Here is a 57671-nt window from a genome sequence, read left to right as displayed (position 1 = left end):
GCCGTTGTGGACGACGGCGATGCGCTCGGCGTTGTCCAGGTGCGGGTGGGCGTTGGCGTCGCTGGGCACGCCGTGGGTCGCCCAACGGGTGTGGCCGATGCCGGTGCCGCCCTTGAACCGGGCGGGCACGACCGCCGCGAGGTCGGCGACCCGGCCCTTGACCTTGCGGACCTTGAGGCCGCCGGTGCGGCCGGCGACGGCCACGCCGGCCGAGTCGTAGCCGCGGTACTCCAGCCGAGCCAGGCCCTCCAGCAGGAAGGGGGTCGCGTCCTTGGGGCCGATGTAGGCCACGATTCCGCACATCTTGGTGGACTCCTTGAACGGGGCGGGCGAGGGGCGGGGAAACTCAGCCGTAGACGATCCGGCGCAGCTGGCGGGCCGACAGCCCGGGCGCCGCGACGCGCCGGGCGGGCAGCTCCTCGGCCAGCCGGGCGAAGATCTTCTCGTTGGTCAGGCCGCGTGCCTGCAGCTCGCCGTGGCGGCGGCGGACGTACTCCTCGGTCGTCTCGGAGAAGTACGCCAGCACCTCCGCCACCACCCGCGCCGCCTCGCGGGGCCCGAGCGGGCTGGTCCGGGTGAGGTGGGCGAGCAGGTCGTCGTGAGGGTGCGAGGAGCCGGGTGAGCTGGACACGAATGGGGAGCCTAGGCCGGATCCGGCGAGGAGATCAAAGATCCTGCCCGATTTCGGGCAGGACTTGAGACATTCGGGTCAAGCGAGACCCTAGGACTCGCGCCCGGCGGGCCGGTGGCGTCCCGCCACCCGGACCGGCGCCGGTGCGCCACCCCGTCGACACACCCTTGTAGCGATCCCGGTCCGGCACGTAGCGTGATACTCCGCATACGCATCGGAGATACGCAGCGGAAGACCGGAGGCTTGCTGATGTGCGGGATCACCGGATGGGTCGACTTCGAGCGCGACCTCACCGCCCAACGTCCAGTGCTCGACGCGATGACGCGGACCCAGCTCTGCCGCGGCCCGGACGCCGGCGGGGTCCACCTGGAGCGGCACGCCGCACTCGGCCACCGCCGCCTCGCCGTGATCGACATCGAGGGCGGCGCCCAGCCCATGACCGCCGAGCACGACGGCCGCGTCCTGGCCGCCCTCACCTACAGCGGGGAGGTCTACAACCACCGCGAGCTGCGCGCCGAGCTGGAGGCGGCCGGCCACCGGTTCCGCACCCGCAGCGACACCGAGGTGGTGCTGCACGCCTACCTGGAGTGGGGCGAGGGCCTGGCCGAGCGGCTGAACGGCATGTTCGCCTTCGCCCTCTGGGACTCCCGCAAGCAGGAGCTGCTGCTGGTCCGCGACCGGATGGGTGTCAAGCCGCTGCACTACTACCGCACGCCGAACGGCGTGATCTTCGGCTCCGAGGCCAAGGCCGTCCTGGCCCACCCCGACGTCCGGCCGGTGGTCGACCTGGACGGGCTGCGCGAGATGCTCGCCGTCACCAAGTCCCCCGGCCGCTCCGTCTACCGGGGCGTCGCCGAAGTGCGGCCCGGCCATGTGGTCCGGATCCGCCGCGAGGGTCTCTCGGTGCGGCGGTACTGGGCGCTGGAGGCCCGCGAGCACACCCACACCCTGGAGACCACGGTCTCCACCGTCCGCGCCCTGCTGGAGGACATCGTCCACCGCCAGCTGGAGGCGGACGTCCCGCTCTGCTCGCTGCTCTCCGGCGGGCTCGACTCCAGCGCCGTCACCGCCATCGCCGCCCGGGCGCTGCGCACGGCCGGCGCCGGCCCGGTGCGCTCCTTCGCGGTGGACTTCACCGGCCAGAGCGAACACTTCCGGGCCGACGAGGTCCGCTCCACCCCGGACGGCCCGTACGCCCGGATGCTGGCCCGGCACGTCGGCGCCGACCACAGCGTCATCGAGCTGGACAGCGCCGCGCTCACCGATCCGGCGCAGCGCGCCGCCGTCCTGCGGGCCCGCGACACCCCCGGCGGCTTCGGCGACATGGACATCTCGCTGCTGCTGCTCTTCCGGGGCGTGCGCGAGAGGTCCACGGTGGCGCTGTCCGGCGAGTCCGCCGACGAGCTGTTCGGCGGCTACCGCTGGTACCACGACCCGAAGCTGATCGCCGCCGAGGACTTCCCGTGGGTGGACGCGGTCACCCAGCTCGGCGGCACGGGCGCCGGCCCGCGCGAACAGCTGCTGGACCGGGGCCTGATCGACAAGCTCGACGTGCACGAGTACCGGCGGGCCCGCTACCGCGAGGCGCTGGCCGAAGTCCCGCACCTGCCGGACGCCGACCCGGTCGAGCGGCGGATGCGCGAGATCTCCTACCTCAACCTCACCCGCTTCGTCTGCATCCTGCTGGACCGCAAGGACCGGATGAGCATGGCCAACGGCCTGGAGGTCCGGGTGCCGTTCTGCGACCACCGGCTGGTGCAGTACGTCTTCAACACCCCCTGGGCGATGAAGAGCTTCGACGGGCGGGAGAAGAGCCTGCTGCGCGCCGCCGTCCGCGACCTGCTGCCGGCCGAGATCGCCGACCGGGTGAAGAGCCCCTACCCCGTCGTCCAGGACCCGAGCTACCCGGCGCTGCTGCGGGCCGAGCTCGCCGAGCTGGCCGCCGACGGCGACGCCCCCGTCCTGGGCCTGCTGGACCGCCGGGCGCTCACCGACGCACTCGCCCCGGACACCGACCCGCAGAGCGTGCGACTCGGGGCCGACCTGGCCCTGGACCTCAACACCTGGCTCACGGAGTACCAGGTGACCCTGGAACTGTGAACGGCCGTCATCCCCGGGCGGCGGCGATCGGGCGCCGCCGTCCGGGTGGTGACCCTCGGCCATCCCGCTTCGTTGAGCGGGTGCGACGTGCGATAGCGTCGCCGACACCTCCCGAATGGCGGCCGAAAACGCGGAATCCCGCCCCCGTGCCGTCAGGATGGGGAGCGAACCGTCCATCTCGATCCGCCGGGGGATCTCGTCATGCAGCCGCGAGTATTCGCGATTCTCACCGCGTTCCTGCTGGGAGTCCTGGGCCTCGGATCGGTGGCCGTCACCGACTGGACGCCCAGCACCAGCAGCTCGGCGACCGCCCCGGGGGCGGCCGGCCAGGCGGTCTCGGGCGCGCCCCCGGCCGGCGGCGCGACGGCCGCCGCGAGCGCCACCCCGACCGGTGACCCCGCGGTGTGGACCCGTTCGACCCTGCGCAACAAGATGATCGCCGAGATGCAGGCCAGCGACCCGGGCGTGGCACTGGCGGACCTCGACCGGATCACCAAGCAGCTGCCGTACACCGTCCGGTTCTGCCACCCGATCGCGCACGAGCTCGGGCACGAGGCCGTCAAGCGGTACAACGCCGACTTCCAGAAGGTCATCTCCTTCCCGCACGAGACCTGCGCGGCGGGCTACCTGCACGGCGCGGTCGAGGAGATGCTGAACGCCTCCGCGCAGCCCGAGGTGGACCTGCTGAAGCTCTGCGCGCCCAAGAACAGCGGCCCCTGCATCCACGGCGTCGGCCACGGCACGATGTTCGTCGCCAAGCAGGACGTCGCCAAGGCCCGCGACCTGTGCAACAAGTTCACCACCGACCAGAACCGGATCCGCTGCTCGGAGGGCCTGTTCATGCAGCTCTTCGGCCCGGACGAGGAGGACGAGAAGGCGAAGGCGAACCTGCCCGCCGACAAGCTCGCCCAGGACCCGCTCTACCCGTGCAAGGACCAGCCGGCCCTGTTCCAGTCCGCCTGCTACTTCTACGCGCCCACCTTCTTCCTCTCCTCGCACGACTACCCGAACCACCCCGAGGTGTACGGCGAGGCGCTGAAGTGGTGCCTGAACGGCAAGGCGAGCGGCGGCGCGGTGGACTGCAGCCGGGGCGTCGGCTCGCGAACCATGAAGTACAACCTGGACCGGGAGGACTGGGCCGCCCAGCAGTGCGCGACCGCCGCCGACGGCTGGCAGCGCAAGGCCTGCGCCGAGGGCCTGGTCAGCTACTACACGGTCAACTACACGGACGGCGGCGCGGCCGGCCGGCTCTGCGCCAAGATCACGAACAAGGAGATGCAGGGCTACTGCCGCTCCGCCAGCGGGCTCTCCGCCTCGCTGGACTGACCACCGTCCGTCACCGGTGAGCTCCCCGGACGGACGACCGTCCCGAGGAACGGGCCCGCGCCGCACGGCGCGGGCCCGTCTTCGTAGGATCGGGTTGATATCCGGGTGCGCCGAGGACGCCGCGCCACCAGGCCCCGTACCACCAGGAGCCCGCCGTGACCTCCGAGGACTTCCGCGCCGCCGCGCACGCCGCCGCCGACCTGGTCTCCGACTACCTCGCCGAGCTGCCCGAGCGCCCGGTCTGGCAGCCGATGGACGACGACGCCCGGCAACGCCTGCTGGACGCGCCGCTGCCCGCGACCGGCCGCCCGCTCGCCGAGCTGCTCGGCGCCATCGACGCGGACGTGCTGCCGTACCCCATGGGCAACGGCAACCCGCGCTTCTTCGGCTGGGTGAACTCCGCGCCCGCGCCCGCCGGCGTCCTCGCCACGCTCGCCGCCTCCGCCATGAACCCCAGCTCGGCCGGCGGCGACCACGCCGACGTCCACCTGGAGCGGGCCGTGGTCCGCTGGATCGCCGAACTGGTCGGCTTCCCCCACCCGGCCGGCGGCGGCCTGCTCACCTCGGGCACCTCGATGGCGACCATCGTCTGCCTGGCCGCCGCCCGCGACCGGGCCGCCCGCGCGGCCGGCTGGGACGTCCGCGAGGACGGCCTCGCCGGAATGCCGCCGCTGGTCGGCTACGTCACCGGCGAGACGCACTCCTGCGTACGCAAGGCCGCCGAGCTGCTCGGCCTGGGCAGCCGGCACCTGCGCACCGTCGCCACCGGCCCCGACGGCCGGCTCGACCCGGCCACCCTGCGGACCGCGATCGAGCGCGACCGGGCGGCCGGACTGCTGCCGTTCCTGGTGGTCGCCTCGGCCGGCACGGTCGGCACCGGCGCGGTGGACGCCTTCGGGCCGATCGCCGACGTCTGCGCCGAGCAGCGCCTCTGGCTGCACGTGGACGGCGCGTACGGGGCCTTCGGCGTCCTGGACCCGCGGATCGCCCACCGCTACGCCGGCCTGGAGCGGGCCGACTCGCTCGCCCTCGACCCGCACAAGTGGCTCGGCGTCCCGGTGGACTGCGGCTGCGCGCTGGTGCGCGACACCGAGGAGCTGCGCGCCACCTTCAGCCTGGTGCCGTCCTACCTGCGTGACGAGGCCGCCGGCTCGCTCGGCTGGTTCTCCGAGTACGGCACCGAGCAGACCCGCCCGTTCCGCGCCCTCAAGGTCTGGGCCACCATCGCCCACCGGGGCCGCGACGGCATCGCCCGGGACATCGCCCGGTGCACCGCACTGGCCCGCCGCCTCGGTGAACTCATCGAGGCGGAAGACGAGTTGGAGCTGCTGGCCGAGGTGCAGACCTCGATCGTGGCGTTCCGTCACCGCGCCGCCGGCCTCGACGAGGCGGCGCTGGACGGCCTCAACCGGGAGCTGCCGGTGGCGGTGCAAAGGCGCGGCCGGGTCTTCGTCACCGGCGCCCGGCTCGACGGCCACGAGATGCTGCGCGCCTGCCTGCTCAACGCCGACACCACCGAGGCCGATCTGGACCTCCTCCTCGCCGAGGTGAGGTCGGCCGCCGCCGACCTGCTCGCCGCCGGGGCCGCGTAACCGACACCGGAGCCGGGCGCGCGAAAGCACCGCCCCGAGCCCAAGAGCGCGCGAAATCACCGACATTTACCGACAGGTCACGGGGGATTCGTGATCGCGAAACACCGGAGCGGCAGATTGATGCCATGGAGCACACGGAGCCTCTGACGACGACCGAACGCACCGACCACTCGCCGACCCCCTCCCGTGCCCAGCGGCGCGGCGCCAGATCCCACCGCTGGCGCCGCGACACCGTGGAGCTCGCCGCGATCTTCCTCTCGGTGACCGCCGCCGACCTGGTGGCCAAGATCGTCGTCAACGGCCCGGAGGGCCCGGTGGTGCTCGGCGCCTCCGCCGTGGCCCTGATCGCCACGGCGCTGTTCCACACCTGGTGGTCGCACCGGCACCATCTGCACGGCCCACCGGCCCCGAACGCGCCGGAGCCCCCGGCCGCGCCCGGCGCGGACGGCCTGAAGGGGCCGCTGCACGACTTCGAGCAGACCACGCTCTGGCGGGTCCGCACCACGGTGCAGGACTCCCCGGGCAGTCTGGCCCGGGTCTGCACGGCCTTCGCGCAGCGGCAGGTCAACATCATCTCGATGCAGTCCCACCCGCTGCCGAACGGCACCGTCGACGAGTTCTTCGTCCGTGCGCCGCACAGGCTCACCCGGGCCGATCTGGCCGCGATGGTGGCCGCGGCCGGCGGACACGACATCTGGAGCGACCCGGCGGACGCCCACGACCTGGTCGACGTGCCCACCCATGTCCTGGCGCTGGCGACCCGCACCGCGCTGGACGCCGCCGAACTGCCGATCGCGCTGCGCCGGCTGTTCGGGCAGTGCGCCATCCGGCAGTACCCGGGCGCGGCCCGGCGCGGCGACGCCGGGGTCGACGGGCATGTGATGCGGCTGCCGGTGCCGTCCGGCGACCTCATCGAGCTCAGCCGCCCGCACCTGCCGTTCACCCCGACCGAGTTCGCCCGGGCGCAGGCCCTGGTGGAGCTGGACACCCTGCTCGGCCCCCGGGTGCCGGACGTCAGCGCCCGGCTGAGGCTGCCCGCCGGGGCGGACCTCACCGTCCGGCGCGCGGACGCGGGCGACCACGAGGCGGCCCTGGCGATGCACCACCGCTGCTCCCCGGAGACGCTGCGCAAGCGCTACCACGGCCCGGTCCGGGACGCCGACCGCTATCTGGAGCACCTGCTGGACGCCCGGCACGGCCAGACCCTCGCGGTCGAGGCCGCCGACGGGCGGATCGTCGCCCTCGGGCACCTGATGTGGGACGACGACAGCGCCGAGGTGGCGGTGCTGGTCGAGGACGACTGGCAGCGGCGCGGGCTGGGGCTCGACCTGATGCGGCGGATGGCCGCGCTGTCGCTGGAGGCCGGGGTCGAGACGGTCTACGCCGTCACCCACTCCTCCAACACCGGGCTGATCGCCACCATGCGCAAGCTGGCCGCGCCGCTGGACTACCAGGTCGAGGAGGGCACCCTGGTGATCACCGCGCACCTGACGGAGGCCGCCGAGGAGCTGCCCGTCCCCTGGCCCACCCGGCCGGGCAGGTAGTCGTTTCTTCACCACATCCTCACCACACGCACCGGTCCGGACGGCGATCACGCCGTCCGGACCGCCGCGTCCCCGGGCCCGCCGAGGTGCCCGGCGGGCCCGCCGCAGCGGCGCACCGCGGGAACCGGACGCCCCGCAAGAGGCGTCCCCCGCTGTGCAAGGCCCCTCCGTACACCGCCGGTTCTGACGCCACGTCAGGGCAGCTCGGACGAGGCAGCCGGCGCCGTCGCAGCAGGCGGCGCGGGGTCCGGAGCGTCGAGCCGGGCGACGGAGTCGGTAGGCTGGCCCCGTCCCCGCCGCCCGACGGCCCGTTATCCGGCCCCGGGCGGTGCCGCAGCAAGGAGGAACCACTGAGCATGGCAGGCACCGAATCGGAGCCCACAGGCGCACGCGACGCCTCGCTGCCCGCCCGCGCCAAGATCGCGGTCACGGCCGGCAAGGTGGCCGCCGCCCTCTCCCAGAAGGCGGGCCGAGGCAGCGGCTCGGTGATCGGCGGCAAGATCGCCCTCAAGCTCGACCCCGATCTGCTCGCCACCCTCGCCGACCACCTGGACGTGGTGCTGGTCAGCGCCACCAACGGGAAGACCACGACCACCCGGCTGATCGCCGAGGCGCTGCGCGCCGCCGGCCCGGTGGTCTCCAACGCCCTGGGCGCCAACATGCCGGCCGGCATCACCTCCGCCCTGGCCGGCGGCTCGGACGCCCGCTTCGGCGTCATCGAGGTGGACGAGAAGTACCTGGCCGGGGTCGCCCGCGACACCCACCCGAAGGCGATCGCCCTGCTCAACCTCTCGCGCGACCAGCTCGACCGTGCCGCCGAGACCCGGATGATGGCCGAGAAGTGGCGTGAGGGCCTCCAGGACACCGAGGCCGTGGTCATCGCCAACGCCGACGACCCGCTGGTGACCTGGGCCGCCTCCTCCTGCAAGAAGGTGGTCTGGGTGGCCGCCGGACAGGCCTGGAAGGAGGACGCCTGGTCCTGCCCCGCCTGCGGCGGCGTGATGCAGCGCCCCGGCGACGACTGGTTCTGCCAGGACTGCGGCTTCCGGCGCCCCAACCCGCACTGGGCGCTCCAGGGCACCCACGTGATCGACCCGCAGCGCGGCGCCTGGCCGATCCAGCTCCAGCTGCCCGGCCGCGCCAACCTGGCCAACGCCACCAGCTCCGCCGCCGTAGCCGCCGTCTTCGGCGTGCCCCCGCAGGTCGCGCTGGAGCGGATGCAGTCGGTGACCGCCGTGGCCGGCCGCTACGACGTGGTCCAGTACCAGGGCCGCGACATCCGGCTGCTGCTGGCCAAGAACCCGGCCGGCTGGCTGGAGACCTTCTCGCTGATCGACGGCCCGCCGGCCCCGGTCATCCTCTCCGTCAACGCGCTCGACGCCGACGGCACCGACACCTCGTGGCTGTGGGACGTCGACTACGAGCGTCTCGCCGGGCACCCGGTCTTCGTGATGGGGCAGCGCAAGCTGGACCTCGCCGTCCGCCTGGAGGTCGCCGGGCTGCAGTTCCACGTGGTGGACTCGCTGGAGCAGGCCGTCCGGATGGCCCCGCCCGGCCGGATCGAGGCGATCGCCAACTACACCGCCTTCCAGCAGCTGCGGAAGGTCGTGGCCGGCTGATGCCCGGCCCAGCAGCCCACTTCACGATGGAAGGCCTTCGAGGATGAGTGAGAGCAGCCTGCGCGTGGTCTGGGTCTACCCCGACCTGCTCAGCACCTACGGCGACCGGGGCAACGCCCTGGTCGTGGAGCGCCGGGCCCGCCAGCGCCACCTCAACGTGACCAGGATCGACGTCCGCTCCGACCAGGCGGTGCCCACCAGTGGGGACATCTACCTGATCGGCGGCGGCGAGGACCGCCCGCAGCGGCTGGCCGCCGAGCGCCTGCGCGGCGACAGCGGGCTGGTCCGGGCCGCCGAGAACGGCGCGATCATCTTCGCCGTCTGCGCCGGCTACCAGATCCTCGGCCACGAATTCGTCAACGACCTCGGCGAGCGCGAGCCGGGCCTCGGCCTGCTCGACGTCTGGACCACCCGCGGCGAGGGCGCCCGCTGCGTCGGCGACGTGCTCGCCGACGTCGACCCGCGCCTGGCCCTGCCGCAGCTGACCGGCTTCGAGAACCACCAGGGCGTCACCCACCTCGGCCAGGGCGTCCAGCCGCTGGCCACCGTCACCGCGGGCCGGGGCAACGGCACCGGGGACGGCACCGAGGGCGCCTGGCGGGACACCGTCTTCGGGACGTACCTGCACGGCCCCGTGATGGCCCGCAACCCCGCGGTCGCGGACATGCTGATCAAGCTGGCGCTGGACGTGAACGCCCTGCCGCCGGCCGACACCACCTGGTACGACGCGCTGCGCGCCGAGCGCATCGCGGCCACTTCGCGCCCCGCCTAGTACGCCGGCCCGCTCCGACCGGGTGCCCGCGATGCGGTCACCCGGTCCACAGGCGGGCCGGGACGTACGACAATGGGGCTGCCGGCTGCACACCCTCCTCGGCAGCAGGCCGCACTTCCGCGCGGGGGCGCCGACGGCGCCGCTCCCGCGTCGGCTCCTGCCCGGCCGGACGCAGGAGCCGTATGCTCGACTGCACGGCCGATTTCGGGCGTTCTGTCCGGATCGGCCAGTCCTTCACTCCACGGTCATCTCCTCGCCATCACGGTGTGGGATCAGGCCGCTACGGTGACGGTTCGTCGTCCCAGCCTGTAGTCCGGCCGTTCGGTTCTGCTCGGGAGTTGCAAAGCTAATGCGTATTGGAGTGCTGACCAGCGGCGGTGACTGCCCCGGCCTGAACGCGGTGATCCGCTCCGTGGTCCACCGGGGGGTGGTCGACCACGGTGACGAGATCATCGGGTTCGAGGACGGCTGGCGAGGTTTCCTGGAGGGCGTCCACCGCCCCCTGACCCTGGACTCGGTGAGCGGCATCCTCGCCCAGGGCGGCACCATCCTCGGCTCCTCGCGAGTGCAGCCGAGTCATCTGCGGGACGGCGTCGAGCGCGCCAAGCGGTACTGCGCGGACCTCGGTCTGGACGCCGTCATCCCGATCGGCGGCGAGGGCACCCTCAAGGCCGCCAAGCTGATGAGCGACGCGGGCCTGCCGATCGTCGGCGTGCCGAAGACCATCGACAACGACATCGCCGCCACCGATGTCACCTTCGGCTTCGACACCGCCGTCTCGGTCGCCACCGAGGCGCTGGACCGGCTGAAGACCACCGCCGAGTCGCACCAGCGGGTCATGGTCGTCGAGGTCATGGGCCGGCACACCGGCTGGATCGCCCTCAACGCGGGCATGGCCGCCGGCGCCCACGCGATCGTCGTCCCGGAGCGCCCCTTCCACATCGACAAGCTGACCGCCGTCGTGCGCGAGCGCTTCGACCGGCAGAAGAAGTTCGCGATCGTGGTCTGCGCCGAGGGCGCCAAGCCCGAGCCCGGCACCATGCACTGGGAAGAGGGCAGCAAGGACATCTACGGCCACGAGCGGTTCACCGGCATCGCCACCCAGCTCTCCCGTGAGCTGGAGCACCGGCTGGGCAAGGAGGCCCGCCCGGTGATCCTCGGCCACACGCAGCGCGGCGGGACCCCGACCGCGTACGACCGGGTGCTCGCCACCCGGTTCGGCTGGCACGCCGTGGAGGCCGTCCACAAGGGCGCCTTCGGCCACATCACCGCCCTGCAGGGCACCAACATCAATCTGGTGCCGCTCGGCGAGGCCGTCGCCGAGCTCAAGACCGTGCCGCAGGAGCGCTACCTGGAGGCGGAGACGGTCATCTGACCCTCCCCGCTCCCGCCGACGGCCCCCGAGCACGCGCTCGGGGGCCGTCGGCGTCCCGGCGGCCGGTGACCGGCCGGGACGGGCGGGTGGATCAGAAGCCGGTGTCGTAGGTGTACCGGGCGCTGTGGTCGAGCATGTCCGCCGGGGTGACGTTGTTCCACGGCTTCATGGTCTCGTTGAGGTCGACCACGTTCGCCGTGCCGGCCGTCGGCAGGTAGCCCGAGGACGGGTGGAGCTTCTGCCACTCGGACCAGAGCTTGTCGATGAAACAGTGGTGCAGCCAGAACACCGGGTCGTTCGGCGACATACCGGTGGTCATGTGACCGCCGACCCAGACGTGCACCCGGTTGTGCAGGTTGACCCCGCGCCAGCCCTCCAGGTTGTTGCGGAAGCCGTCCGAGGCGCTGTTCCAGGGCGCGGCGTCGTACGCGGCGATGGCGAGCACGCCGGTGGCCTCGGAGCGGGTCGGCAGCTGGGCGACCGAGGCCCCGAACTGGCGGCGCAGGAAGGTGCGGCTGTCCGGCCGCACGTTCAGCGTCCAGTTGCCGGCGGAGTAGGCGAACGGCCCGGTGGTCACCTGGCCGTCGCTGCTGCGGCCGTTGCCGCCCATGAAGTCCGCGTCCCAGATCGAGGCGGTGGTGGTGCGGTCCGCCGTCCAGTCCCAGTACGGGAGGGTCACGGTCGGGTCGATCGCCTGCAGGGCCTCCTCGAACTGCAGCAGGTAGCGCCGGTGCCAGGGCAGGAAGGACGGCGAACGGTGGCCGACCCGCTCGCCGTTGTCGGTGTCGCTGATGATGAAGTTGTTGTGGGTCGTGACGAAGGAGTCGTAGCCGCCGGCCCGCTTGAGCTCGAGCACGGCGTTCACGAAGGCGCGCTTCTCCTGGGTCGTCAGGGTCGCCTGGTTCTTGCGGACTGCCATGAGTCCCCCCTTGGGTGTGAAGTGGTGTGACGGGTCCGGGTGTTCGGACTCGTTGCTCAGACCGTCGCGACCGGCACGAGCGTGGCGCCCTGCAGCTCGGTGACGGCCGCGCGGGCGAGCGAACGCGGCGTGGCGAAGGTCTGGTAGTGGTTGACGACGCTGATCCAGGTGCCGTCGGCGTTGCGCATCATGTGCAGCTCGTCGCCGTCGATCCGGACCGAGTAGCCGGCGCCGCCGTGGTGGTGGCTGCTGCCGTCGGTGACCGGGCGGCCCTGGATGCGGCGGCCCTGGAAAACCTCGTCGAAGGTGTCGGACGCCCCCGGGTCCGCCGCCGTCGCCGACTTGCTGGTCGGCCCGGCGACGCCGAGCACGACGGTGCCGGCGGCCGCGGTCAGGGCCACGGCGGCCCCCTGCAGCATCCGGCGCCGGGTCAGCTCCGAGGCATGGGTGTCTTCGGACATGGTTGGTACCCCCTTGAGCGCCCCGCCTGGTGTTGGGGCGCCGTTCAGAAAGGCTTGCAGAAACGTTAATGCGAGGTGATTCCATGATCGCCCCCGCAGTTTCGATGCTTTCAGGGCGACTCGACCTAGAGAACAGCCGATCGGCGGGGGTACGTACGGTTGGCCTGGATTCAGCCATCCGGCGATCGCCCACGCCTCGGACGCCCCAGGAAGATCTCCCGTTTCTCCACTGAAAGATCGTCAGAACGAGATCGATCTTCACCCTGTGCAGATCCCGCGCCGAAGATCCTCCGTCCCCGACCCATCCCCGGTGACCGGCCTCACCCGGGCAGGATGGCGCGATGCGACGGCCTCCCTCCGGCCGCCGATGGCCGAAGTCGGGCGTGGCGGACGACGGCCGGCGAAACGGCGGGCCACAGGGGCCGCTCCGGCACGCCGCGCACCGGCGGCCGGGGGTGTCTCGGTAGCGTGGCGGGATGGAGATCCTCGCCTACGGCGTCCAACAAGATGAGCGACCCCTGCTGGAGAAGGCCTTCGCCGAGCGGCACGCGCTGCGCAGCCTGGCGGTCTTCCTCAACCACGACACCGCGCCCCTGGCCGCCGGGTACCGGGCGATCAGCAGCAGCGTCAACGACGTCCTGGACGCCGGGACCCTCGGCCTCCTGGCCACCGGCGGCACCGAGTTGATCGCCCAGCGCTCCACCGGCTTCAACAACATCGACCTGGACGCCGCCGCCGAGCTCGGCCTCACCGTCGCCAGGGTCTCGTACTACAGCCCCTACGCGGTCGCGTAGATCGTTCATCTGTAGTCTACGAGGCCCCGTCCTGAGCGAGTCAGACCTCACAGTTCCGCAACTCTTTGGGTAGCGTGACCGGGGTGGAGATCCTCGCCTACGGCGTCCAAGCAGACGAACAGCCGCTCCTGGAGAAGGCCTTCGCGGGCCGACACCCCCTGCGCACCCTGGCCGTGTTCCTCAACCGCGACACCGCCCCGCTCGCCGCCGGCTACCCGGTCGTCAGCAGCAGCGTCAACGCCGAACTCGACGCCTCGACTCTCGCGGTGCTCGCCGCCGGCGGCACCAAGCTGATCGCCCAGCGCTCCACCGGCTTCAACAACATCGACCTCGACGCCGCCGCCGAACTCGGCCTCACCGTCGCCCGCGTCTCCCATTACAGCCCGTACTCAGTGGCCGAACACGCTTGGGCCCTCGCACTGGCCGTCAACCGCCGCCTCACCCGCGCCGCCAACCGCAGCCGCGAGTTCGACTTCCGCCTCGACGGCCTCCTCGGCCGCGACATCCACGGCATGACCGTCGGCGTCATCGGCACCGGCAAGATCGGCGAATGCTTCGCCCGCATCGCCGCCGGCTTCGGCACCGATCTCCTAGGTTGGGACATCACCCCCAACCCCGCCTGCCTCGACCTCGGCGTGACCTACACCGAACTACCCGAACTCCTCTCCCGGGCAGACCTGATCAGCCTCCACGTCCCCCTACTGCCGTCCACCCACCACCTCATCGACGCGACCGCGCTCGCCCGCATGAAGAACGACGCCATCCTCATCAACTCCAGCCGCGGCGGCCTCGTCGACAGCGCCGCCCTCGTCGAGGCCCTGCGCACCGGACACCTCTCCGGCGTCGGCCTCGACGTCTACGAGGAGGAGACCGGCGTCTTCTTCACCGACCAGTCCATCCAAGGCATCACCGACGACACCCTCGCCCGCCTCATCACCTTCCCCCAAGTCCTCGTCACCAGCCACCAGGCCTACTTCACCCACACCGCCGTCGGCCAGATCATCGACACCACCGCCCGCAACATCGACGACTACGAAGCCGGCCGCACCAACGAGAACACCCTCGTCCCGCGAAGCTGACCCCACAGGCCGCGACGCTTCCGACGATTACAGGCCACACAAGCACAACCGGATCCCTGCCCTTGGGAAGACGACCGCCGACGATTCTCGGCCGAGGCCACCTCATGGCTCAACTCCGCACCGGCCGCCGGCCACGGTCCCTCGCCACTCAATGCTCGCGACGCCGTCATCGCAGCCGAGACAACGAAGATTCCGGGTATCTCGGTCACCTTCCTGCCACCCGGTTGTCATCGAGACCCCCTTGACCCCCAGAATGGCCCCGAGCTGTCCCCGCATGCCAAGAACCCCGGGGCCAGATGAAGCCTGGACCATGGTCCGACTGATCGTGCTGCCAAGCGTCCAAGGACCTATCACGACTCGGCGTCGCGGCGAATGCTAACGTTGCGAGCCCTCCAGGGCTGATCACGACCTCGCCGGCCGCTTCTCTCCCCCAGACCCACCGCATGTTGCAAGCCATCCAGAGCTAGTCCCAACCACTGTCGTCGGGGGCTCGCCCGTGGCCTGTGAGCACGCTGCAAGGGCGCTGCTTGCCAAGCCATCGGCGCGCTACGGGCCCGCCCGCAACACGCAATGGAGCTAGACATCGTGTCTGACTCCCCAGTCGCCACCCGAGACTCAAGCGCTGCGACCTCTCGGGCAAAGGCTCCGACTCGCGCCGACCACCGGCCTCACTGCCGTCGACGCCCATGGGTCGTCGCTGCGAGATGACGAATCAACTCTGCCGCCCCCATGCAGGCAGTGCTACCCAGCGCAATGACCGCGTCCGGCGTAAGGCCGATTACCGCAAGTACCGTGAACATTGCCAGCACGAGCCCGACAATCACGAGAAATGACAAAGAGATGTTCATCTGATTTGCTTCCAGTGTCAAGGATCGTCTCGGATACGAACGCGCTTACTCTGATCCACGCCCGCAGGAAGCCAGTATGGCTTCGCTAGAATTATCCCTTCAACTCGCTCCGATTCTCATGTGCAGAACTGAACCCGCGCCACCCCGGCAAGGCTCACTAAAGCGCAGGTTGACGACCACGCAACCGCTGGCGATGGGATGCTTGGAAGCGACACTGATCGCGTCGACTTGCGCTCAACGAGAGCCTGTTCGACAGTTCTTCGATCGGCCTGGAAGTCATGATCTCTAGACCATTACGAGCCGGCGCCCAGAGGAGCGGTGGCTAGACATTTCAGCCAGCGGTGGCCCCACCATTGGATGAGGCCACCGCGAACCCTCCGGTGGCTGATGAGCCCCAGGGCGCCGATCCCAGCAACGCGCTCATTACAAGCCCTCTAGGACTGATGAATACCAGTACATACCAGCACATTAACGACGCAGCAGGGATTTACATCGAGTCAACAATATAGCAAGCTTTCCATAACTCACACAGACCTTTATGATGCGAGCCGCCCAGTCTGATATTTCTGGCGATTCTTGACAATTTTAGACCATGTGCTCGACGGGAGGACGCCTCAACAAGTCCAGAATTGATGAACCGGTGCCGACCGCTTGCTACTGAACTTGGATGGGTGATGTCGGGGAACGGTGAGCGTGGTGGAGCCCTGAGCTGGTGCGCCAGGATGAGCGCATGAGCGAAGCGGATCTGCTGGCGCTGTTGCGCGAGCTTGATGACCCGGGGTGGCTGAAGTGGCCGCAAGACTACGACCGTGGCGAGACCGCAGCGCGCCTCGGCACTTTGGTGGCCCGGCTTGAAGGCGACTTCGCAACTCGCTGCACGGTTGAGCCGGACACCCAGGACTCCAGCGAGTACGGACGCATCACTGTGCCCGGGGAGGCGACTGTATGCGGGACCCGGATCGTCGTCTGTGTGAGCAAGTTCGGCTCACTTGCTCTGATCTGCGCGGACAATCCGGGCGCCTTCCTCGGAATTGATGAGGCCCAGGCCGAGGGCGAACTGGACGGCGCGGACCTTGCCAAGGTTGACCGGGCATTGGCCGAGCTCGGCTATGTGGTGGTTCCCGAGGAGCTGTTGGAGAGCGACTACGACGGGCCGAGCCGACTGCCCTCGTATGTTCAGCGGCCCAGCTGGTGGAATCGCTTCTTCGGATACTTCTGACGATCACCCCGCGAGGGTCAGGCCGGCACCCGCCAGGCAGCCGTCGATGACCTCCGGCCGGCACTGGAGCATCTTTAGCTTGCGCTTCACTGTGCGGGTGACCTGGCAGAGGTCGGCGGCGGCGAGGTTGCCGATGTCGCGCTTGACCAGCGACCAGATGCCCTCCTGCGGGTTGAGATCCGGAGCGTAGGTCGGCAGCTGGAACACGGTGAGCCAGGCGGTGTTGGCCTCGAAGAACTCCCGCAGCGGCGCGACCAGGTGCATGCGCAGGTTGTCCCAAACGAGCACGATCGGGCCGCCGAGCTGTGTGCGGGCGCGGAGGATCAGGCCACGGTAATCCTTCCAGCCGAAGCCCTTCGGTTCGGCCTTGCGGCCCCGGTACTCGCGGATCGCGTAGATCAGACGGGACCGCTCGCCGGGTTTGTAGCAGGTCATTCCTGCCATGGAGACGCGGCCCGAGCCTCGGCCGCGCACTCGGACGATGGGGGTGTTGCCCTGGCGGCCCCAGGTTCTGGCGCGCGGCGGTGTCATCGACTGGCCGGCCTCGTCCTCGAAGACCACCCAGGCGTTGTTCACCGCCGCGGTGCTCTTACCCGCGGCCAGACCTCCCGCTTCCACAGTTCCACCGCGTCGTCGTCGCGTTCGATCGCGCGCCGGGCGGGCTGCTGCCAGGACCAGCCGTGCCGCCGCAGCAGTCGCCACGTGCCCTCCACGGTGTACGAGACGTGGAACAGGCGGCCGATCATCGTCTTGACCCGGGCCAGCGTCCACCGCTGGTCGGCCCACCCGTGGGCCAGCGGGCCGCGCTCCAACTCCCGCTCCAGCCGCACCATCTGATCGTCCGACAGTCGAGGTCGGCCAGGCGATCCCTTCGACGCCACACCGGCAAGGCCCTCCTCGCGCCACTGGCGCCTCCAGCGTTCCACCGACCGCTCCGAGACCCGCAACGCGGCAGCGACCTCCCGATTCTTCTCCCCGCCCTCGAAGCCAGCGACGGCCTGGAGGCGGACGCGCTCCCGCACGGCCCTCTCAGCGTCGGTCAAGCCACCGCCCTGCGGATATCTCACCCCGCCAGGACTACCGAAGCCACCCGCACACTGTCCGGCGAACAGCCCGACATCACCCGATCAAGTTCAGTAGGTCCACCACGCCAGGCATGTCATGGACGTTCTCTAGGTTAGGCATCACCTGGCCCGCAGGCCCTCATGGGCTGATCACGATCCCCTACGCCGCCTGACAGCGCCATCTCGCTTACACGTTGCAAGCTCTCCAGAGCTGACCACGATCACAGGACCCCGACTGGCGTTGACAGTCTGACTTGACCATCGACGCCACCGGCAGCCTCTACGCGTGGGCGATACTGACTTCGGCTCGTCAGGGTGAATCTGTGCGAAGTGCCTGATGAGCCTGAAGCGGTGGCTGTACCGATGGTGTGTGAGATATGCGGATGGGGGCGGGCTGACCGCCGTGGGACGGCTGCGCCGGGAGTCGGTGCGGGTGCGGGCGGCCGAGTTGTTCGAGCGGGGGGTCAAGCCGGCGGAGGTGGCCCGGCGTCTGCGGGTGAGTGCGAAGTCGGCTTACCAGTGGCACCGGTTGTGGCGCGAGGGCGGGGTCGAGGCGCTGGCGTCCCGCGGCCCGGGCGGGTCGCGATGCCGCCTGTCGTCGGGTTGCCTGGAGAAGCTCGCAGAGTATCTGGATCAGGGTCCAGCCGCGCACGGCTGGGTGGAGGACCAGGTGTGGACGGCCTCGCGGGTGGCCACGTTGATCGGTCGGAAATTCCACGTCTCGTACAGCGTCTCGGGCGCCACGCGGCTGATGCACCGGCTCGGCTTCAGCCCGCAGGTCCCGGCACGGCGGGTGGCCGAGCGCGACGACCAGGCCGTCGCCGTGTGGAGGGAGGTGACCTGGGCGGAGGTAAAAGAGTCCGGGCGGCCTGCGGGGGCTACATCTGCTTCGAGGACGAGGCAGGCTTCACCCGTCGGCCGCCCCGAGGACGCACCTGGGGCCGACGGGGCCGCACGCCGGTCGTGACCGTCAGCGGGCGCCGCTCGGGGCGCCTGTCCGTGGCCGGGCTGATCGCCATGCGGCCCGGTTCGCGCACACGGCTGTGCCACCGGTTGCTCGCCCATCCCGGAGGCAAGGGTCAGCGCCGCAGCATGGGCGAGCGTGACTTCATCGCCCTGGTCGACGGCGTCCACCAGCTCGTCAAGGCCCCGATCGTGCTGGTCTGGGACCGCCTGAACACCCATGTCTCCCATGCCATGCGCAAGTTGGTCGCCGAGCGCGCCTGGCTGACGGTGTTCCTGCTGCCCGCCTACTCGCCCGACCTCAACCCCGTCGAGTGGGTGTGGGCACACGTCAAGCGCAGCCTGGCCAACCTCGCCGTCATGGCCCTCGACCGACTCGAAGCTCTTGTCCGCAACCGGCTCAAACGCCTGGAGTACCGACCCGACACCCTCGACGGCTTCATAGCCGGCACCGGCCTGACCCTCGACACCCGAACCTCACCCTGACAAGCCGAAGTCAGTAACGGCCGCTCAGCTCGCAGCCGGTGCAGTCACCGCTACCTCGCTCGCCGTTGACGCTCTGGACGGCAAGACCATCAAGGGCGTCACCATAGCCGGTGGCACGGTCACCGGCGGCACCATCCAGACCGGCGAGTCAGGGCGACGGGTCGTACTGACACCCGTCGACCCTCTGGGTAGCACCGCAGCTCCCTCAGCCCTCCTGTATTCAGGCTCGCCGGCCGAGCGTTGGCCGGCAAAGCTGACCGCAGTCGTCCAGTCCACCCCCGATGGCAGCGCCCCCAGCACTACCCTGACCAGCCCGCAGGTGACTCCCGACGGAAGCCACAGCTGCCGCCTAACCCTGGCCGCTGGTGGGCCCGACGCTGGCTATGCGCCCCGCGGCCAGGCCACCTTGGAAGCCGTCGGAGGATGGCAGTCCGGCGGCGCCTCGATCACCACCATCGCGAGCACCGGCAACAGCATCACCACCGAGGGACCGTGCTGGCCACCGCCAAGCGGCAGGACAACGCGAAGTCCGCGATCCAGCTCCTCAGCCCGTCGCAGCACATCGTGCAACTTGTCGACCAGGTCGCCGCCATGTACCTCGACCGGAGTGGTCTCGTGATCAAAGCCCTGCTCGGCGGAGTCCTCCTACAGACGAGCTCCGGACTGCGAGTTCAGGGCGGCAATGTTGACATCGGAGGCGGCCTTGTCAGGAACAGCTCGACATGGTCGGCGATCTCGTTTCGGCAGGGATGCGCCCAGCTGGAGAGCTGGCAGGCCGTCACGATCAAGAAGCGGCCTGACGGGATGGTCGCCCTGCGCGGCATTGTCTCCGTTCCAGCTGGGGTTACCTCCGGCGTGATCGGGGTCGTCGATGACCCCAGCCTTCGGCCGAAGGCCGGCGAGGTCTTCCCCGTCGCGACTCCCATCAACGTCAACGCCAACCTGTTCGTCCAGTCCAACGGCAACCTGGAGATCTGGAACGCCACCGGCCAGCTGGGAGGCTGGGTGTCCTTCAGCTCCGTCGAATGGAGCTGTGTGGACTGACCGTTGATGCTGCGCTGATTCGAGTTCTTCTGAACGCAGATCGTCAGAGGAGCCTATGCTGACGCTGGGCTTCCTGAGTCAGAAGACAGTAGCCCGGCTTTACTGCGCTATCTCGGACACGGGTCTTGGGCAACGCGTAGGCGGTGTAGAAGCACTACTACTAGGGGTGATGCAGATGCAGGGATCCCGCACCAATGCCACGGGGTTCGTGTCCGTCGAACGTTCGCAGTTCGGTCTCTGGGAGGATGATCCGTTTGGCGAGGCGGACGTTCAGTGGTTGGACCTTCCGCTTCCCGAGGCGGTTCCCGGTGTGGCTCTCGGCGCGGGAGCCATTAAGGTACGGAGCTCGGTGCGTGAGCATTACGCGAAGGTGACTGTCGAGCGGGCGAGCGAGGCAGTTTGCCCGGAGGGCTTCGCCTCACTGGCTCAGGTTCCTTATCGCTCAAGAAGCGGCCGCGTTGAAGTGTGGACACTCTTCTCTGGCCCGACTGGCGTGACGCTCGAGATCGGAGGAGAGGGCGAGGAATACATCCTTCATGTGTTCTGGGCCAGTGATCCATCGAAGTTCGAGAACCAAGCTGCTCCAGGTGTTACTCGTGGCGCGGAAGAATTCCACTTCGTGTTTGTGGCGGCAGTGGCCTGAAACTCCGCTGCCGCCACGATTGAGATGGCCGACGGCTACGGAAGGATCTTGACGCCAAACTTGTCGTTATGAAGTATCCGGTCCGAGCCGTACCAGTTGCTCAAATCACTGCCGGCGGTTCCGTTCTCAGTCCCGTCGACGTAACGGACGGAGAAGTTCTGATCGCCGCGTGCAGCACCCTCCCAGGTTGAGGCGAACGGGAACTCGTCGCACTCCTCGCCCGGATTATGGGGAATGGATGCGCAGGCGCGACTGACGACGGCCCGGTTGTCGTCATAGGCTTGCTGTGCAATTGGGTTTGCGCCCGGATAGAGCCGACTGATTAGGCTTGGCGGTATTGCAGTGACGTTCCCCGGAATCGTCTTCGTGCCATTATCGGTCCGAGCGGGAAGTGTAGAATTCGGGTTGGTAAAGGCCGTGTAGATGTGCTCGGCGACACCCTTCACCCTAGCGTCGGACCTGCTGTACGTAAGGTACGGAGTGACACCGCTGAATATCGCCCCGGCCTTTTTGGGAAGGTAAGTTGCCGAGTCGAACCTGATGTCCTTCACCGGTCGTGCAATCCAGCTCGACCACGTGCCGTTGGCAAAACCCAAAGTCTGGTGATGTAGCTGCCAGGTGCAGTTGACCTTCTTGTCATCGACTTCGCCGAGGGCCTCGTTGGAGACGATGCTCCAGCCGATAAATCCATTTTCCTTCCACTCGGCTACCGAGTGTTCAATGGGGTTAGTTGCCCCTTCGGCCTTGCAGGCCGCCTGTCCTTGCGTCGCATTAGTTCCCATGAATACCTTCAGCCTTGATGTGTCGCTCCATATGCCCGTCATGGAGAAGTCATCAAGCTCGGCGCTTATCAGCGCCTCCCTGCTGCCGTTGGATCCGTGGCCGACGTGCGTTTCCCGATATTTGAGCGTCCCGAGGTTTCGGCCAGATGGCTCTTCCCGCAGGCTGAATACCAAATACCCGTATCGGCAGTAGTCGAAGTGGTTGATCACAATGCCCTGGAGATCCACGCCGCCGGCTGGATTCTTTCGGCATGCCTCGAAGTCCACGACGCCGCGGACAGTAGTTTCGGTCTGCTTGGCCGAGCTGCTGTAGGTGGGAAGTTCTGTTTCAGCCTTCTGCTTCTCGGTCGAGCTGGGTGACGTGTGGGGGAGGGCCGTCGAGGCCGGATCGTCGGATGATCCCACGGCGGCCCGTCCCGCCATCAGTCGAGCAACCTCCTTGGCGTCTGTGTCGAGCGGGATATCCGGCAGCTCGCCGTTACTGGTGAAGCTCGTCAGTACGATCCTTTGTGGCGGATTTGCGGAAGCTGGTCCGACATTAATGATGGCAGCCGCTGTCGCCAGAAGGAGTACTAGGACTTTCCTGAGGCTCACAAACTATCCTTCCCCGGAATGAATTCTTGGGAGCTGGAGTTCTGCTCCTTTTGGCCCTAATCTATTTGACTGCTGTGCGTATAGCAACGGATTAGTGAGAGGGTGTCCCGTTCGCACAGGCTGGGCGGGGCCAGGAATCTGAAATTCCGCACAAGTGATGAGGTGGGGCGTGCGAGGGCTTCCAGCGGGCTGATGGCCGGCAGTGTGAAGCTGTCTCAAAACTTCCGGTGGCCCCGTCGGCTCGGCAGGACGGAGCGTCAGCGTACGATGGTCCTCGGCGCGGGGAACGTCCTTTCGGAGTTTCAGTGAGCGTCCCGCCGACCGCAGAGCCCACGCTGTGGGAGCTCCAGCGGGCCATCCTCCAGATTCGCGAGGACCAGCGCGACGGCATCGCCGGGCTCCGCGACAACCTGCGCGCTGACCTCCAGGTTCTGGCCGGCCGGATCGAGCAGGCCGTGACCAAGGACGTCTACCTCTCGGACCAGCGGCTCGTCGACCAGCGGCTCTTGGTGGTCGAACGTGATCTGGCGGCTGAGGTCCGGGCGCGGCGCGAGGCGGAGGAAACGGCTGCGACTCTCCGGCGATGGCTGATCGGTGCGTTTGTCGCCCCGGTGATCGTCGCCGCCGTCCAGCTGTGGCTGTTCTCGAAGGGCGGGCACACGTAGGCCGGCCGCGGCGCCTGCGGGCGCGTTGGCCGGGCTGGCTCGACAGCAGTACATGACCATGGTGCGCGGGGGAGAAACGCGACCCATCCTGTGGCTACACCACTGAGCGCCGACGGCTTCCTCAACGCCCTGCGGGGCGAGGGACTTTCCGTCAACGAAGTAGGGAACTGGCGCACCCACAACCGCAACCACAAGGGGCAGTGGGGGCCGGTGCACGGCATCGTGATCCACCACACTGCCACGACCGGCACCGATGCCTCCGTGCAGATCTGCCGGGACGGCTACGCCGGACTGCCCGGCCCGCTGTGCCACGGCGTCATCGACCGCGACGGCGGCGTGCACCTCGTCGGCTACGGCCGGACCAACCACGCCGGCGCCGGAGACGCGGACGCCTGGTGCGGGGCCGCCGGGTTCCGGGGTCTCATCGTTGTCGCCGCCGTCCTCGCTGTCGGTGTCGTCGTCCTGGCCCGGGTCCTCGACCTCGGCCTCTTCGGGCCAGATGATGTGTGTTCCGGCGGTGGCCGGCCAGGTGCCGGCGGCGATGTGGGCCACGGCCTGTCGGAGTGAGGACGCCGGGGCGTCCGGCAACTGCCCGCACAGCCCTTCCATGGACTCCGCTGGCAGAGCACCGGGCGCCCGGCGCAGGGTCCGGCGCAGCAGTTCGGCTGCGCGGTGGGCGAGTTGGGGTCGCGGCAGGTGAGGACGGCCTGGAGTGAGTCGGGGCCGTCGTCGTGGGAGAGGAGTGCGAGGACGCGGCTCTTGCTGGGGGTGTGTTCGCAGTGGAAGTCGCGGGGTACGGCGGTGAGATGGTGCTCGGGCATGCGGGGAACTCCGGTGCGGTGAAAGGCGCGGTCCAGGTACGGGCGGCGCGAAAGAGAGTGGAGTTCCGCTGGTGGGCGCGCTGCTGACGCGCCTCCGGACAGTGGAGGAGACGATTGGCCGAGGCTGGTGCAGCCGATGCTGTCGGCGGTCCGGACCTGGTCCTGTCCGACACCGTACCCGAGTAGCCGAGGAGTTGTCCGCCACGGTGCCGCTATGCCGCTGGCGGCCCGGACGGCTGCGACCCCGGGGGTCCCTGGCACGTGGCCGCTGGTGGACGGCCCGTGATCCGCGAAGGCTGAACACCACTCACCCGCAGCGTCGGCGAGGCTCCGCGCGGTTCGACCGGGCACCGCGGCACGATCGTCGGTGATCCGCGGCGTTTCAGGGGTCCGCCGGTCGAGTTCGGGCGGCACGTCGGTCGTGACCGATCTCCGCGACTCGGCCCGCAGGCCTGCGGGCCGTCGCTCCAGCGGCCACGACCGACGCCGTCGTTGTCGACCTAGGATGCGGAGCATGAACAGGACCACGGCGGCACACGGAGACCCCATACCGATGGCGACGCGGCGGACCCGCCGGCAGGAGGCGGGCAACAGCGAGAACTTCGGCAAGCGGTTCGCCGATCTCGTCTCCGGCGTCGAGGACATCGACGGTGAAGCCCGACTCGCCGACACGCTGCTGCCGCGTGGCGCCCGGGTGCTCGACGCCGGCGCCGGCATGGGCCGGGTCTCTGCGGCACTTCTGCGGCGCGGGCACGACGTCGTCGCGATCGAGCCCGACGAAGCACTGGTCCGGCAGGCCCGGGAGACCTACCCCGGACTGCCGATCGAGGAACGCGACATCCTCGGCCTCGGCCCCGACGACGGCCCGTTCGACCTGGTCGTCTGCGTCGGCAACGTCATGATCTACCTGGCCGAGGGTACCGAACGCGAGGCCCTGCGCGCGATGCGCGCCGTGCTCGGCGAGAACGGCCGGATCCTGGTCGGCTTCCACCTCCAGGACCCGCCGCCGCACGCCCACGCTTACACCGCGACCGAGTTCGAGGCGGATCTCGCGGCTGCCGGACTCCGCGTCGACCTACGGGCGGGCACCTACCAGCTGCACCCCGCGAACGAGGCCTACGGCGTCTGGGTCCTGAGTCGCGCCCAGGGTGAGGCCGGCAGGTAGATCCGCGGCTCGCGGGTAGGGACTCGGGAGCGGAACCTGCCCGGATCCGCGGCCGGCGGCGGGTCGGAACTCCTCGAAGGCGCGCGTCTCCTACGCGGGTGGGAAACCAGTCAGGGTGATCTTGCCGATCGCCTTGCCGGATTCCAGGACACGGTGGGCCTCGCGCACGTTCTGCGCGTTGATCGTGCCGAGATCGGTCGTGGCCGTGGTCGTGAGGATGCCGGCGTCGACCAGGCGAGCGATCTGGTTCAGGACGCGCCGCTGAACAACCCGGTCCGGAGTCCAGTGCAGCGAGCCGGTGAACATGAACTCCCGGTGGAGGAGATGCTCTTGGACTTCAGCGGCCCGATCTCCACGGGGCCGAAGTCGTCGATCGCAACGATCTGTCCCATGGGCATGAGTACGTCCGCGTAGGCGGCCATGTTCACGTCGGTACCGGCCAGTGGCGCCACGGTCGGTTGCGTCTTCCGCGGTGGCGGCTGAGCCTGCTCCGCTTCGACGGACGCCTTCGGTGTGGTGGTCAGGCCGCGAGGGCGGTCTCGTGTGGGCGCTTCGGCCGGGACCGGGCAGCGTGGCGGCGGGCGACGAGCGCGACTTTGGCCATCTCCATGAACAGAAGTTTCCCTGCTGCCTGTTCATGGTAGATGTTGATCGTTCTCAAACGGCGGGAAGGGGAGAGGCGTGGCAGAGAGCGATCACAGGGGAATCCTCGGAGCGGAGTTCTTCACTCCTGAGTCTTCCTCCTTCACCGATTTCCTGGCAGCCCACCGGCCCGAGTTGCTCAGTCTGGGCCGGATGCTGCCGGAAGGGGTTCATGTCGGATCGAACCAGGTACCGCACGGCACCACGGTGCTGGCCCTCAACTACCGCGACGGTGTGATGATCGCCGGGGACCGCAGGGCCACCATGGGGCACCTCATCGCCCAACGGGACTTGGAGAAGGTACATCCCGCCGACGACCACACGGCCGTCGCCTTCGCGGGAAGCGTCGGGTTCGCGCTCGACTTGGTGAAGCTCTACCAAGTGGAACTGACGCACTTCGAGAAAATCGAGGGCACACCCATGACCCTCAACGGAAAGGCGAACCGGCTGGCCTCGATGGTCCGGCAGAACCTCGGCCAGGCCATGCAGGGCATGGCCGTGGTTCCGTTGCTCGTCGGATACGACCTGACAGCGCCGGGCGGGAAGAACGGTCGCATCTTCAGCTTCGATGTGGCGGGCGGCCCGTACGAGAAGGCGGACTTCTATGCCGAGGGTTCCGGATCCCCCTACGCCAAGGGCGCTTTGAAGAAGCTGTACCGGCCCGGCATGTCCCGCCGCGAAGCGGCTCTGGCCGCACTTCAGGCGCTCTACGACGCGGCGGACGACGACTCCGCCACCGGCGGCCCGGACATCACCCGGCGGATATTTCCGATCGTGTCGGTGATCACCGAAGACGGTTACGAGCGACTGCCGGAGGAAGAGACCGAGGAATTGGCTCTCGAGATGGTCGCCCAGCGGCAGAACCAGCCGGACGGGCCGACCGCTTACGCGTGAGCCGGGTGCCGGTGCGGCCGCTGCCCGGAGCCGCGTGCCAAGATGGCCTCGGCTCGTCCTGGAAGGGGGGGCAGATCTCCGATCTGCCCCCCCTTTCTGGTTCAGGCGGCGACAGCAGAAACCGGCGCGTACACCTGCCGTGCTGTCGCACGAAGTGCTGCTACGAAGGCACGCGCCCTCTGGCTCGGCATGCTGCCCGCCATGGTGAGCACTCCCACGGAGACGTGGGGGTGCTCACCGGTGATTTCCACCAGGGCGACACGGCCGCCGTCCAGGGTCTCCATCGAACGAGGCCGGTGATGCGTGAGCATGAACCCCCAGCCGGCCGCGACCAGTCCTCGCATCGCTTCGATTCCGGTGGCGTTGGCTATTTTGGGAAGCGGGATCCCTGAGCTCGTGAACAGATTCCTGACGTAGGCGAGAGGAGAATTTTCCGGAGGCAGGTTCGGGTTCGGCATCAGGAGAGTCTCGTCCGAAAGCTCCGCCAGTGAGGCCTTTCCGGTTGTGGCCAAGGGATGATTCTGGGCGACGACGGCATACAGAGGCGGAGTGGCCAGCTCCGTGAAGCAAGTGTCTTCCGCGGAGCTCAGGCTATAGGTGACGGCCAGTTCGCAAACGCCGTTGCGCAGCAGATCGACGGGTGTGTGCGTGTCGTGGACCGCTACGTTCAGTCCCGGATGTGAATACCCGACCCTGGTCAGGGCCCTGGGTATCAGGAAGGGAGTTATCGTGGCACAGGAGCCGATGTCGAGATGGCCTGCCGTCTCGCCCTGGAACCTGTTGCTGTTGTCCTCCAGGTTGTTCACCTGAAGAAGGATCTTACGCGCGTCGTTGAGGAGCAGTCGGCCGCATGGCGTCAAGGAGACGCCCTTGGCACGCTGGCGCAGTAGCAACTGAATGCCCAGTTGGCGCTCTAGCCGTTGGATCGCCGACGATACGGCGGACTGGGATGCGTGAAGTCGCGCCGCAGCTTCCGAGATGTTCCCGGTCTCCGCTATGGTAGCGAAGTAAAGAAGCTGCGTCAGGCTGAATGCCGGCCGATTGCCCATATGGAAGTGTTCCCTTTGCGTTTGGGGATTCCACGTGCATCGGTACACGATCAGTGACTGTGAACGGCCACCACCCGCCGATCGAGACCATGTTTTTCATATTATACGAGGGAGTTCGCAGGCGGAAAGATCTTCCGGGCGGTTGGCTTGAAATAGACCCTCCCGACTGAGGTGCGGGCAGTGCGACGGGCCTTCGGCCGGCGTCCCGCAGCGCTGACGTCACAGGTGAACGGTGCCGCGTACGCACGTGACGCTGCTGCCACCGATCCAGACCTCTTCGCCGTGCGCCTCCACGGTGAGTACGCCCTGCCGCCCCAGGCAGGCGCCCTGGCCCACCTTGTAGGAGTGCGGGGCGGCGCCCTCGCCGATGAGCCACTGGGCGATGCTCGCGTTGAGACTTCCGGTGACCGGGTCCTCGCGCACGCCGGCGGGTGCGCCGAAGGCACGGACCTCGAAGCGCAGCCGTGAGCCTTCGGGGTAGGCGCCGACAACGCCGAGCATGAGGTCGTTCATGTGCCGCTCGTCCGGCTTTAGGGCCAACACATCGTCTGCGGAGGCGAGTTGGACGGCAGCCCAGCCGGGACCGTTGTCCACCCACTGATGCGCGATGATCCGCTCGCGGCCGATGCGCAGACCCCGGGCGATGCGGTCGAGGAGAGCGGAGTCCAACGGGCCGACTCGCTGGGGATCAGGGGCGCGGAAACTCAGGCTGGTGCCGGACCGCCGTACCTCCACCAGCCCGACACGGCATTCCTGCGTGATCTTCCCGGGGGACTTCGGGACGCCGCCGGCTTCGAGCCACGCGTGGGCGGAGCCGAGGGTGGGGTGGCCCGCGAACGGAATCTCGCCACCCGGAGTGAAGATGCGCAGTCCGTAGTCCACTTCGTCGGACTCGGGCCGGACGACGAACGTCGTCTCGGAGAGGTTGGTCCATGTCGCGAGCCGGGCCATGTCCTCGTCGGACAGCCCGTCGCCGTTGAGGACGACCGCCACGGGATTGCCGAGATAGGGCGTTTCGGCGAACACGTCGACCTGGGCGAAGGAACGCACCCGCCGCTCGGGTGCGGGCCGCGGCGTCACTCGCCCTCCACCAGGATCAGGTCCATGTGGGTGCCCTCGCGGAGCGGGACGATGGCGCGGTACTCGGGCGAGGAGTACCAGCGACGGGCCTGGTCGGCCGTCGGGAACACCATCACCGAGAGGTGCGTGGGCTTCCAGTCGCCCTCCAGGGCCTCGAACCGGCCGCCACGGATCATGAATCCGCCGCCGTACAGCTCAAGCGTCTGGAGCACTTTCGCGCGGTACTCCGCCATGCGCTGCTCGTCGCCTATGACTCCGACGTTGCCGATCAGTAGTGCTGTCATACGAGAGGCTCCGCTTCCGAGGTGTCTGGTGCGTCCTGCCGGTTCCCGCGAGTCGTGGAGGACGTCAGCAGGTGAAGTCGGTCATGGTGCCGAGGCCGAGGTGCCGGGCGGCGCGGACGATCGCGAATCCGGACGCGACGTCCTGGGCCGCCATTCCCAGCGACTTGTAGAGCGTCCGTTCGGCGGCGCCGGAGCGGCCGGGGTGCTCGCCCAGCAGCACCTCGCCGATTTCGGGGAGGTGCCGGTCCGCGGGGAGCAGGCCCTCCTCGACCGGCGCGGCGAGTTCGGAGGACTCCCGCTGGGCCCCTTCCCGGCTGTCCACGAAGGCGGAGCAGGATGCCACGGCGTCCGCGGAGAGTTCCCGTTTGCCGGGGACGGAGGAACCGACGGCGTTGACGTGAACCCCTTCGGCCAGGTCGTTCGCCCACACCACCGGATGGGTGGTGTCCACCGTCGTGCACACCAGATCGGCGCCGCGCAGCGCCTCGGCGGGAGTGTCCATCCGCTCGACGTCGACGTCGGTATGGGCACGTGCCCACTCCAGGAACTCCTCGGCCCGCGCGTGGCCGCGGTTCCAGAACCGCACCCGGCGCAGGCGCCTGATCTCGCGCAGGGCGAGCAGATGGCTGCGGGCCTGGGTCCCGGCACCGATCAGGGCCAGGTCGCCGGCGTCGGGCAGGGCCAGGGCGTCGGTTGCCACGGCCGATGCCGCGGCCGTGCGCAGCGCGGTCACCGCCGCCCCCTCCATCATGGCCAGCGGCTGCCCGGTCTCGGGGTCGAACACCACCACCACGCCCACGTGCGTGGGCAGTTGGCGGGCGGTGTTGCCGGGGGCGTGCAGTACCGCCTTGAGGCCGTAGCCCGAGTCGGACTCACCGGTGACATGGCACGGCATGGCCGCGAACAGCGACCCGTCGCGGCCCGGCCCCAGTACGGTGCGCACCGGCTGGACGACGTCGCCCGCGCTGTAGCGGCGCATCACCTCCGCCACCACCCGGTACGCCTCCGCCACCGGGAAGGCCTTCCGGACCTCGTCTCCGTTCAACAGCAGCATGGGCTCTGCGCCTCTCCTCTATGTCTCGGTTTCCTGGGGTGCCCGGTCCTACGCGGGCCGGCGGGTGTGGTCGACGGTGAACACGGACCACACCATGCGGATCGGCCTGGTCGCAGAGATGAACTCCAGCCCGTACAGCTCCGCGGAGGGCACCGTGGTGAGCGCGAGGTCCGCGCTGCCGTCCTGAGCGGCACGGGCGGCCGCGCTGGTCGAGGCGTACTGGAGCACCTTGTGCGAGGCGTGCCGGGGCGGCAGGAGCTGAGCGATGATCGGTTCCGGTGAGGGATGGGTCGCGATGGTGGGGGCGTCGGGCGTCGGTCCGGCATCGCGCCGCTTGGCGATGCCGTACAGCGGTGTGTCCATCACGAACACGTTGCTCAACTCCAGAGCGGGGTCCATGTAGAAGTGGTGGATCGCCTTGTACGCGTTGGCCACCACCATGTGTGTCACTTCGCGGGCGCGCAGTGCCGCACCCGCCCGTTCGTAGCTGTCGAAGAGGTGGACAGCGGCCGACGGTCCGTCGTCGTCGCGGACCCGGCCGACGAACCGTGCCGCGGCCACCTCGCTACTGGTGCCGTGCGGCCCGAGCGTACCCACGGCTGACGGCCTGTCCGGGTCGGTCCGAAGTGTGGTGAAACTGAGCAGCGTCATCCGGGCTTTCCTAAGGTTGGCGTTGGGCGAAGGCGTTCAGGGGTCCATCCGCGGTTCGGTGTACGGACGGCCCGGCTCAGCCGGGGGTGACGGGGGTCAGCCACTCGGGGTGCGCCCCGTCGGTGGAGCTCTTGGCCGTGTCGTAGAGCGCGGCGGCCCGGGTCGCGACCGGGCCGACGGTGCCGCTTCCGATGCCCCTGCCGGAAAGGGAGAGCACGGAGACCACGCCCTTGCCGGTGGAGGACAGGAAGACTTCGTCAGCGGTGAACAGGTCCGCGGGGCTGAGCGGGCGTTCCAGAACGTCCATGCCGGCCTCCCGGCACAGTGTCATCAACGTGTCCCTGGTGATTCCGGGCAGCAGGTCACCGGTGTCGGGCGGGGTGGCGATGCGGCCGTCGAGCACGGCGAAGACGTTGGCGGTGCTCGCCTCGGCGACGTTGCCCGCCTGGTCCAGGAGGATGGCGTCGTCGAAGCCGGCGGCACGGGCCTCGTCGCTGGCCAGGGCACAGTTCACATAGCCACCGGTGAGCTTCACCTGCGCCGGGAACGCGTCGCGGGGCGGACGCCGCCACGAGCTGATCATGCAGCGTATGCCCGGCACGGTCCGGGACGTGGGGAAGCCGAACGAGGTGATGGACAGCGCGTCGGAGACACCGACCAGCGAGACGCCGGGGGGCATGTGCGGCATCAGGGCGAGCTTGTGCACCAGCGGCCGTACGTACGCGCCCCCTTGATGGCCGTTGCGCCTGAGCAGTTCCACGGTGATGCCGATGAGGTCGTCGACCTCGTCGGGTACGCCGGTGATGCGCAGGATCCGGCAGGCGCGCAGCATGCGTTCGTAGTGATCGCGTGCCCGGAACAGGAAGAGTCCGTCGCCGCGGCGGTGGGCGCGGATTCCCTCGAAGGCGCCGGTCCCGTAGTGCAGGCCCTGCGTGGAGAGCGTAAGCCGCGGAGCCGTCGCCGAGACGAACTCCCCGCGGTCGTAGGCCCATTCGCCGAGCCCCATCGCGGATCGCGTGATGTCGTTCTGCGTTTCCATCGTCATGCCCTCGTCGCCGCGATCCGTTCGGCGGAGGTGTTCTCGATGGAGGATTCGGTGCGCAGGTCCACGACCCTTGCGGCCTTCCAGCTCACCATGGCTCCCGTGCTGGTGATGGGGCCGGGGGTGCCGAACCCGACGTCCAGCGGGGTGTCCAGTGCGTCGAGGCATTCCTCGACGGCCTTCCGGATGTTCTCCCGCTGACTGTCCGGGTCGGCCTTCAGGGTCAGGGAGATCAGGTCCCTGCCGAGGTCGTCGCGGGAGATGGTGATCTGGTAGTCCTGGTAGCCCCGGAACCGGCGGAGCAGCAGGTCCTCCAGGTCGTAGCCGTTGACGAGGTGGCCGTTGAGGAGGAGCCGGTCGCGTACCCGGCCGACCGCCTCCAGCCCGGGGGCCGGCACCGCGGCGCCGGGCGCGGGGTCGGTCATCCGCACCATGTCCCCGGTGCGGTACCTGATGAGCGGCTTCGCGCCCGAGTAGAGGTTCGTCACGACGAGTTCGCCGTAGCGTACGCCTGCGGAGTCGGGTGCCACCGGCTCCAGGGTGTCCGGATCGATCACCTCGTAGAGGTTGATCAGCGGCGCGGTGCGGAGCGAGCCGTCGGACGTGGCCGCCGCGAGCACCGAGGCCTCCTGCGACGCGTACAGGGCGTTGCGGGCCTCGGCTCCCCACACCGCGCCGATGTTCGCCAGCAGACTGGGAGACATCAACTCGCCGGTGAGCATGAGGATGTCGAGGGAGAAGTCCTTCCGGGGGTCGAGGCCCGCCTCGGTCGCCTTCTGGGCGAGTCGCATCGCCATGCCCGGGGTGCAGAACAGCCCCGTGATCGGCAGGAGACGCATGACCTCCAAGGCGCGGTCGAAGCCGATCACCGGCGAGTGCGGCCACATCTTGGCCACCGCGTGCCCGAGGTTGCGGCACACGTCCCCGAAGGTGTCGCCGGTGGCGTGCAACTCGGTGGGTCCGGAGACCCCGATGACCTGGCGGTCGCCGTGAGCGGCCAGGACGTCGCGGTAGTACGCGGTGAGCACGGTGTTGTTGTGGATGGTGTCCCCGTTGGTACGGGGGCACGGGGTCGCCGCACCCGTGGTGCCGGTGGTCTCGTAGAAGATCCAGGCGTCCGAGACGGGGCTTGACAGGATGTCGAGTTGAGCCTGCCTCAGGTCGTCCTTGGTCGTGAAGGGAAGGCGCCGCAGGTCGTCGTTCCGCAGCGCGTCCATTTCATCGTCGCTGATGTCCGCCAGTTTCTCCCGGTAGAATGGGGAGTTGGCTCGCACGTAGGCGACGACCTCGCGGAGTTTGCGCGTCTGGTGGGCGGCCAGTGTGTCGGCGTCCCACTTGCCGGCCATGAACGCTTCGAACTGGTCGCGCAACTCGCGAGTGAGCGCTGCGGATTCCGGGTCGTATTGCGTGAACACTCGATGGCTCCCAATCAGGAATTGTTGCCGCCTCCCGTGCGGGCGGCCCGGCGAAGGTCAGTCGTCGCAGAGATCCGCGACCACCCAGTCGGAGATCAACCGCCACTTCTGGATGGCCTCCTGGTGGAATTCGTTGACCTGGTACTTCTCCAACGCGGTCAGGTCCGGCACCACCCCGATGATGGCGAAGTCGTAAGCGATGTCACGCTTGACCATGTTCCAGCCCACTCGCCAGGTGAGCAGCTCCGGTACGTTGCGGCCGACCGCCTTGGCGAACTTCTCGGCCTCGATCACGGAGGGCGAGTTGCGCTCGAAGCCGTCCTTCAGTTTGAACAGAGCAATATGTGTGATCACCATTGTCCTTCACAAGGAGGGAGTTTCCTGATCTGTTCTGCCGTCCCCGCGATGCGAAGCGCGATGACTTCTCTCGAAGCGATCATGTTCAATTCCTCGGAGATCGTTCAACCACGATCTTCCGATGCCGTGGATCGAAGGACCTGATGCGCCGGGTCCGGGGACGGACTCCGTTCCGGTGATCCTGCGCCGGCTCGCTCGCGGGTGTTCCGGTGATTTCCCGCCGTCAATCCGCGGGAATCGGGAAGACCTCACCGGTTCCGGAGGCGGCCCCGGCCGGCTCTGTCGGCCCCGGTCCTCCCGTCCAGTTCCGTTCGATGTACTCCAGTGCGGCCTCCCGGTCGGCGTCGACGAAGACGACACGCCAGCCGGCCGGGAGGTCCAGGAACGGGCGCCACAGGGAGTGCTGCCCATGGTCGTTCACGACCACGAGCCAGTTGCCGTCACCCGCGTCGAAAGGATTGCCGCTCATCGCGTTCCTCCGCTCGTCTCGTCGTCATGGGCCAGTCCCGCGCGGTCGGGGAAGAACCGGACCGGAAGGCTGGAGAATCCGTTCAGGAGGTTGGAGCGCAGTCGCGGCGCGTGGCCGATCCGCTCGATGCCCGTGGTGAAGTCCCGTAGAGCCATGAGGAGTTCCGAGATCTCGACCTTGGCGAGATAGGCGCCGACGCAGTAGTGGGGGCCGTAGCCGAACGAGATCTGCTTGTTCGACGTCCGTCCCAGGTCGAACATCTCGGGCCGGTCGAAGACGCGCTCGTCCCGGTTGGCCGAGTAGTGCCACAGTGTCACGATGTCGTTCCGGCGGATGGCGACTCCGTTGATCTCCGTGTCCCGCACCGCGGTGCGGCCGAAGTGCATGGACGGGGACGCCCAGCGCAGCACCTCGTCGACGGCCGTGTCGATCGCCACCTCGCCGTTCTTCAGCCGCTGCCACTGGTCCGGATGCGCGGCGAGCGAGTGCACACCGTCGATCATGGACAACCGGCTGGTCTCGTCACCCCCGATGATCAGGCTGTAGCAGTTGAGAACCACGTCCTCGTCGGTCAGCGGGACCCCGTCGACCGTGCTGTGCGCCAGTGTGCTGACGAGGTCCTCGCCCGGCGCCTTGCGCCGCTCCTCCACCAAGTCCTGGAAGTAGAGGAGGATCTCGTTGCGCGCCATCGCCGACTCCTCCTCGTCGACGTCGTCGTCGTCCGTACTCAGAGCGGTCTTGTTCAGCGTCAGGAGGAAGTCGCGATCACTCTCGGGCACGCCCAGCAGGTTCGCGATGGTGTTCATCGGAATGCGGCTGGCCACCTCCAGGGCGAAGTCGCAGTCACCGCGTTCGACGGTTTCCCTGACCAGCTGTCGGGTGTTGGCACGCACCGCCTCCGCCACGGGCTTGAGCACCCGCGGGCCCAGCGCCCGCAGCAGGATCTTGCGCAGCTGCTCGTGCCGCGTTCCGTCGGTGACCGCGAGCATCTTGCCCGCGCCGGCGTCGCCGCCCTCGAGCAGGGTCACGAGGACGTTGCCCCGCTCCGAGGTGAAGTTCTCGTCGTCGCGGTGGACCGCCATGACGTCCTCGTGGCGCGACAGCACCCAGAATCCGCGCCGCTGGCTCGTCGGCCGGTTCCAGTGAACGGGGCTGGTGTCCCTCAGGGTGCGCCAGAACGCGTCGAGGTTCCGGTCCGCGAAGGTGGCCGGGTCGGCCAGGTCGATCGTCTCGGGATCCGTCGTACCGGAGGCGCTCGCCTCCGGGAAGGGCGCGTCGTCGGTGACCGTGGTGGGGTTCATTCCGGGGCTCCGGCTGATTTCGGAAGAGGGGGGAGAGGCGCTGACGGTCACCAGTCGGTCCGCCAGAAGCGCCGGCGCGCGAACGGATAGCCCGGCAGCGGGACGCGGTGGCTGCTCTCACCCTCGTGCAGGGCGGCGAAGTCCACCCGCTGGCCCTGCACCCAGGCGTTGGCGAGCCGGAACAGCGTCTCCCCGTCGTGCAGTGCCTCGGCCGTGTCCGGCACGAGACCGTCGTCGGTGCGCCTGAACCCGGACAGGTCGGTGTGCCGCGCCGAGCCGGCCGAGGCCACCCGGCCGCCGGTCTCGACCGAGAGGGCCTCGGCCAGCTCGGCCGTGGTGCGGACCACGGCCGCCCAGCGCCGGTCCATCGCCTTGCGCCCGAGGTTGAGACTGAGGCTGATGTCGTCGAGCCGTGCCTCGGGGTGCGAAGTGATCCACTCCCGCAGCGCCTCGCGCCGCCCGGCCAGGCCCCGGTCGTCGAGGGCGGAGACCGCGACGAGCCGCGGTGCCCCGGTCTCGGGCGCCCGGGCGGGCAGGACCGGTGGTTCCTCCAGCACGAGGTGCGCGTTGTAGCCACCGCCGCCGAGTGCGGTGACACCGGCGCGCCGGACACCGGCCTCCGGCGTCCAGTCCGCACCCTCCACTTGGGGCACGAAAGGAGTGTTGGGGAAGTCGAGGTCCTCGTTGACCTCGGTCAGGTTGATCGTGGGCACCAGCTTCCGGTGGTACAGCGCGAGCGCCGCCTTGACGGCGCCGGACCCGCCGGCCGCCACTCCGGCGTGGCCGATGTTCCCCTTGATCGAACCGATGGAGGTGGTGCCGGTCTGCTTGCCGAACGCCATCTGCGCCGCGCGGACCTCCAGCCCGTCGGTCATCGGCAGGCCGAAGAAGTTGCCCTCGTACATGGACACGGTGTCCGGGGTCACGCCGCCCACGTGCATGGCGTTGGCGATGCAGGCGCCGAGCCGCTCGGGTTGGGCGAACCCGTACGACACCGCGCTGGCGCCGTTGTTGTTGATGGCCGAGCCCTTGACCGTCGCGTAGATGTGATCGCGGTCGGCAACGGCCTGCCGGAGGGGTTTGAGCAGGAACGTCGCGACACCGCTCGCGAGCCTGGTCCCGGTGCCGTTGGCGTCGAACGGGCGGCAGTGCCCGTCCCGGGACATGATGCGGCCCTCTTCCCACAGGTAGCCGCGGCGATGCGGCAGCCGCACCATGACTCCGCTGGCGATGGCCATGTCCGTCTGACCCAACAGAAGCGACTGGCACGCGAGGTGCACCGAGTAGTGAAAACCGGTGCACACCGCCGTCAGGGTCATCGCCTCGCCGGTCAGCCCGGTGTAGAAGAGGGCATTGGAGGACATCGTGTCCGGGAACCAGGCGTTGCTGAGCTCCATCACCTCCGGCCCGACGGAAACCCAGTCGGGAGCGGAGCTGTACAGCGCCGGGGTCTGAGGGTTGGCCGCCACGTAGATGCCCACTTCACCGGCGACGCGTTCCGGGTCGTAGCCGGCGTCCTCCAGGACGTCCCAGACGCTCTCCAGGAGGAGGCGGTGTTCCGGCGTCATCAACCGTGCGAGGCGGTCCGAGATGCCGAAGACCGAGGGGTCGAACTCGTCGTAGCCGTCGAGCGTGGCGCAAGCCCGCACGTAGAACGGGTTGTTGACCAGTGCCTGGTCCACCTCGATCTCCTCCTTCTGGAGGAACGTGATGGATTCCCGTCCACTGACGAGGTTGTCCCAGAACTGCTCCTTGCCGTCAGCGCCGGGAAAGCGGCATGCGATACCGGTGATCGCGATGTCGCCGTCGTCGTACTCCGGTTCAGGGGTTTCGTTCATCGGTGTGAAAGCCTCCAATGCGCAACGTGATTCACGACGTCTCAGGACCGGGAACGGCCGCGTACGGCGGACCGGCGGGCCTCGGCACGGCGCCTGGCATCGGTGACCGCTTCGGGCGCGGCACCGTTCTCGACGTCGTCCAGCCACTTGGCCTGCGACGCGATGTCGCGGAACCGGAAGAGGTCCGACACACCGACTCGCCTGCCGAACCGCTGGCTCATCCGCTTGGCGAGCCGCACCAGCAGCAGCGAGTTGCCGCCGAGGTCGTAGAACGCGTCGCGCACACCGACGGTCTGCGGATCCCGGCCGAGGAGTTCGCCCCACAGCTCGACCAGAGCCGCTTCGTTCGCGGTGCGGGCCGGTTCGGCCGTCGCCGACGAGTCGGGCGCCGGCGGCTCCGGCAGGGCCGCCCGGGCGAGCTTGCCGTTGGGCGAGACGGGGAGCGCGGCGAGGAACACCACCGTTTCGGGGACCATGTAGTCGGGCAGCGCCCCTTCCAGCCGCCGGGTGATCCGGGACTGCAACTCGGCGTCAAGCCACGGTTCGTCGCCCTTCCCCGCCGTCCTGTCCTCGTCCTGCGGCACGACGTAGGCCACCAGCGAGCCCGCACCGGGCTGCCCGGCCGCCGAACGCACCGCGATCGCCGCCTCCCGTACCTCGGGGCAGCCGGACAGCCATCCCTCGGCCTCCTCCAGTTCGATGCGGTATCCGCGCACCTTCACCTGGTGGTCGGCCCGGCCGATGAACTCCAGTTCGCCGCCCGGCACGAAACGGGCGATGTCACCCGTGCGGTACATGCGTTCGCCGGCCAGGTGCGGGTCCGGTACGAAGCGTTCCGCGGTCAGTCCCGGCCGCTTGACGTAGCCCCAGGCCAGGCCCGCTCCGCCGAGGTACAGCTCGCCCGGTTCGCCTTCCGGCACCTGCCGCAGGTTCTCGTCCAGGACGTAGAGCCGGGCGGTGGACGAGGGCGTGCCGATCGACGGCTCGCCGGGCTGGTCCGGCGGGACCAGTTTGAAGGTGCAGAAGACCGTTCCCTCGGTCGGACCGTACCCGTTGAAGACCCGGTCCACGTTCGTCTCGCGGTACACCCGGTCGACGAGTCGGCGCCGTACCGCTTCCCCGCCGAGGACGACCGAGCGCAGCCCGGACGGCAGATCCCCGGCGTCGAGCAGGCTCGTCATCACGGAGGGAACGGTGTTGAGGTGCGTCACCCGTTCCCGGTGCGGGCTCTCCTGGAGATGGAGCGCGCTCTCCAGCAGGACCACGGCCCCGCCCTGGGAAAGCGGGGCGAAGACCTCCATGACCGCCAGGTCGAAGCAGATGGAGGTGACGGCCGCCACGCCGCTCAAGTCGCAGTCCGCGAAGATCCGTTGTGCCTCGTCCAGCATCGCCGCACAGCTGCTGTGCCGGATCGGCACGCCCTTCGGCTGCCCCGTCGAACCGGATGTGTAGATCACGTAGGCGGAGTCCTTCGGAACCGAGACATCGGGCTTCGCCCCGGGTTCGGTCACGACGGTGTCACCGAGCACCAGCACCGTAGGCCCCTGCGGGCAGCGGCTCCGCGCCCCGGGCGTGGTCAGCAGCAGGCTGGTGCCGCTGTCCCGCACCATGAAGTCCAGCCGTTCGGCGGGATACTTGGGGTCGAGAGGCAGGTAGCAGGCGCCGGAGCGGAGTATCGCCAGGAGGCCGACGAGCAGACTCGGGCCGCGCTCGGCGCAGATGCCGACGGGCACCCCCGGGCGCGCTCCCTCGGCCACCAACTGTTCGGCCAGCAGAGCCGAACGGCGGCCCAGTTCTCCGTAGGTCATCACACCCGCGTCGGAGAAGACCGCGGTCGCTTCCGGGTTCTTCGCGACGTGCTCGAGAAAACCGCCGTGCAGAGTGCCGCCGGTGGTCATCACACCTCCCCCCCTTCCGGCCCGGAGTCCAGTGACAGGTGTTCAAGTGGCAGATCGGGCTTGTCCATCGCGCGGAAGAGCACGGAGTGGAACTCCTTCAGCAGCGTCGTCATGGTCTGTTTTTCCACGAAGTCCGGCTTGTACTGGACCTGGCCGACCACTTCGTCGGCGATGTCCGCCATCGTGATCTCCAGATCGAACTTCGCGATGTCCCGCCGCATGGGGAACGGGACCAGGGGCAGCGCCCCCGTGGGCTCCTCGGCCTCACCGACACCGTGGAAGAGCGTGGTGACGTAGGTGAAGGCTTTGCCGGAGAGCCAGTTGACGGCGAAGTCGGACCAGGGCGCACAGCCTTCGTCCCGCGGCGGATTGAGCTCCGCCACCAGCTGGTCCAGGGGGTAGTTCATGTGCTCCAGCACGCCGAGCGAGTACGCGTGGACCTCGCGGAGCAGGTCGCGGAAGCTGTTCGTGCCGCTCGGCCGGGCCCGTACGAACACCGTGTTGAGGTAGTACCCCACAGCGGATTCCCAGCCCGGCTCACCACGCTGGGCGATGGCCGTGGCGACGACGGTGTCCTCGGTGCCGGTCAGCCGGTTCAGCGTCGCGAAGAAGCCGGCCAGTACGAGGGTGCTGAGCGAGACGCCCTCCCGTTCCGCGAACGCCTTCAACCGGCCCGCGTCGTCGGCGTCCCAGTGGAAGACCAGGTCCGCGCCCTCGTAAGTGACCACGGCGGGCCGTTCCTCGGCCGGGGCCGCCGCCCCGCCCGATCGGGGCAGGTCGAGGTTGGCCGGTGGCTCCGCCAGGCGTTCCGACCACCAGCGCAGGGCCGCTTCGGCCTCGGGACCGCCCAGCCAGGCGCGCTCCCACTCGACGAAGTCCGTATAGGGGGCGACCGGTTCCTGGGGCCCCAGGTCTCCGTGCAGCGCCCGCTCGTAGAACGCCCGCAGATCGCGTACGACGATGTCCACGGACGCCGCGTCGACGGCGACGTGGTGCATGACCAGCAACAGGAAGTGGTCCTCGGCACCGCGGGAGACCAGCACCGCCCGAAGGATGGGGCCCTGGTCCAGGTCGAGCGGGTAGTGTCCGTGGTCCACGAGCAGGTCCCGCACCTCCTCGTCGTCGAGCCCCGAGCCGTCCTCCGCCAGGAACTCGTAGACCGGCTGCTCCAGGACCAGCTGGTAGGGCCGTCCGCCCGCCTCGACGAAGACCGTGCGCAGCACCGGGTGCCGCTCCACCACCGCCCGCAAGGCGTCCTCCAGCGCCCGCTCGTCCACCTCGGTGGGGATGCGCGCGGAGAACATGAGGTTGTAGGGCACGCCGTCGGGCGACAGGGTCTGCATGAACCAGATCGAGGCCTGTCCGTGTCCGGCGGGCGCCAGCTCGAAGGACGAGGCGTGCATCAGCACGGTCCGCAGCTTCCCGCCCGCCGGCAGCCCGTCGTCCGTGAGCTCACACAGCTGCCGCGCGGCGAGTTCATCCAGCAGCTCTTCCGCGTCCTCGTCCGTCAGGCGGTCGACGAAGGAGGCCGGTTCCGGCTCCGCAGGCAGCGCCTTACCGTCGCCCTCGGCCGTCTCCTCCCCACCCCCGACGAGTTCGAGCACTCGTTGCAGAAGGTCCGTCATGGTGCGGTCGGTGAGGAACTCCGCCGGTGACACCCGGTGCCCGAACAGCGACTGCAGCCTGTTGGTCAGCCGGATGGCCAGCATGGAGTCCAACCCGAAGTCCCTCAGCCGGCTGGCGGGGCCGAACTTCTCGGACGGCACCCCGAGCGCGTCGGAGATCTCGCCGAGGACGACCTCCCGGGGGGCCGGGCGCCCGGTCTCGTCAGCCGGCGCGGTGCCGGCCGATGCCGTGCCGGCCGGGGCGGGGCGCGGGGCGTCGGTGGCAGCGGCGGTGGTGGCGCCGGTCCAGGCCGCACCCTCACGCGGTGCCGCCTCCAGCCAGTACCGGTCCTTCTGCCAGCGGACCAGCGGTGTCCCGACCACCTGCGCGCCGACCGGGGAGAACGCCCCAAGTGACAGGGGAACGCCGCGCACGAACAGGGAGGCGGCAGCCCCCAGCAGTTTTCGCGTGTCGTTCTCCCCCCGCCGCAGGGAGCCGACCACATGGACCTGGACCCCGTCGGCGAGCGCCGTCTCCTCGACAGCGCCGCGCAGCACGCTGTGCGGGCCGATTTCGACGAAGGTGTCGATGCCGTCCTCGACGAGGCCCTTGACGGCCGGGGCGAACCGCACGCAGCCGCGGAGGTTGTCCGCCCAGTAGTCCGCGTCGACGACGGGGTTGAGCACACCGTCGAGCGTCGTGGAGCGGAACGCCACCTCGATCGGCCGGGGAGTGATCCCCTTGAGCGCCTCGCGCAGCGTCGGCGCGATCGGCTCCATGAACGTGCCGTGCGCTGCCCGCTTGATCCGAAGCGGACGAGTCGTAATCCCGTTGCGCCCCAGATCCTCCGCCAGCGCGCGGATCGCGTCGGGATCACCGGAAACGGTCACGCTGGTCGGGCTGTTGACCGCCGCGACCGACACCCGATCCCCGTAGGGAGCGAGGTACGGAAGAACGTCTCCCGACAACTCCACGGAGATCATGGCTCCCACGCCGACCTCGTGCTGCATCAGGTGCGACCGGGTGACGGCGACCCGGGCCGCGTCTTCCAGGGACAGCGCGCCGCCCACGCAGGCCGCGGCCACCTCGCCGAGGCTGTGCCCGACGAGTGCCGCGGGTCGCACGCCGAGATCGGTCCACACCCGCGCCAGCGAGACCTGGAAGGAGAACAGCACCGGCTGCATGACGTCCAAGTCGTCCAGACGGGACTTCTCCGGGGGCGCGGTCATCGCGTCGAGCACCGACCAGCCGGTCAGGTCGTGCACGACGGCATCGCAGATTTCCATCTGCTCGCGGAAGCCGGCGTGCCGATGGAGCAGGTCGCGGCCCATGCCCGGCCACTGGGTTCCGCCTCCGTTGAAGACGAACGCGATCCGTTCCTCGCCGTTGCCCGCGGCGGCCGTGCCCCTCGCGATGTCACGGTGCGGCTCCCCGCCGCTCACCCGCGCCAGCCCGTCGAGCAGGTCCTGACGGTCGCGGGCCAGGATCGTGACCCGGTGCTTGTGGTGGGTGCGCCGGTTCGCGAGGGTGTGCGCGAGATCGGGAACCCAGAGACCGGCATCGCGCTCGACGTGATTGGACAGTTCACGGCAGGTGTCCGACAGGGCTTCCGCGGAGTGGGCGGTCACCGGCACCAGGTGCACCCGCTCCGAGGGCTCGGACGGCTCCGACGTGCGGCGAACGGGTGTGAACTCTCCCTGACGGCTGGGCGTGATGTGGCGCCCCCGCGTCCCGGACACGAAGGAGTCGGCGGTGACGGCCAGTCCGGTGGCGTGCAGCGCGCCGAGCGAGGAGAGCAGGCTCCAGTCGTCGTCCGTGCCCCGTCGGAGCGAGGGCAGGCAGCGCACCGGACCATCCGCGAAGGTCTCCCGTACCGGCTTCAACAGCACGGGGTGCGGGCTGAGTTCGACAACGGCGTCGACACCCCGCCGTTCCAGGGTCCGCAGGGCGCTGGTGAGCCTGCTCTGCTGCCGGACGTTCGCCACCCAGTAGTCGGGCCCCAGATCGCGGCCGTCGACCTCTTCACCGGTGACGGTGGAGATCATGGGGATACGCGTCCCGGTCGGGTTGATCCCTTCGAGCGCGGCCCGTAGCGGAGCGAGCACCGGGTCCACCAGGCGCGAGTGCGCCGCGTACCCCATCCGTACCCGGTGGCTCGGGATGCCCTCCGCCGCGAGCCGCTCGGCCAGCGCTTCGAGCTCCGCCGTCCCGCCCGAGAGCAGCACGGACGCGGGGCCGTTGTGACCGGCCACCGTGAGACGATCACCCGCGGCGGCGAGATGCGCGGCCAGACGGCCCTCGTCGGCCTCGACCACCATCGCGTCGCCACGGCCCACGGCGAGCTGTTGCACGAGGCGGGCGTGGTGCACCGTCAGCAAGGCGGCGTCGTCGAAGTCGAGTGCTCCGGCGATGTGGGCGGCGGCGAACTCGCCGATGCTCTGGCCGAGCACGAGATCGGGTTCCACCCCGAGCGAGCGCCAGGTTTCCGCCAGGGCGGTCTGGATGCAGAACAGCAGCGGCTGAACGACCTCCATGTCGTCGAGCCGGGAGCGTTCCGGGGAGGCGAGCAGCTGGTCGACCACGGAGAAGCGCGCCAGGTCCCCGATGCGTTCATCCGTGCGCATCACGGAGCGGCGGAACGCGGGCATCCCCACGAGAAGTCGCCTGGCCATGCCCAGCCACTGGCTGCCGGTGCCCGAGCACAGGAAGGCCACCCGCGGCTTCCCCGGACCGCTCACTCCGGTGGCGAGCCCCGGATGGGGCCGGCTGCCGGTGAACGCGTCGAGCTGCGCGCTCAGTTCGGCTCGGCTTCGGGCCGTGGCAGCGAGCCGGAACCGGCCGGTGGGGACCGGATCGGCTGTCTGGCGGCAGAGGGTCGGCAGGTCCGCCACGGTGCCTTCCGCCAGCGCGGTGCGCAGTGCGGCGACCCGGTCGGACAGTTCCTTCTCGGAATCCTCGCCCAGCAACAGGAGCGAACTGTCCGGATGGGGCAACTCCTCGGCGACGACGTGGCAGTTGGTGCCACCGATGCCGAAGGCGCTGACACCCGCCCGGCGCGCGTCCGAGCGTCGTGGCCACGCGGTGGTCCGGTCCTGGACCCGCAGGCCCGCCTCGGCGAAGGGGATCTGCGGGTTGGCGCTGCTGTAGTGCAGGCTGGCGGGAAGGACACCGTTGCGCAGGGCGAGGGCCACCTTGACGAGCCCCGCGACACCCGCGGCCGGTTCGAGGTGGCCGATGTTCGTCTTCACCGAACCGATCCGCAGGGCGTCCCCGGGCTCGCGGCCCCGGCCCAGTACGGTCGCCAGCGCCTTGGCCTCGATCGGGTCCCCCAACGGGGTACCGGTGCCGTGGCACTCCACGTAGTCCACCAGGGACGGTGACACGCCCGCCCGCCAGTAGGCCGTGCGCAGCAGGGACTCCTGGGCGCGCGGGTTCGGAGCGGTGAGACCGTTACTCAGACCGTCGTTGTTGACCGCGCTGCCACGAATCAGGCAGTACACGGGCAGGTCGCGCTCCAGCGCGACCCGCAGCGGCGCGAGGACGACCACCGCCGCGCCCTCGGCGCGCACATAGCCGTTGGCGCGGGCGTCGAAAGCCTTGATCCTGCCGTCCGGTGACAGCGCCCCTGCCCGCTCCATGGCCAGGAAGTGGTCGGTGAGCAGGTTGAGGTTGACCCCGCCGGCCAGGGCCAGCTCGCTCTCGCCGTCCCGCAGCGACTGGCAGGCGAGGTGGACCGCGACCAGCGAGGAGGAACAGGCCGTGTCGAGGGCCATGCTGGGTCCGTGCAGCCCGAGGACGTAGGAGACGCGGTTGGCGATGATGCTGTCCAGCGTTCCGGTCGTCGTGTGGGGCCCGACGTCGTGCTGCGAGCCGCTCTGGTGCGCCATCGCGGCGTAGTCGCTCCAACTGGAGCCCATGAAGACACCGGTGTCACTCCCCCGGAGTCCGCCGGGTGGAATGCCCGCGTCCTCCAGTGCCTCCCACGCCAGTTCCAGCACCAGGCGCTGCTGGGGGTCCATGGCGACCGCCTCGCGCGGTGAGATCCCGAAGAAGAGGGGATCGAACAAGTCCACGTCGTCGAGGAACCCGCCCCACCTGAACGAGTCCGTGGTACCGCCCAGTTCAAGGATTTTCCGCCGCGAAGAGCTCACCGCGCCCACGGCGTCGCGTCCGTCCACGAGCAGCTGCCAGTACGCCGACGGGTCCGCCGCTCCGGGAAGCCTGCACCCGATCCCCACGAGGGCGATCGGCTCCTGCGGACCGTACGCGACCGCCGGGCGCCACCGGTCCGTTCCGGAGCCACCGTCGTCGGCTTGGGGCCCGTAGACCAGGGCACGGCACAGCTCCTCCAGCGTCGGATGGTCCCACACCAGGGTGACCGGCACCGGCCGTGCGAGGAATTCCGACAGCGCGGCAACGAGCGTGGTGGACTTCCGCGAGTCCAGCCCGTACTGGTGAAGCGGCGTCCAGCGGTCCAACTCGTCCTGGGGGACACCCAGCAGATCCACGAGTCGGGACAGGAGAAACGCTCTGACCTCATCCATACCGGGCAGACTGCCGGGCAGACTGGAACCAGCTGACATGTCTCCATACCTTTCTTCGTGGGCTCGTTCTGGTCATTCGTAAGATCAGGGCACCCAGGGGTGCCGGGTGTGGCTGTCATGTCGTTGCCGCGTTCGTGGCTGAGGGAGACTGGCCGCCCGGCATCCCGCGACGACTCGGCCGCTGATTGGGATGCGCGGAACAAGATCGCTCGTATGGACACGTCGGCGAGGTCGTCTGCTGGGACCGTGAACAGCACGTCGAGCGAGGAGGACCGGGTGCCCGAACTGTGGGCAGGGACAGACGCTGGCAAGGCCGAGCACCACTGCACGGTGATCGACACGGACGGGAAGACGGTGCTCTCCCGCCGGGTGCCGAACAACGAGGCCGAGCTGCTGGAACTGCTCGGCGACGTCCTGGAGCTGGCCGCCGGCGGTCCGGTCACCTGGGCCGTTGATCTGAACGCGGGCGGGGCCGCGCTGTGGATCGCCGCTCTGGTCAGCCACGCGCAGAAGCTGCTGTACATCCCCGGCCGGACGGTGCACCACGCCTCGGCCGCCTACCGGGGCAGCGGGAAGACAGACGCGAAGGACGCGTTCGTCATCGCCGACACCGCCCGGATGCGCCGCGACCTGCAACCACTGGAGCAGACCGGCGAGATCGCGGTCGACCTGCGGATCCTGACCGCCCGCCGTATGGACCTGTCCGCCGACCGCACCCGCGCGATCAACCGGCTCCGTGCCCAGATACTGGACTACTTCCCCGCCCTGGAGCGGGCCTTCGACTACAGCGTCTCCAAGAGCGCCCTCGTGCTGCTGACGGGTTACCAGACCCCGGCCGCGCTGCGGCGCATCGGCCGGGCCCGGCTGGCGACCTGGCTGAAGAACCACGGCGTGCGCACCCTCACCACGGCGAAGAACACAGCGGACGCCGCGGTCACCGCCGCCGAGGCCCAGCACACCGTCATCCCCGGGGAGAAGACCTGCGCGAAGATGGTCCACACCCTGGCCAGGGAGGTGATGTCCCTCGACCAGGAGATCGCCGAGCTCGAAGCCCTGATCGAGGGTCGGTTTCGCGAGCATCCCCACGCCGAAGTGATCACCAGCATGCCCGGCATCGGCGACATCCTCGGCGCCGAATTCATCGCCGCCACCGGCGGCGACATGACCGCCTTCGGCAGCCCCGACCGCCTCGCCGGCGTCGCCGGCCTCGCACCCGTCCCGCGCGACTCCGGCAAGATCAGCGGCAACCTTCGCCGGCCCCGCCGCTACAGCCGAAGACTCCTGCGGATGTTCTACCTCTCCGCCCAGGTCGCCACAGTGCACTGCCCCGTCTCCAAGGCTTTCTACTGGTGCAAGCGCGATGAGGGGAAGGCTCACAAGCAGGCCGTCCTGGCGCTCGCCAGGCGGCGCCTGAACGTGCTCTGGGCACTCATACGCGATGGCCGGACCTTCGACGCCGTCGCGCCCGAGAACGCTGTCCCCGTGCAGTGAGCCAATCACAGGGCGTCACCGCCTCGGCTTGACAACATCATTGGGAATCTCCCTGGGCGCTTCTCAGACAGTGGAAGGGACTGGTCGAGTCGACGGCCGAGCCTGCTGCTACCAGGGTGGCGGTGGCATCGTCCAGATCACCTGTCCTCAACTATTCGCGGCGGCAAGTCGATCTTCAAACGCGCTTTGTCGATGCAGTGAAACGTCTGATTCGATGACCACTCCGGCCGTCACCTCCCGCCCGTTCCGGTTGGCGCTCCAGCAGGACTTCGACGTTTTGCCTGCTCAGCGGGTGGGTGGTGAGTGAAGTGGGCCGGTGCTCCGTCAAGGGCCCGGCGTGATCGTCAAGCGGTGGCCGACGTTCGCACACGTCAAGGGATCAGCCCAGGTCAGAGCACACCGATGCACCGTGGTGGTCCCATGGTGGTCCCGGAGCGCACGGCGGGGCGAGACTGGCGGGATCCAGGCCGTTCCTCCAGCTCGATGAAATGATCGCCATGCGTTCCTCAGCCAAGCGTGGCCGCGTCTACCGCCGCTGCGGCTGCCGCGACGACGGCCTCGCCCCCCGGCCGCGGCCTGGTCTACCACCGCCACGGCCGGCCACTGCGCCCCGGCGCGCCGACGAAATGGCGGGACCACACCGCGACCACCAGCCAGCGGAACATCAGAAAGGCCGGTTCCACCTTTCGGTGAAAACGGCCTACGACCTGCGAAAACGCTGGTCGGGACGACAGGATTTGAACCTGCGACCCCTTGACCCCCAAGTCAAGAGGTTCAACTATTGTCGGCAGCCGAGGCCTCATGGCCTCGGCTTCGTTGTCGCTCAACCAATCTGAGGTGCAAGTGAGTTGGGACTTCTCAACGGAATCACTGGCGCGGAGAGCTGACTGTTGCTCAGTGTTTACTTCGTTCAGAAGTGTCCGTTTCGGAACACCGGCGCCCATAGGTACTCATCAGGCGTGGTCCCAAAGTGGTCCCCAGGCCGACCGCCCCGCCACCGCTACTGCCCGTGACCGAGACCTGTCGGCCCTTCAGCAAGCAGCGTCGCACCTGCTCGACTGTGCCTGCGTCGATGCCGTCCGCCAACCCACGGAGCCGGCTCCTGCGAGCGGATCACGGTCGCCTACCCACCCGTTGCGGATAGTGATCTTCCGGGCGGTGTGTCGTCTTGAGCGTGTCTTCGCCGTGTGGTTCTGACGTTCGTCGCGCACCGCCCCTCACGCTCTGCCGCCACGCCCGATCCTCGCCCTGCACTGGTCCGACGTCCACCTCATGGACCGCAAGCTCTACGTCCGCTGGACACCGTCGACCTCGGCATCTGACCCGCGGGGGGTGCGGCGCCGCGCCTCCAGGTCAGCCTCGCTCACCCGTCCCGGATCAGCGCGATCGGCGAGGACGGTCACCGCCCAGGCCCCGGCCCGCTGGAGCGGATGGCCCGTCGCGGCGAGCGCGCTCACCTCACCCATCCGAACCCCTGGATCGTGTCCAGTCCCAGCCCCCACGCACGGACCGCGTTCGCGAACCGCCCGTCGGCCTCCATCGAAACCCGCACCCGCGCCCCGATCCGCGGCGCCCCACGCACCGTGAACCGCCGCCGCGGACCCGCCTCCAGCACCCGCACACCCCGCGGCGCCGGCAGGCCCAGCAGGTCCGCCTTATGCGCCAGGTTGTGCTGCAACCGGTCCAGGTAGTGCTCGTCGCCCGGCAGCAGGTTCCGGCTCTCGTGCTTCAGCACCACCGGCGTCACCGTCTCCAGCTCCACCAGCCGCTCCCCCGCCGGCAGCGCGGTGTCCATGTCCATCGCCAGCCCGCGCACCCTCAACCGCGTCGCACCCCATACCAGTTCCTCGCACGAGGCCAGAGCGCGCACCAGCACCGAGGCGATTTCTGGGACCGGCGACCCGAACCACACCGACCCCTCACCCGACGTGGTGTAGACGCCCTTGCGGTGCGGCGCTCCGACGAACAGCGGCCCCGCCACCCCCACCGGCTTCAACGACTTCCCCTGCCACCCACCGTCGTGCAACGCCTGTGCCAACGACTCGTCCTGACCGCTCAGCAGCCGATAGACCACTCCACGCGCCGCCCCGTGCAAGTCCTCCCATCGCATGGTCGGCGTATCCGGCGTCACATCCACCCTCACCCGCACCGCACCCTCCAGGAGCTCAAAATGATCACTGTGCCACCTCAACTCAGCACTTAGACAGCGTAGTTAGCTTCGGATGGAAGTTATTAGGTTATTCACTATTTGCACTGATACTTGTCTATATGTGCTAGAAGCTTGAGATTCGTCGCCGTCATTGCGGATCGGTCAGCATGGGCCACGGAGCTGCGCCAACGCTCCGCAACACCAGGCCGAGACCACGTACAGCCTGCTACCACAGACAAGGCCACCAGAAAACGTCCTGACCTGCGACGATGCACTACCGCCCGGTCGCTGCAGAACGGCCACCGCCCAGCCACTCACCACACCGGGCGACCTGGTGCTTTACTCTCGGGTCGTAATCAGCCCTGGAGGGCTCGCAACGCTGGTAGAGCAGGGGAAGCGGCAGGGGCCGGACGCGTCGTAATCAGCCCTGGAGGGCTCGCAACCCGAGAGCACCGTACGCGGCACCGTCCGCCGCGCGAGTCGTAATCAGCCCTGGAGGGCTCGCAACATGCTCCTCCACCCCGCCCGCCGGTTGGTGACGGCCGTCGTGATCAGCCCTGGAGGGCTCGCAACCCGTCGGGCCGACGTCGCCGGACTTCAGCGAGGCCGGTCGTAATCAGCTCTGGAGGGCTCGCAACGTGATGCCGGGGGCGACGGTGCGGTGCTTGATCTTGGGTCGTAATCAGCCCTGGAGGGCTCGCAACTGCATGGAGCGCTTGATGAGTTCCAGGTAGGCCATGTCGTAATCAGCCCTGGAGGGCTCGCAACACCACGTCCTCGCCACCGCCGGCGTCCGCCAGCGCCGTCGTAATCAGGCCTGGATGTCGGCAACGGCTGAAATCGGGCCGGTCTGATCGGTTCAATCGTGGGCCATTGTGCGGTCGTGTTCAGTCGTTGTTGGTGGTCGGGGTGCGGCCGCGCATGCGGTAGGACTCGCCTTTGAGGGAGTGGACCTCGGCGTGGTGGACGAGTCGGTCGATCATGGCGGCTGCGACGGTCTCGTCGCCGAAGGTCTCTCCCCAGCGGCCGAAGGGCTTGTTCGAGGTGACGATCACGCTGGCCCTCTCGTAGCGGTTCGAGATCAGCTGGAAGAACAGGTTCGCTGCCTCGGACTCGAAGGGGATGTAGCCCACCTCGTCGATCACGATCAGTGGGTAGCGGCCGAGCTTGACCAGTTCGTCTTGCAGCCGGCCGGCCTGGTGGGCGGCGGCGAGGCGGTCGACCCACTGGGCGGCGGTGGCGAAGGCGACGCGGTGGCCGGCCTGGCAGGCGCGGACCGCGAGGCCGGTGGCGAGGTGGGTCTTGCCGGTGCCCGGCGGCCCCAGGAAGACGGCGTTCTCCTTGGCCGCTATGAAGTCCAATGTTCCCAGGTGTCCGAGTTGTTGGCACGTCATGCCCCGCAGATGGGCGAGGTCGAGCTCTTCGATGGTCTTGACGGCGGGGAAGCGGGCGGCGCGGATGCGGCCCTCACCGCCGTGGCTGTCGCGGGCGGAGACCTCGCGTTGCAGGCAGGCGACCAGGTACTCGGTGTGGGTCCAGGACTCGGTGCGGGCGCGCTCCGCCAGGCGCTCGGCGGCGTCCAGCAGCGCGGGGGCCTTCATCGCGCGGGCGAGGAAGGCCAGGTCCGCGGCGGTCTGCCGGCCCGTTCGGGCTGCCTGGCCGTCCTGCTTGGCAGTGGTGGTCGTGGTGCGGGTCATTGGGTGTCCTCCTTGCCGGCTCCGCCTTCGATGAGGGTGAACATGCGGTCGTAGGAGCGGAGTTCGCGTTGTTCGACCTCGATGCCGAGGCTGTCCGGTGCCAGGAGTGCGGCCCGGGCGGCGTGCGCGCGGGCGGCCTGCTGGTGGATGACCTCGCCGCGCAGGACGTCGGCCGCGGCGGCGTGGTCGGGATCGGTGAGGGTCTGGTGCCTGGCCCAGCAGCGGGGGTGTCGGGCGACGATGTCGTTGCCGCGGGTGGCGGTGATCTCCTCGTTGTCGGCACGGACGAGGACGCGGTGGCCGATCGCGCGGGGGTGGACGGAGTAGTCGCAGGTGTCGACGCGGATGTAGTGGTCGCGGCCGATGCGGGTGGCGAAGCGCCACCAGGTGGGCGGGTCGACCGGCGGGACGGTGAGCATCGCGGCGCGGTCGGCCTCCCAGCGGTCCACCGGGCGGGCGTCGATGGAGCGGTGCTGCCTGCGGTTGGCGATCTGCAGCCAGGCGCCGAGCTGGTTGTTGAAGTCGTCCGGGCCGGTGAAGGTGCGACCGGGCAGGAAACTGGTCTCCAGGTAGCCGTTCGCGCGCTCGACCAGGCCCTTCGCCTCGGGATCGCGGGGCCGGCAGAGGTGGACCTTGACCGCGAGCAGTCCGGCGAACGCGGCGAACTCGCTGGTCAGCCTGCCTCTGCCGACGCCGGGTTCGTTGTCCCAGACCAGCGTTTTGGGGACCGCGTGCCAGCCGTCGGCGAGCAGGCGCCAGTGGCCGTCGATGAGGTCGCCGCTCTGCCGGGAGGGCAGCATCCGGGCGGTGATCACCCGCGAATACCCGGAGACGATGACCAGGACCGGTGGGCGCCCGCACTGCCCGTAGCCGAGCGGGATGTCCACGGGCGGGAACCACAGGTCGCACTGCGCGAGCTCACCGGGTTGGTAGACGGTCCTGGAGACCGGGTCGACCGGCAGGTAGGCCGGCCGCAGCTCGCGGACCCGTTCGCGCAGGATCGTCAGCCCGCGCTCCCAGCCGATCCGCTCCGCGATCACGGTGACCGGCATCGTCGGTGTCTGCTTCAGAAGCTCACGGATCGCCGGTTCCACCGCGTCGACCGCCGAGCCCTTCAACGGCCGCTGGTACTTCGGCGGCCGGTCCGAGGCCAGCGCCCGCGAGACCGTGCCACGAGAGATCCCCAGCTGCCGCGCAACGGCCCTTGCCGACAGTCCCTCCGCCCGGTGCAACCGGCGGATCTCGGCCCAGTCCTCCACACGGATCACCCTCTCTTCCTCCTGACCTCCAAGCATTGAAGCCAGGATGATCAAGAGATCGCAGAGCGGCCCGCTTTTGATCCGCCGTTCGTGGTCCTCGTTTCACCCGTTGCCGACACCTGGAGGGCTCGCAACCGCACCGCAGGCAGCCACTGCCGGCACGTCACCCGGGTCGTAATCAGCCCTGGAGGGCTCACAACGGGGTCCGTGGTGGCCTCGGCAGGTTTGCCCTCCCGTCGTAATCAGCCCTGGAGGGCTCGCAACAGTCTGCGGTGTCTCCTCCGGGCCCGCCCTGTGCGTGTCGTAATCAGCCCTGGAGGGCTCGCAACAAGAGGCCGTCCAGATTCGGCATGGCCTCCTTGGCCGTCGTAATCAGCCCTGGAGGGCTCGCGACGCCGTGCGGTGGATGATGGGGTGCCAAGAATCGGATCGTAATCAGTCCTCGAGGGCTTGCAACGTGACCCCTTGGGAGCCACGGGAAAGGTCCCTGATAGTCGTGATCAGCTCTGGAGGGCTTGCAACGAGACCTGGCCGACCTCCGGATGGATGCACGGTGGAGTCGCGATCAGCCCAGGACGGCTTGCAACGGCAGGCTCAGGAGGTAACCGTCGAGTAACCCGCGCGGTCGTGATCAGCGCTGGAGGGGTTCGCCACGACGCCGGGAGGGCGGTGGCCGCAGTCTGCTCGGCCGTCGGGATCAGGCCTGAAGGGCTTGCAACACCAGCCGGTACGGCCAGCCTCCGGCGGGTTCCTCCTGTCGTGGTCAGCCCTGGAGGCTTGCAACTCGTACCTCACCGGCACGGCCGCGGCCCCACGGGCCGTCGTGATCAGCCCTGGAGGGGGCGCCCCCCGCACCATACGCACCACCTACCACTGGTGCTCCGGGTCATGGTCAGCCCTGGAAGGCTTGCAACGGCACCCGCAGTTGGTCACCGGGCTGGGCTTCGAGGCGTAATCGGCCTTGGAGGGCTTGCAGCGCAGCGCCCTCACCACCATCGCCCTCTGCCACGGCGTCGCGATCAGCCCCAGAGGGCTCGCAAAGCCCAGCAGTCCGCCGGAAGGTCCAGCGCGGCGACGGTCGTGACTAGCCCTGGAGGGCTTGCAACATCGGCCCGCCGCCCTGCCCGGTGAGCTCTGTGCGGTCGTGATCGGCCCTGGAGAACTTGCAACACCAGCCAGCGGTGCACCCGGACTATTCGCCCAGTCGTCGTGATCAGCCTTGGTGGGCTCTCATTGCCGACTTCGGCTCGATGCACTCGCAGCCATCAGCGACTTCCGCGAACGACCCGTCCGAATTGTGAGGGGAGACGCGAGAGAACGACATCGCCGAACTCCACTGCTCAGTCATGCCCGGCACCGTACCGCCGTCTCACCGAAAACACCCTGCCCAAGCCCGCGGCGGGAGAGTCAACGCTCCTCGCAGGAATCTCCCGCCCTCCCGGGCGACGACTACGCGATACTGCCTTGTATGCGGTCGCCGAACACGCTTGGGCCCTCGCGCTGGCCGTGAACCGTCGGCTCACCCGGGCCACCAACCGCAGCCGGGAGTTCGACTTCCGCCTCGACGGCCTGCTGGGACGCGACATCCACGGGATGACGGTCGGGGTCCTCGGCACCGGCAAGATCGGCGAGTGCTTCGCCCGGATCGCCCACGGCTTCGGCACCGAACTCCTCGGCTGGGACATCGCCGAGAACCCGGCCTGCGTCGAGCTGGGCATGACCTACGTCGACCGCGCCGAACTACTCGCCCGCTCCGACCTGATCAGCCTGCACGTGCCCCTGCTCCCCAGCACCCACCACGTGATCGACCGCGCCGCACTGGCCCTGATGAAGGACGACGCGATCCTGATCAACTCCAGCCGCGGCGGCCTCGTCGACACCACCGCCCTGGTCGAGACCCTGCGCGCCGGCCGACTCTCCGGCGTCGGCCTGGACGTCTACGAGGAGGAGACCGGCGTCTTCTTCTACGACCGCTCGGTCGAGGGCATCAGCGACGACACCCTCGCCCGCCTCGTCACCTTCCCCCAGGTCCTGATCACCTCCCACCAGGCTTACTTCACCCGCACCGCCGTCGGCCAGATCATCGACGCCACCGTCCGCAACATCGACGACTTCGAAGCCGGCCGCCGCGGCGAGAACGTCCTCGTCCCGAAGCACTGACCCCTCAGAAGTCCGGCATTCTCCCGGCATTCAGGGCGACCCATCACGCACACCGCTCCGACAGCACCCTCCGGATCCGCACGACCATCTACGATTCCCGCACAAGGTCGGGCCGCACCCCCACCTGCGGCGAGCCGATCCCGACAACCTGCCGAATGCCGTTCACCGACCCCGGATGCCACGGAACCACCCAATCGCGGGACCGAGAAACCATGAACAGCCGGGCCGACCGGACACCAACCCCTCGCCGAAGACCCCTTGAACCCCAGTCAAGGGGTTCAACTATTGCCGGCAGTCGAGGCCTCGCGGCCTCGGCTTTTCCGTTGATCAAATATCCTGGGGTACAAGTGAGTTGGGACTTCTTGACGGAATCGCTGGCACAGAGAGCTGACGGTTGCTCAGCGTTTACTTCGTGCAGAAGTGTCCGTTTCGGAACACCGGCGCCCATGGGCGCTCATCAGGTGTGGTCCCAATGTGGTCCCCAGGCCGAGCGCCCCGCCACGGCTACTGCCGGTGACCGAGACCTGTCGGCCCTTCAGCGAACGGCGTCGCGCCTGCCCGACTACCCCTGCGTCGATACCGTCGGCCGGCCCACGGAGTCGGCTCCTGCGGGCGGATCATGGTCGCCTACCCACCGGTTGCGGGCAGTGATCTTCCGGGCGGTGTGTCGTCTTGAGCGTGTCGTCGCCATGTGGTTCTGACGTGCCTCGCGCACCGTCCCGCCCGCTCTGCCGCCACGCCCGGCCGAACGGCGAGCCGTGGACCAGGTCACCGCGTTCAAGAAGGAGAAGCACATGGGGCAGCGTGCGCAGCGGGGCAGGGTGTATCGGCGGTGTGGGTGCCGGGACGTGGGCGGGCGGCAGTTGGGTGTGTGGTGTGTGCGGTTGTTGGAGGAGGAGGGGCACGGGTCGTGGACGTACTGCGTCGATCTGGCGCCGGAGGGCGGTCGGCGTCGTACCCGGCGTCGGGGCGGTTTCGGGACCGAGGCGGAGGCCGTGCAGGAGTTGGCGGCGGTGCTGGAGGGTGAGCTGAGCGGGGCGTACGAGGAGCGTCGTGCCACCGTGGCGGACTATCTGCGGGAGTGGCTGGCGGCGCGGAAGGAGGAGCTCACGGTCAACGCCTTCGCCGGCTACAAGGCGTATGTGGAGAGGGATTTGGTCGGCACTTCCCAAGTCACACCCGACCCCGCTCGCCGATGCGGTCATCGACGCTCACCAGGCGCTGCAATGTCTCTCAGGGCTGGCGCACCTTGCGACCCTGCGGGACACCGACCCTCGGCATCAGAACGTCGCCGACCAAGCGATGGGGCAGTTCCAGCAGGCGCACCGCGCCATCATGGCGCCCTCAGCACGGCCAGGCGCACGACCGGGCCGGTGAGATCACGCAGCCGGGCGTGGTGAGGTGTCCGCGTGGCCCGGCCGCCGCTCTCGTCCCTCCGCGCCGTCCAAGTCGACTTCCCGGTCGTCGACGGGCTTCCTGCCGCCGGAGCCGTCCGAGTGTTCGGGCCAGTCAAGGAGCGATCCCACGGCGGCCGGCCAGGTTCCGGTGCGCGCGTGGGACACCGCCTGCCGCAGGGAGGCCGCCGGCGCATCGGGGAGCCGTCCGCACAGCTCCTCGACGTGTTCCTACGACGGGGCGTCGGAGCCCGAACGCAGAGCGCGGAGCAGTTCGGCGGCGTAGTGGGCGAGTTCGGGCTCGCGGCAGGTGAGGACGGCCTGGAGCGAGTCCGGTCCGTCCTGGTGGCCGACGAGGGCCAGGACGCGGCTCTTACTGGGGGTGTGCTCGCAGAAGAAGTCGCGGAGCACAGCGGTGGGACGGTGCTGGGACATGCGGAGGACTCCGGAGGACGGGGGTGGGCAGATGCTGCCGCACAGGCGTGGAGTTCCGCTGGTGAACGCGCTGCCGGCGCGTCCCCGGACGGCGGTGAAGACGATCGGCCGCGGCTGGTTCCGCCGATGCTGTGGGCGGCCCGGACCCGGCTGCGTCCGACACCGTACCCGAGGGGCCGAGGAGTTGTCCCCCACGGTGGCGCTGGCGGCCCGGACGGCCGCGGCCTCGGGATCCCTGGCACACGCGGCCGCGGGCGGGCGGTTCGTGATCGGCGAATGCCGAGCACCACTCGCCCCCAGCGGCGGCGAGGCCCTGCGCGGTCCGAGCGGGCACCGCGGCGCGATCCTCGGTGATCCGGGGCGCTTCAGTGGTTCGCCGGCCGAGCTCGTGCGGCACGTCGACCGCGACCGATCTCCGCGACTCGGCCCGCGGGCCTGCGGGCCGTCGCTCCGGCGGCCACGACCGACACCGGCGTCGCCGGTCTAGGATGCGGAGCATGAACGGGACCACGCCGGCACACGGGGACACCATACCGACGGCGACGCGGCGGACCCGCTGGCAGGAGGCGGGCAACAGCGAGAGCTTCGGCAAGCGGTTCGCCGATCTCGTCTGCGCCGGCGAGGACATCGACGGTGAAGCCCGACTCGCCGACACGCTCCTGCCGCGTGGCGCCCGGGTGCTCGACGCCGGCGCCGGCATGGGCCGGGTCACTGCGGCACTTCTGCGGCGCGGGCACGACGTCGTCGCGATCGAGCCCGACGGAGCACTGGTGCGACAGGCCCGGGAGACCTACCCCGGACTGCCGATCGAGGAACGCGACATCCTCGGTCTCGGCCCCGACGACGGCCCGTTCGACCTGGTCGTCTGCGTCGGCAACGTCATGATCTACCTGGCCGAGGGCACCGAACGCGAAGCCCTGCGCACGATGCGCGCCGTGCTCGGCGAGAACGGCCGGATCCTGGTCGGCTTCCACCTCCACGACCGGCCGCCCCACGCCCACGCCTACACCGCGGCCGAGTTCGAGGCGGATCTCGCGGCCGCCGGACTCCACGTCGACCTGCGGGCAGGCACCTACCAGCTGCACCCCGCGAACGAGGCCTACGGCGTCTGGGTCCTGAGCCGCGCCCAGAGCGCGTCCGACACGTAGATCCGCAGGTCGGGACCCGGGAGCGGAAGCTGCCCGGATCCGCGGCCGGCGGCGTGCCGACGCTCCTCGAAGACATGCAACTCCTGCGCGGTCGGGAAACCGGTCGGGGTGATCTTGCCGATCGCCCTGCCGGATTCCAGGACACGGTGGGCCTCGGGCAGGTTCCGCGCGTCGATCGTGCCGAGACCGGTCGTGGCCGCGGCCGTGAGAATGCCGGCGTCGACCGGCCGACCGACCTGGTTCAGGTTCCGCCGCCGAGCAGCCCGGTCCGGGCTCCGGTGCAGCGAGCGGGTGAACACGAACTCCCAACGGAAGGAGAAGCTCTTGGATCTCGGCAGTCCGATCTCCACAGGGTCGAAGTCGTCGATCGCAACGATCACGGCGTAGCACCGGACTGGCGCGCGGACTTCGCGGCCACCTGGAGGGCAATGCTGTAGAAGCGGTCCTCGTCGCCGGCGGCGTGGGCGTTGAGGAGTGCCTTGAGGTGGTCAGCCGTGGCAGCCACGCACCTCACACTCCTCTTCAGCAGACCGGCCCGTCACTCTAGCGAGCGCCTCGGACAATCGATACGCCTGGCGCGCGGTCCAGCGCCCTGTTCATCGTACGGCGGAAGGATTAGCCGCTCGACTGTGGGCTGGACGTGCCTGTGGTCACAGAGTCCCCTGCTGCGGGGGCTGGCCTGTGCGAAGGTCGCGGGGACGGCGGCGGGCTGCGTTGTACGGGCCTGTCGGTCACGTCGTCCGCGAGCCGGGCGCGATCGCGTCGTCGCGAACCCGGTGGCCATCGCGCCGACATCGCCGACATCGCCGCCAGTCGCTGTCGGATCGGCTTGGAGCAACCGGCCAAGGAATGGCAATCTCGCGGTCGAGTCACGGGCTCGCCGATCGGCGGGGGAGGACGCTGGCACAGCCTGCCACCCATACGATTTCGTGATCCCGCCTATCAGCATTTCAGGCCTTGCCTCGGCTGCCTCGCTCGCCGATCATCGGATTCCGCGCCCCGGGTCGGGCCGTCCGAGGTCCTGCCACCGCGCCGAGGATCCGGGGCGCTCCGCCGAGTCGCCCGGGCGGCGGCACCGCACACCACCACCCGGACCACTCGGAGGCAGGCCGCCATGACCCTCCACCGTTCACACGCCGAACACATCCGCCCCGCACCGGGCCGCGGCCGCACATGAGCACCACCCTGCGGGGCACACCCACCGAACAACACGGCACCGACGGCCGCGTCCGGGAGTCCGAGCGCTGGTACACCCGGCCGGAGCGGGGCCCGGACGCCGTGGTCGACACCGTGCTCGGCTGCGCGACCG

Annotated in this window: 48 protein-coding genes, 2 pseudogenes and 2 CRISPR repeat arrays (1 of these 52 running past the window's edge); of the genes and pseudogenes, 21 read left to right on the top strand and 29 right to left on the bottom strand. The window is 69.2% G+C overall.

The genetic code is table 11. The features are described 5' to 3' along the window. Both glmS and ACFXHB_RS17165 read right to left on the bottom strand, forming a co-directional pair. Window positions 1–303, bottom strand: partial view of a glutamine--fructose-6-phosphate transaminase (isomerizing) gene (gene glmS, locus ACFXHB_RS17170; RefSeq protein WP_380575083.1) — the beginning only. The gene continues 1524 nt to the left of window position 1, outside the view; the window shows 303 of its 1827 coding nt (coding positions 1–303); the start codon lies at window positions 301–303; the stop codon falls past the left edge of the window. A gap of 43 nt (window positions 304–346) precedes the next feature. After that, complete coding sequence (locus ACFXHB_RS17165; protein WP_380575081.1) at window positions 347–631, bottom strand: hypothetical protein; 285 nt, start codon at window positions 629–631, stop codon at window positions 347–349. A 249-nt stretch (window positions 632–880) separates the two neighbouring features. Here ACFXHB_RS17165 and asnB point away from each other — a divergent pair, with 249 nt between their 5' ends. The 7 genes from asnB (at window position 881) to ACFXHB_RS17130 (ending at window position 10959) form a co-directional block, all read left to right on the top strand. After that, window positions 881–2731, top strand: coding sequence for an asparagine synthase (glutamine-hydrolyzing) (gene asnB / locus ACFXHB_RS17160; protein ID WP_380575079.1), 1851 nt, complete (start codon window positions 881–883; stop codon window positions 2729–2731). Between the two features lie 201 nt (window positions 2732–2932). Beyond that, complete coding sequence (locus tag ACFXHB_RS17155) at window positions 2933–4057, top strand: hypothetical protein (protein ID WP_380575078.1); 1125 nt, start codon at window positions 2933–2935, stop codon at window positions 4055–4057. A gap of 155 nt (window positions 4058–4212) precedes the next feature. Then, entirely contained in the window at window positions 4213–5649 is a 1437-nt protein-coding gene (locus tag ACFXHB_RS17150) for a pyridoxal phosphate-dependent decarboxylase family protein (RefSeq protein ID WP_380575077.1), read from the top strand. 125 nt (window positions 5650–5774) lie between these two features. Beyond that, complete coding sequence (locus ACFXHB_RS17145) at window positions 5775–7193, top strand: GNAT family N-acetyltransferase (protein ID WP_380575076.1); 1419 nt, start codon at window positions 5775–5777, stop codon at window positions 7191–7193. 356 nt (window positions 7194–7549) lie between these two features. Then, complete coding sequence (locus ACFXHB_RS17140) at window positions 7550–8812, top strand: MurT ligase domain-containing protein (RefSeq protein WP_380575075.1); 1263 nt, start codon at window positions 7550–7552, stop codon at window positions 8810–8812. 43 nt (window positions 8813–8855) lie between these two features. After that, entirely contained in the window at window positions 8856–9584 is a 729-nt protein-coding gene (locus ACFXHB_RS17135) for a type 1 glutamine amidotransferase (RefSeq protein ID WP_380575073.1), read from the top strand. A gap of 349 nt (window positions 9585–9933) precedes the next feature. Beyond that, the gene (locus ACFXHB_RS17130; RefSeq protein WP_380575072.1) at window positions 9934–10959 is read left to right on the top strand and encodes a 6-phosphofructokinase; all 1026 of its coding nucleotides are present in this window, start codon (window positions 9934–9936) and stop codon (window positions 10957–10959) included. Window positions 10960–11050: 91 nt separating this feature from the next. On the opposite strand, the gene ACFXHB_RS17125 is transcribed toward ACFXHB_RS17130, so the two are convergent. Both ACFXHB_RS17125 and ACFXHB_RS17120 read right to left on the bottom strand, forming a co-directional pair. Beyond that, the gene (locus ACFXHB_RS17125; protein ID WP_380575070.1) at window positions 11051–11878 is read right to left on the bottom strand and encodes a tyrosinase family protein; all 828 of its coding nucleotides are present in this window, start codon (window positions 11876–11878) and stop codon (window positions 11051–11053) included. Window positions 11879–11934: 56 nt separating this feature from the next. Beyond that, the gene (locus ACFXHB_RS17120; protein ID WP_380575069.1) at window positions 11935–12339 is read right to left on the bottom strand and encodes a tyrosinase cofactor; all 405 of its coding nucleotides are present in this window, start codon (window positions 12337–12339) and stop codon (window positions 11935–11937) included. 476 nt (window positions 12340–12815) lie between these two features. Between ACFXHB_RS17120 and ACFXHB_RS17115 the strand changes: the two are divergent. Next, window positions 12816–13130: pseudogene (locus ACFXHB_RS17115) on the top strand (2-hydroxyacid dehydrogenase); the annotation flags it as partial. An 86-nt stretch (window positions 13131–13216) separates the two neighbouring features. Continuing rightward, the gene (locus ACFXHB_RS17110) at window positions 13217–14212 is read left to right on the top strand and encodes a 2-hydroxyacid dehydrogenase (protein WP_380575068.1); all 996 of its coding nucleotides are present in this window, start codon (window positions 13217–13219) and stop codon (window positions 14210–14212) included. A gap of 668 nt (window positions 14213–14880) precedes the next feature. Here ACFXHB_RS17110 and ACFXHB_RS17105 read toward each other — a convergent pair. After that, window positions 14881–15060, bottom strand: a complete 180-nt coding sequence (locus ACFXHB_RS17105) for a hypothetical protein (RefSeq protein WP_380575066.1) — start codon at window positions 15058–15060, stop codon at window positions 14881–14883. Window positions 15061–15790: 730 nt separating this feature from the next. On the opposite strand from ACFXHB_RS17105, the gene ACFXHB_RS17100 reads away from it, so the two are divergent. Further along, window positions 15791–16279, top strand: coding sequence for a hypothetical protein (locus ACFXHB_RS17100; RefSeq protein ID WP_380575065.1), 489 nt, complete (start codon window positions 15791–15793; stop codon window positions 16277–16279). A gap of 3 nt (window positions 16280–16282) precedes the next feature. On the opposite strand, the gene ACFXHB_RS17095 is transcribed toward ACFXHB_RS17100, so the two are convergent. Both ACFXHB_RS17095 and ACFXHB_RS17090 read right to left on the bottom strand, forming a co-directional pair. Continuing rightward, entirely contained in the window at window positions 16283–16855 is a 573-nt protein-coding gene (locus ACFXHB_RS17095) for a transposase (protein WP_380575063.1), read from the bottom strand. Then, window positions 16852–17346, bottom strand: a complete 495-nt coding sequence (locus ACFXHB_RS17090) for a winged helix-turn-helix domain-containing protein (RefSeq protein ID WP_380575061.1) — start codon at window positions 17344–17346, stop codon at window positions 16852–16854. The genes ACFXHB_RS17095 and ACFXHB_RS17090 overlap by 4 nt, the downstream gene beginning before the upstream one ends. A 334-nt stretch (window positions 17347–17680) precedes the next feature. Between ACFXHB_RS17090 and ACFXHB_RS17085 the strand changes: the two genes are divergently transcribed. The 4 genes from ACFXHB_RS17085 to ACFXHB_RS17070 all read left to right on the top strand — a co-directional run bounded on the left by ACFXHB_RS17085 (window position 17681) and on the right by ACFXHB_RS17070 (window position 20479). After that, the gene (locus ACFXHB_RS17085; RefSeq protein ID WP_380575060.1) at window positions 17681–18310 is read left to right on the top strand and encodes a winged helix-turn-helix domain-containing protein; all 630 of its coding nucleotides are present in this window, start codon (window positions 17681–17683) and stop codon (window positions 18308–18310) included. After that, window positions 18226–18792, top strand: coding sequence for a transposase (locus tag ACFXHB_RS17080; RefSeq protein ID WP_380575141.1), 567 nt, complete (start codon window positions 18226–18228; stop codon window positions 18790–18792). Before ACFXHB_RS17085 ends, ACFXHB_RS17080 begins: the two co-directional genes overlap by 85 nt. A gap of 492 nt (window positions 18793–19284) precedes the next feature. Then, entirely contained in the window at window positions 19285–19836 is a 552-nt protein-coding gene (locus tag ACFXHB_RS17075) for a hypothetical protein (RefSeq protein WP_380575058.1), read from the top strand. Window positions 19837–19891: 55 nt separating this feature from the next. After that, on the top strand, window positions 19892–20479 hold the full coding sequence (locus tag ACFXHB_RS17070) for a hypothetical protein (RefSeq protein ID WP_380575057.1): 588 nt from the start codon (window positions 19892–19894) through the stop codon (window positions 20477–20479). A 35-nt stretch (window positions 20480–20514) separates the two neighbouring features. On the opposite strand, the gene ACFXHB_RS17065 is transcribed toward ACFXHB_RS17070, so the two are convergent. Beyond that, window positions 20515–21855: a NucA/NucB deoxyribonuclease domain-containing protein gene (locus ACFXHB_RS17065; protein ID WP_380575056.1), complete on the bottom strand. Its 1341-nt coding sequence runs from the start codon at window positions 21853–21855 to the stop codon at window positions 20515–20517. Window positions 21856–22160: 305 nt separating this feature from the next. Here ACFXHB_RS17065 and ACFXHB_RS17060 point away from each other — a divergent pair, with 305 nt between their 5' ends. From ACFXHB_RS17060 to ACFXHB_RS17050, 3 genes are all read left to right on the top strand, one after another. After that, window positions 22161–22520: a hypothetical protein gene (locus ACFXHB_RS17060; protein ID WP_380575055.1), complete on the top strand. Its 360-nt coding sequence runs from the start codon at window positions 22161–22163 to the stop codon at window positions 22518–22520. 90 nt (window positions 22521–22610) lie between these two features. Continuing rightward, complete coding sequence (locus ACFXHB_RS17055; protein WP_380575053.1) at window positions 22611–23087, top strand: N-acetylmuramoyl-L-alanine amidase; 477 nt, start codon at window positions 22611–22613, stop codon at window positions 23085–23087. A gap of 768 nt (window positions 23088–23855) precedes the next feature. Continuing rightward, window positions 23856–24506 (top strand): class I SAM-dependent methyltransferase, encoded by a 651-nt coding sequence (locus ACFXHB_RS17050; protein WP_380575052.1) that lies wholly within the window; start codon window positions 23856–23858, stop codon window positions 24504–24506. 90 nt (window positions 24507–24596) lie between these two features. Here ACFXHB_RS17050 and ACFXHB_RS17045 read toward each other — a convergent pair whose 3' ends face one another. Continuing rightward, complete coding sequence (locus ACFXHB_RS17045; RefSeq protein ID WP_380575051.1) at window positions 24597–24812, bottom strand: zinc-binding dehydrogenase; 216 nt, start codon at window positions 24810–24812, stop codon at window positions 24597–24599. 375 nt (window positions 24813–25187) lie between these two features. Here ACFXHB_RS17045 and prcB point away from each other — a divergent pair, with 375 nt between their 5' ends. Next, entirely contained in the window at window positions 25188–26042 is an 855-nt protein-coding gene (prcB, locus tag ACFXHB_RS17040) for a proteasome subunit beta (RefSeq protein WP_380575049.1), read from the top strand. Between the two features lie 101 nt (window positions 26043–26143). Here the strand turns inward: prcB and ACFXHB_RS17035 are convergent, their stop codons facing one another. The 13 genes from ACFXHB_RS17035 to ACFXHB_RS16975 form a co-directional block, all read right to left on the bottom strand. Then, window positions 26144–27091, bottom strand: coding sequence for a LysR family transcriptional regulator (locus ACFXHB_RS17035; protein ID WP_380575048.1), 948 nt, complete (start codon window positions 27089–27091; stop codon window positions 26144–26146). 219 nt (window positions 27092–27310) lie between these two features. Continuing rightward, complete coding sequence (locus ACFXHB_RS17030; RefSeq protein WP_380575046.1) at window positions 27311–28171, bottom strand: PhzF family phenazine biosynthesis protein; 861 nt, start codon at window positions 28169–28171, stop codon at window positions 27311–27313. Continuing rightward, complete coding sequence (locus ACFXHB_RS17025) at window positions 28168–28455, bottom strand: DUF1330 domain-containing protein (RefSeq protein WP_380575045.1); 288 nt, start codon at window positions 28453–28455, stop codon at window positions 28168–28170. Before ACFXHB_RS17025 ends, ACFXHB_RS17030 begins: the two co-directional genes overlap by 4 nt. 64 nt (window positions 28456–28519) lie before the next feature. Then, window positions 28520–29509 carry an ornithine cyclodeaminase family protein gene (locus tag ACFXHB_RS17020; RefSeq protein ID WP_380575044.1) on the bottom strand — a complete coding sequence of 330 codons (990 nt, stop codon included), beginning with the start codon at window positions 29507–29509 and terminating at the stop codon, window positions 28520–28522. 48 nt (window positions 29510–29557) lie between these two features. Beyond that, window positions 29558–30160, bottom strand: a complete 603-nt coding sequence (locus ACFXHB_RS17015) for a hypothetical protein (RefSeq protein WP_380575043.1) — start codon at window positions 30158–30160, stop codon at window positions 29558–29560. Window positions 30161–30236: 76 nt separating this feature from the next. Further along, window positions 30237–31199: an aminotransferase class IV gene (locus ACFXHB_RS17010; protein WP_380575042.1), complete on the bottom strand. Its 963-nt coding sequence runs from the start codon at window positions 31197–31199 to the stop codon at window positions 30237–30239. A 2-nt stretch (window positions 31200–31201) separates the two neighbouring features. Then, window positions 31202–32617: a phenylacetate--CoA ligase family protein gene (locus ACFXHB_RS17005; protein WP_380575041.1), complete on the bottom strand. Its 1416-nt coding sequence runs from the start codon at window positions 32615–32617 to the stop codon at window positions 31202–31204. A gap of 57 nt (window positions 32618–32674) precedes the next feature. Further along, entirely contained in the window at window positions 32675–32971 is a 297-nt protein-coding gene (locus ACFXHB_RS17000) for a Dabb family protein (protein WP_380575040.1), read from the bottom strand. Between the two features lie 226 nt (window positions 32972–33197). Further along, window positions 33198–33443: an MbtH family protein gene (locus ACFXHB_RS16995; protein ID WP_380575039.1), complete on the bottom strand. Its 246-nt coding sequence runs from the start codon at window positions 33441–33443 to the stop codon at window positions 33198–33200. Then, window positions 33440–34744, bottom strand: a complete 1305-nt coding sequence (locus ACFXHB_RS16990) for a cytochrome P450 (protein ID WP_380575038.1) — start codon at window positions 34742–34744, stop codon at window positions 33440–33442. Before ACFXHB_RS16990 ends, ACFXHB_RS16995 begins: the two co-directional genes overlap by 4 nt. A 47-nt stretch (window positions 34745–34791) precedes the next feature. Then, window positions 34792–36582, bottom strand: coding sequence for a beta-ketoacyl synthase N-terminal-like domain-containing protein (locus tag ACFXHB_RS16985; protein WP_380575037.1), 1791 nt, complete (start codon window positions 36580–36582; stop codon window positions 34792–34794). 41 nt (window positions 36583–36623) lie between these two features. Next, entirely contained in the window at window positions 36624–38480 is a 1857-nt protein-coding gene (locus ACFXHB_RS16980) for a non-ribosomal peptide synthetase (protein ID WP_380575036.1), read from the bottom strand. Further along, complete coding sequence (locus ACFXHB_RS16975; protein ID WP_380575035.1) at window positions 38480–44629, bottom strand: acyltransferase domain-containing protein; 6150 nt, start codon at window positions 44627–44629, stop codon at window positions 38480–38482. The genes ACFXHB_RS16980 and ACFXHB_RS16975 overlap by 1 nt, the downstream gene beginning before the upstream one ends. A 276-nt stretch (window positions 44630–44905) precedes the next feature. Between ACFXHB_RS16975 and ACFXHB_RS16970 the strand changes: the two genes are divergently transcribed. Next, window positions 44906–46120: an IS110 family transposase gene (locus tag ACFXHB_RS16970; RefSeq protein WP_380575140.1), complete on the top strand. Its 1215-nt coding sequence runs from the start codon at window positions 44906–44908 to the stop codon at window positions 46118–46120. A 1286-nt stretch (window positions 46121–47406) separates the two neighbouring features. On the opposite strand, the gene ACFXHB_RS16965 is transcribed toward ACFXHB_RS16970, so the two are convergent. The 4 genes from ACFXHB_RS16965 to istA all read right to left on the bottom strand — a co-directional run bounded on the left by ACFXHB_RS16965 (window position 47407) and on the right by istA (window position 51234). Then, complete coding sequence (locus tag ACFXHB_RS16965; protein ID WP_380575034.1) at window positions 47407–47586, bottom strand: hypothetical protein; 180 nt, start codon at window positions 47584–47586, stop codon at window positions 47407–47409. Beyond that, a complete protein-coding gene (cas6, locus tag ACFXHB_RS16960) occupies window positions 47574–48263 on the bottom strand; it encodes a CRISPR-associated endoribonuclease Cas6 (RefSeq protein WP_380575032.1) in 690 nt (229 codons plus the stop codon). Before cas6 ends, ACFXHB_RS16965 begins: the two co-directional genes overlap by 13 nt. Before the next feature lie 355 nt (window positions 48264–48618). Continuing rightward, a CRISPR array of direct repeats spans window positions 48619–49102; the repeat unit is 29 nt; unit sequence GTCGTAATCAGCCCTGGAGGGCTCGCAAC. 54 nt (window positions 49103–49156) lie between these two features. After that, on the bottom strand, window positions 49157–49966 hold the full coding sequence (gene istB, locus ACFXHB_RS16955; protein WP_380575030.1) for an IS21-like element helper ATPase IstB: 810 nt from the start codon (window positions 49964–49966) through the stop codon (window positions 49157–49159). Then, window positions 49963–51234, bottom strand: a complete 1272-nt coding sequence (gene istA / locus ACFXHB_RS16950) for an IS21 family transposase (RefSeq protein WP_380575029.1) — start codon at window positions 51232–51234, stop codon at window positions 49963–49965. Before istA ends, istB begins: the two co-directional genes overlap by 4 nt. A 162-nt stretch (window positions 51235–51396) precedes the next feature. Further along, window positions 51397–52202: a CRISPR direct-repeat array (repeat unit 29 nt; unit sequence GTCGTAATCAGCCCTGGAGGGCTCGCAAC). 490 nt (window positions 52203–52692) lie between these two features. On the opposite strand from istA, the pseudogene ACFXHB_RS16945 reads away from it, so the two are divergent. After that, window positions 52693–53385: pseudogene (locus ACFXHB_RS16945) on the top strand (NAD(P)-dependent oxidoreductase); the annotation flags it as partial. Window positions 53386–55010: 1625 nt separating this feature from the next. Here ACFXHB_RS16945 and ACFXHB_RS16940 read toward each other — a convergent pair. Continuing rightward, complete coding sequence (locus ACFXHB_RS16940; protein ID WP_380575028.1) at window positions 55011–55214, bottom strand: hypothetical protein; 204 nt, start codon at window positions 55212–55214, stop codon at window positions 55011–55013. Window positions 55215–55711: 497 nt separating this feature from the next. Between ACFXHB_RS16940 and ACFXHB_RS16935 the strand changes: the two genes are divergently transcribed. Further along, a complete protein-coding gene (locus ACFXHB_RS16935) occupies window positions 55712–56362 on the top strand; it encodes a class I SAM-dependent methyltransferase (RefSeq protein WP_380575026.1) in 651 nt (216 codons plus the stop codon). On the opposite strand, the gene ACFXHB_RS16930 is transcribed toward ACFXHB_RS16935, so the two are convergent. Continuing rightward, on the bottom strand, window positions 56314–56742 hold the full coding sequence (locus tag ACFXHB_RS16930; protein ID WP_380575025.1) for a hypothetical protein: 429 nt from the start codon (window positions 56740–56742) through the stop codon (window positions 56314–56316). The two genes, ACFXHB_RS16935 and ACFXHB_RS16930, sit on opposite strands and share 49 nt — an antisense overlap. Then, window positions 56739–56867 (bottom strand): hypothetical protein, encoded by a 129-nt coding sequence (locus ACFXHB_RS16925; protein WP_380575024.1) that lies wholly within the window; start codon window positions 56865–56867, stop codon window positions 56739–56741. Before ACFXHB_RS16925 ends, ACFXHB_RS16930 begins: the two co-directional genes overlap by 4 nt. Between the last annotated feature and the right edge of the window lie 804 nt (window positions 56868–57671).

The sequence above is a fragment of the Kitasatospora sp. NPDC059327 genome, from assembly GCF_042752535.1.
GTDB lineage: Bacteria > Actinomycetota > Actinomycetes > Streptomycetales > Streptomycetaceae > Kitasatospora.
Note: the sequence above shows the minus strand (reverse complement) of the source record. Positions and strands in the feature narration are given on the sequence as shown.

Bases quoted from the DNA above. Each gene is read 5' to 3' on its own strand.
- ACFXHB_RS17070 (WP_380575057.1), top strand. From the start codon at position 19,892: ATGCTGACGCTGGGCTTCCTGAGTCAGAAGACAGTAGCCCGGCTTTAC.
- ACFXHB_RS16995 (WP_380575039.1), bottom strand. From the start codon at position 33,443: ATGAGCGGCAATCCTTTCGACGCGGGTGACGGCAACTGGCTCGTGGTC.
- ACFXHB_RS17140 (WP_380575075.1), top strand. From the start codon at position 7,550: ATGGCAGGCACCGAATCGGAGCCCACAGGCGCACGCGACGCCTCGCTG.
- ACFXHB_RS17135 (WP_380575073.1), top strand. From the start codon at position 8,856: ATGAGTGAGAGCAGCCTGCGCGTGGTCTGGGTCTACCCCGACCTGCTC.
- ACFXHB_RS17105 (WP_380575066.1), bottom strand. From the start codon at position 15,060: ATGAACATCTCTTTGTCATTTCTCGTGATTGTCGGGCTCGTGCTGGCA.
- ACFXHB_RS17010 (WP_380575042.1), bottom strand. From the start codon at position 31,199: ATGGAAACGCAGAACGACATCACGCGATCCGCGATGGGGCTCGGCGAA.
- ACFXHB_RS17085 (WP_380575060.1), top strand. From the start codon at position 17,681: ATGAGCCTGAAGCGGTGGCTGTACCGATGGTGTGTGAGATATGCGGAT.
- ACFXHB_RS16940 (WP_380575028.1), bottom strand. From the start codon at position 55,214: ATGTCCCAGCACCGTCCCACCGCTGTGCTCCGCGACTTCTTCTGCGAG.
- ACFXHB_RS16990 (WP_380575038.1), bottom strand. From the start codon at position 34,744: ATGAACCCCACCACGGTCACCGACGACGCGCCCTTCCCGGAGGCGAGC.
- ACFXHB_RS16980 (WP_380575036.1), bottom strand. From the start codon at position 38,480: ATGACCACCGGCGGCACTCTGCACGGCGGTTTTCTCGAGCACGTCGCG.
- ACFXHB_RS17100 (WP_380575065.1), top strand. From the start codon at position 15,791: ATGAGCGAAGCGGATCTGCTGGCGCTGTTGCGCGAGCTTGATGACCCG.
- ACFXHB_RS17035 (WP_380575048.1), bottom strand. From the start codon at position 27,091: ATGGGCAATCGGCCGGCATTCAGCCTGACGCAGCTTCTTTACTTCGCT.
- ACFXHB_RS17130 (WP_380575072.1), top strand. From the start codon at position 9,934: ATGCGTATTGGAGTGCTGACCAGCGGCGGTGACTGCCCCGGCCTGAAC.
- ACFXHB_RS16965 (WP_380575034.1), bottom strand. From the start codon at position 47,586: ATGGGTGAGGTGAGCGCGCTCGCCGCGACGGGCCATCCGCTCCAGCGG.
- ACFXHB_RS17015 (WP_380575043.1), bottom strand. From the start codon at position 30,160: ATGACGCTGCTCAGTTTCACCACACTTCGGACCGACCCGGACAGGCCG.
- ACFXHB_RS17155 (WP_380575078.1), top strand. From the start codon at position 2,933: ATGCAGCCGCGAGTATTCGCGATTCTCACCGCGTTCCTGCTGGGAGTC.
- ACFXHB_RS16975 (WP_380575035.1), bottom strand. From the start codon at position 44,629: ATGGATGAGGTCAGAGCGTTTCTCCTGTCCCGACTCGTGGATCTGCTG.
- ACFXHB_RS17025 (WP_380575045.1), bottom strand. From the start codon at position 28,455: ATGACAGCACTACTGATCGGCAACGTCGGAGTCATAGGCGACGAGCAG.
- ACFXHB_RS17145 (WP_380575076.1), top strand. From the start codon at position 5,775: ATGGAGCACACGGAGCCTCTGACGACGACCGAACGCACCGACCACTCG.
- istB (WP_380575030.1), bottom strand. From the start codon at position 49,966: ATGACCCGCACCACGACCACCACTGCCAAGCAGGACGGCCAGGCAGCC.
- ACFXHB_RS17125 (WP_380575070.1), bottom strand. From the start codon at position 11,878: ATGGCAGTCCGCAAGAACCAGGCGACCCTGACGACCCAGGAGAAGCGC.
- ACFXHB_RS16985 (WP_380575037.1), bottom strand. From the start codon at position 36,582: ATGAACGAAACCCCTGAACCGGAGTACGACGACGGCGACATCGCGATC.
- ACFXHB_RS16935 (WP_380575026.1), top strand. From the start codon at position 55,712: ATGAACGGGACCACGCCGGCACACGGGGACACCATACCGACGGCGACG.
- ACFXHB_RS17050 (WP_380575052.1), top strand. From the start codon at position 23,856: ATGAACAGGACCACGGCGGCACACGGAGACCCCATACCGATGGCGACG.
- asnB (WP_380575079.1), top strand. From the start codon at position 881: ATGTGCGGGATCACCGGATGGGTCGACTTCGAGCGCGACCTCACCGCC.
- ACFXHB_RS17120 (WP_380575069.1), bottom strand. From the start codon at position 12,339: ATGTCCGAAGACACCCATGCCTCGGAGCTGACCCGGCGCCGGATGCTG.
- ACFXHB_RS17020 (WP_380575044.1), bottom strand. From the start codon at position 29,509: ATGCTGCTGTTGAACGGAGACGAGGTCCGGAAGGCCTTCCCGGTGGCG.
- ACFXHB_RS17045 (WP_380575051.1), bottom strand. From the start codon at position 24,812: ATGTTCACCGGCTCGCTGCACTGGACTCCGGACCGGGTTGTTCAGCGG.